The sequence below is a fragment of the Streptomyces sp. ADI95-17 genome (assembly GCF_003846175.1).
In the GTDB taxonomy this organism is placed as follows: Bacteria; Actinomycetota; Actinomycetes; order Streptomycetales; family Streptomycetaceae; genus Streptomyces; species Streptomyces sanglieri.
Map to the genome: position 1 here is coordinate 1 of NZ_ML123044.1, position 56692 is coordinate 56692.

Annotated in this window: 45 protein-coding genes; 18 read left to right on the forward strand and 27 right to left on the reverse strand. The window is 70.1% G+C overall.

Translation table 11 applies throughout. From position 1 onward, the window contains the following. Nucleotides 1-215: 215 nt before the first annotated feature. The 3 genes from EES42_RS00005 to thyX form a co-directional block, all read right to left on the reverse strand. The gene (locus EES42_RS00005) at nucleotides 216-1901 is read right to left on the reverse strand and encodes a ribonuclease J (RefSeq protein WP_124716047.1); all 1686 of its coding nucleotides are present in this window, start codon (nucleotides 1899-1901) and stop codon (nucleotides 216-218) included. Nucleotides 1902-2030: 129 nt separating this feature from the next. After that, nucleotides 2031-2930 carry a 4-hydroxy-tetrahydrodipicolinate synthase gene (dapA, locus tag EES42_RS00010; RefSeq protein ID WP_124716048.1) on the reverse strand — a complete coding sequence of 300 codons (900 nt, stop codon included), beginning with the start codon at nucleotides 2928-2930 and terminating at the stop codon, nucleotides 2031-2033. 152 nt (nucleotides 2931-3082) lie between these two features. Beyond that, nucleotides 3083-3820 carry an FAD-dependent thymidylate synthase gene (gene thyX, locus EES42_RS00015; protein ID WP_124716049.1) on the reverse strand — a complete coding sequence of 246 codons (738 nt, stop codon included), beginning with the start codon at nucleotides 3818-3820 and terminating at the stop codon, nucleotides 3083-3085. A 185-nt stretch (nucleotides 3821-4005) separates the two neighbouring features. Here thyX and EES42_RS00020 point away from each other — a divergent pair, with 185 nt between their 5' ends. Both EES42_RS00020 and EES42_RS00025 read left to right on the forward strand, forming a co-directional pair. Continuing rightward, nucleotides 4006-4245 (forward strand): hypothetical protein, encoded by a 240-nt coding sequence (locus tag EES42_RS00020; RefSeq protein WP_124716050.1) that lies wholly within the window; start codon nucleotides 4006-4008, stop codon nucleotides 4243-4245. 93 nt (nucleotides 4246-4338) lie between these two features. Then, nucleotides 4339-4890 (forward strand): hypothetical protein, encoded by a 552-nt coding sequence (locus EES42_RS00025; protein ID WP_124716051.1) that lies wholly within the window; start codon nucleotides 4339-4341, stop codon nucleotides 4888-4890. A 38-nt stretch (nucleotides 4891-4928) separates the two neighbouring features. On the opposite strand, the gene EES42_RS00030 is transcribed toward EES42_RS00025, so the two are convergent. From EES42_RS00030 to eccD, 6 genes are all read right to left on the reverse strand, one after another. Further along, complete coding sequence (locus tag EES42_RS00030; protein WP_124716052.1) at nucleotides 4929-5387, reverse strand: tetratricopeptide repeat protein; 459 nt, start codon at nucleotides 5385-5387, stop codon at nucleotides 4929-4931. A gap of 11 nt (nucleotides 5388-5398) precedes the next feature. After that, the gene (dapB, locus tag EES42_RS00035) at nucleotides 5399-6151 is read right to left on the reverse strand and encodes a 4-hydroxy-tetrahydrodipicolinate reductase (protein WP_124716053.1); all 753 of its coding nucleotides are present in this window, start codon (nucleotides 6149-6151) and stop codon (nucleotides 5399-5401) included. A 24-nt stretch (nucleotides 6152-6175) separates the two neighbouring features. Beyond that, on the reverse strand, nucleotides 6176-7555 hold the full coding sequence (locus EES42_RS00040; protein ID WP_124716054.1) for a M16 family metallopeptidase: 1380 nt from the start codon (nucleotides 7553-7555) through the stop codon (nucleotides 6176-6178). Next, a complete protein-coding gene (locus EES42_RS00045) occupies nucleotides 7552-9765 on the reverse strand; it encodes a polyribonucleotide nucleotidyltransferase (protein ID WP_124716055.1) in 2214 nt (737 codons plus the stop codon). Before EES42_RS00045 ends, EES42_RS00040 begins: the two co-directional genes overlap by 4 nt. A gap of 336 nt (nucleotides 9766-10101) precedes the next feature. Then, nucleotides 10102-10392, reverse strand: coding sequence for a 30S ribosomal protein S15 (gene rpsO / locus EES42_RS00050; protein WP_003965855.1), 291 nt, complete (start codon nucleotides 10390-10392; stop codon nucleotides 10102-10104). A gap of 189 nt (nucleotides 10393-10581) precedes the next feature. Continuing rightward, the gene (eccD, locus tag EES42_RS00055) at nucleotides 10582-12084 is read right to left on the reverse strand and encodes a type VII secretion integral membrane protein EccD (protein ID WP_124716056.1); all 1503 of its coding nucleotides are present in this window, start codon (nucleotides 12082-12084) and stop codon (nucleotides 10582-10584) included. Nucleotides 12085-12481: 397 nt separating this feature from the next. On the opposite strand from eccD, the gene eccCa reads away from it, so the two are divergent. The 4 genes from eccCa (at nucleotide 12482) to EES42_RS00075 (ending at nucleotide 19839) form a co-directional block, all read left to right on the forward strand. Further along, entirely contained in the window at nucleotides 12482-16456 is a 3975-nt protein-coding gene (eccCa, locus tag EES42_RS00060) for a type VII secretion protein EccCa (RefSeq protein WP_124716057.1), read from the forward strand. A 467-nt stretch (nucleotides 16457-16923) separates the two neighbouring features. Then, on the forward strand, nucleotides 16924-17397 hold the full coding sequence (locus EES42_RS00065; RefSeq protein WP_124716058.1) for a hypothetical protein: 474 nt from the start codon (nucleotides 16924-16926) through the stop codon (nucleotides 17395-17397). 9 nt (nucleotides 17398-17406) lie between these two features. Next, the gene (locus EES42_RS00070; RefSeq protein ID WP_124716059.1) at nucleotides 17407-19218 is read left to right on the forward strand and encodes an alpha/beta hydrolase; all 1812 of its coding nucleotides are present in this window, start codon (nucleotides 17407-17409) and stop codon (nucleotides 19216-19218) included. Between the two features lie 156 nt (nucleotides 19219-19374). After that, a complete protein-coding gene (locus EES42_RS00075) occupies nucleotides 19375-19839 on the forward strand; it encodes a hypothetical protein (RefSeq protein WP_241196182.1) in 465 nt (154 codons plus the stop codon). Between the two features lie 129 nt (nucleotides 19840-19968). Here the strand turns inward: EES42_RS00075 and EES42_RS00080 are convergent, their stop codons facing one another. The 6 genes from EES42_RS00080 to eccB all read right to left on the reverse strand — a co-directional run bounded on the left by EES42_RS00080 (nucleotide 19969) and on the right by eccB (nucleotide 27135). After that, the gene (locus EES42_RS00080; RefSeq protein ID WP_124716060.1) at nucleotides 19969-20271 is read right to left on the reverse strand and encodes a WXG100 family type VII secretion target; all 303 of its coding nucleotides are present in this window, start codon (nucleotides 20269-20271) and stop codon (nucleotides 19969-19971) included. A gap of 64 nt (nucleotides 20272-20335) precedes the next feature. Then, entirely contained in the window at nucleotides 20336-20695 is a 360-nt protein-coding gene (locus EES42_RS00085; protein WP_124716061.1) for a WXG100 family type VII secretion target, read from the reverse strand. Between the two features lie 79 nt (nucleotides 20696-20774). After that, on the reverse strand, nucleotides 20775-22031 hold the full coding sequence (locus tag EES42_RS00090) for a S8 family serine peptidase (RefSeq protein WP_124716062.1): 1257 nt from the start codon (nucleotides 22029-22031) through the stop codon (nucleotides 20775-20777). A gap of 1708 nt (nucleotides 22032-23739) precedes the next feature. Then, on the reverse strand, nucleotides 23740-24180 hold the full coding sequence (locus EES42_RS00100) for a hypothetical protein (protein ID WP_206433324.1): 441 nt from the start codon (nucleotides 24178-24180) through the stop codon (nucleotides 23740-23742). 134 nt (nucleotides 24181-24314) lie between these two features. Next, nucleotides 24315-25589, reverse strand: a complete 1275-nt coding sequence (gene mycP, locus EES42_RS00105; protein ID WP_124716065.1) for a type VII secretion-associated serine protease mycosin — start codon at nucleotides 25587-25589, stop codon at nucleotides 24315-24317. Between the two features lie 13 nt (nucleotides 25590-25602). Continuing rightward, entirely contained in the window at nucleotides 25603-27135 is a 1533-nt protein-coding gene (eccB, locus tag EES42_RS00110; RefSeq protein WP_124716066.1) for a type VII secretion protein EccB, read from the reverse strand. Between the two features lie 182 nt (nucleotides 27136-27317). Between eccB and eccE the strand changes: the two genes are divergently transcribed. From eccE to EES42_RS00155, 9 genes are all read left to right on the forward strand, one after another. Next, the gene (gene eccE / locus EES42_RS00115) at nucleotides 27318-28658 is read left to right on the forward strand and encodes a type VII secretion protein EccE (RefSeq protein ID WP_124716067.1); all 1341 of its coding nucleotides are present in this window, start codon (nucleotides 27318-27320) and stop codon (nucleotides 28656-28658) included. Then, on the forward strand, nucleotides 28655-29365 hold the full coding sequence (locus EES42_RS00120; protein WP_124716068.1) for a hypothetical protein: 711 nt from the start codon (nucleotides 28655-28657) through the stop codon (nucleotides 29363-29365). The genes eccE and EES42_RS00120 overlap by 4 nt, the downstream gene beginning before the upstream one ends. A gap of 81 nt (nucleotides 29366-29446) precedes the next feature. Then, a complete protein-coding gene (locus tag EES42_RS00125; protein ID WP_124716069.1) occupies nucleotides 29447-29680 on the forward strand; it encodes a DUF397 domain-containing protein in 234 nt (77 codons plus the stop codon). A 330-nt stretch (nucleotides 29681-30010) separates the two neighbouring features. Then, the gene (locus EES42_RS00130) at nucleotides 30011-32785 is read left to right on the forward strand and encodes an SCO5717 family growth-regulating ATPase (protein ID WP_124716070.1); all 2775 of its coding nucleotides are present in this window, start codon (nucleotides 30011-30013) and stop codon (nucleotides 32783-32785) included. A 197-nt stretch (nucleotides 32786-32982) separates the two neighbouring features. Further along, nucleotides 32983-34854, forward strand: coding sequence for an ABC transporter substrate-binding protein (locus EES42_RS00135; protein ID WP_124716071.1), 1872 nt, complete (start codon nucleotides 32983-32985; stop codon nucleotides 34852-34854). Nucleotides 34855-34944: 90 nt separating this feature from the next. Next, entirely contained in the window at nucleotides 34945-36027 is a 1083-nt protein-coding gene (locus tag EES42_RS00140; RefSeq protein ID WP_124716072.1) for an ABC transporter permease, read from the forward strand. Then, complete coding sequence (locus EES42_RS00145; protein WP_124716073.1) at nucleotides 36024-36965, forward strand: ABC transporter permease; 942 nt, start codon at nucleotides 36024-36026, stop codon at nucleotides 36963-36965. The genes EES42_RS00140 and EES42_RS00145 overlap by 4 nt, the downstream gene beginning before the upstream one ends. Beyond that, entirely contained in the window at nucleotides 36962-37993 is a 1032-nt protein-coding gene (locus EES42_RS00150; RefSeq protein ID WP_124716074.1) for an ABC transporter ATP-binding protein, read from the forward strand. The genes EES42_RS00145 and EES42_RS00150 overlap by 4 nt, the downstream gene beginning before the upstream one ends. After that, nucleotides 37990-38985, forward strand: coding sequence for an ABC transporter ATP-binding protein (locus EES42_RS00155; protein WP_124716075.1), 996 nt, complete (start codon nucleotides 37990-37992; stop codon nucleotides 38983-38985). Before EES42_RS00150 ends, EES42_RS00155 begins: the two co-directional genes overlap by 4 nt. Before the next feature lie 78 nt (nucleotides 38986-39063). Here the strand turns inward: EES42_RS00155 and EES42_RS00160 are convergent, their stop codons facing one another. The 9 genes from EES42_RS00160 to rimP form a co-directional block, all read right to left on the reverse strand. Continuing rightward, entirely contained in the window at nucleotides 39064-40017 is a 954-nt protein-coding gene (locus tag EES42_RS00160; RefSeq protein ID WP_124716076.1) for a bifunctional riboflavin kinase/FAD synthetase, read from the reverse strand. A 43-nt stretch (nucleotides 40018-40060) separates the two neighbouring features. After that, entirely contained in the window at nucleotides 40061-43786 is a 3726-nt protein-coding gene (locus EES42_RS00165) for a S1 family peptidase (RefSeq protein ID WP_124716077.1), read from the reverse strand. A gap of 190 nt (nucleotides 43787-43976) precedes the next feature. After that, on the reverse strand, nucleotides 43977-44873 hold the full coding sequence (gene truB, locus EES42_RS00170) for a tRNA pseudouridine(55) synthase TruB (protein WP_124716078.1): 897 nt from the start codon (nucleotides 44871-44873) through the stop codon (nucleotides 43977-43979). Beyond that, nucleotides 44870-45322, reverse strand: coding sequence for a 30S ribosome-binding factor RbfA (gene rbfA, locus EES42_RS00175; protein WP_124716079.1), 453 nt, complete (start codon nucleotides 45320-45322; stop codon nucleotides 44870-44872). The genes truB and rbfA overlap by 4 nt, the downstream gene beginning before the upstream one ends. 25 nt (nucleotides 45323-45347) lie before the next feature. After that, nucleotides 45348-45644 (reverse strand): DUF503 domain-containing protein, encoded by a 297-nt coding sequence (locus tag EES42_RS00180; RefSeq protein ID WP_072489324.1) that lies wholly within the window; start codon nucleotides 45642-45644, stop codon nucleotides 45348-45350. A gap of 168 nt (nucleotides 45645-45812) precedes the next feature. After that, nucleotides 45813-48911, reverse strand: a complete 3099-nt coding sequence (gene infB, locus EES42_RS00185) for a translation initiation factor IF-2 (protein ID WP_124716080.1) — start codon at nucleotides 48909-48911, stop codon at nucleotides 45813-45815. A gap of 147 nt (nucleotides 48912-49058) precedes the next feature. After that, complete coding sequence (locus EES42_RS00190; RefSeq protein WP_072489326.1) at nucleotides 49059-49337, reverse strand: YlxR family protein; 279 nt, start codon at nucleotides 49335-49337, stop codon at nucleotides 49059-49061. A gap of 111 nt (nucleotides 49338-49448) precedes the next feature. After that, complete coding sequence (nusA, locus tag EES42_RS00195; RefSeq protein ID WP_072489327.1) at nucleotides 49449-50489, reverse strand: transcription termination factor NusA; 1041 nt, start codon at nucleotides 50487-50489, stop codon at nucleotides 49449-49451. Between the two features lie 2 nt (nucleotides 50490-50491). Next, nucleotides 50492-50989 carry a ribosome maturation factor RimP gene (rimP, locus tag EES42_RS00200; protein WP_124716081.1) on the reverse strand — a complete coding sequence of 166 codons (498 nt, stop codon included), beginning with the start codon at nucleotides 50987-50989 and terminating at the stop codon, nucleotides 50492-50494. Between the two features lie 185 nt (nucleotides 50990-51174). Between rimP and EES42_RS00205 the strand changes: the two genes are divergently transcribed. The 3 genes from EES42_RS00205 to EES42_RS00215 are packed head-to-tail and all read left to right on the forward strand — an operon-like array spanning nucleotide 51175 to nucleotide 53151. Further along, nucleotides 51175-51702 carry a hypothetical protein gene (locus tag EES42_RS00205; protein ID WP_124716082.1) on the forward strand — a complete coding sequence of 176 codons (528 nt, stop codon included), beginning with the start codon at nucleotides 51175-51177 and terminating at the stop codon, nucleotides 51700-51702. After that, nucleotides 51699-52217, forward strand: coding sequence for a ferritin-like domain-containing protein (locus tag EES42_RS00210; protein ID WP_124716083.1), 519 nt, complete (start codon nucleotides 51699-51701; stop codon nucleotides 52215-52217). Before EES42_RS00205 ends, EES42_RS00210 begins: the two co-directional genes overlap by 4 nt. 28 nt (nucleotides 52218-52245) lie before the next feature. Beyond that, nucleotides 52246-53151, forward strand: a complete 906-nt coding sequence (locus EES42_RS00215; protein WP_124716084.1) for an aminoglycoside phosphotransferase family protein — start codon at nucleotides 52246-52248, stop codon at nucleotides 53149-53151. Nucleotides 53152-53214: 63 nt separating this feature from the next. Here EES42_RS00215 and EES42_RS00220 read toward each other — a convergent pair whose 3' ends face one another. The 3 genes from EES42_RS00220 to EES42_RS00230 all read right to left on the reverse strand — a co-directional run bounded on the left by EES42_RS00220 (nucleotide 53215) and on the right by EES42_RS00230 (nucleotide 56470). Further along, nucleotides 53215-54909: a proline--tRNA ligase gene (locus EES42_RS00220; protein ID WP_124716085.1), complete on the reverse strand. Its 1695-nt coding sequence runs from the start codon at nucleotides 54907-54909 to the stop codon at nucleotides 53215-53217. An 80-nt stretch (nucleotides 54910-54989) separates the two neighbouring features. Continuing rightward, the gene (locus EES42_RS00225; RefSeq protein ID WP_124716086.1) at nucleotides 54990-55559 is read right to left on the reverse strand and encodes a GNAT family N-acetyltransferase; all 570 of its coding nucleotides are present in this window, start codon (nucleotides 55557-55559) and stop codon (nucleotides 54990-54992) included. Between the two features lie 65 nt (nucleotides 55560-55624). Beyond that, a complete protein-coding gene (locus EES42_RS00230; protein ID WP_206433325.1) occupies nucleotides 55625-56470 on the reverse strand; it encodes a GNAT family N-acetyltransferase in 846 nt (281 codons plus the stop codon). Nucleotides 56471-56692: the final 222 nt, after the last annotated feature.

Sequence of the window (56692 nt, forward strand, 5' to 3'; positions counted from 1 at the left end):
TTCGAATTTGAATTCTGGTGGCCTTTGGAGTGGCCTTGCCTTTCGGCGGATCCGACTTTATCAGAAGTTCTGAGTCGGAATTCCCGCCCCGTGCCGGACGCTCGGCGCACACGAGTGTGCGCGGTGCTTCCCGGTCAGGCGGAGCCGTAAACGTACTGGAGCGGGGCGCCCCGATGCAAATCGGGGGCCCCGCTCCGGAGTTCGCGCCGTCGGCGTCAGACCTCGACGACGACCGGAAGGATCATCGGGCGCCGGCGGTAGGTGTCGGAGACCCACTTGCCCACCGTGCGACGGACGAGCTGCTGGACCTGGTGCGGCTCCAGCACGCCGTCCTGGGCGGACCTGTTGATCGCTTCCTCGATCTTCGGCACGACGGCGCTGAACGCCGAGTCGTCGATGCCGGAGCCGCGGGCGTGGATGTCCGGTCCGCCCGTGATCTTGCCGGAGGAGCTGTCGACCACGATGAAGACGGAGATGATGCCCTCTTCACCGAGGATCCGGCGGTCCTTGAGCGAGGTCTCGGTGACGTCGCCGACCGACAGGCCGTCGACGTAGACGTAACCCGCCTGGACCTTGCCGACGATCTTGGCCCGGCCGTCGACGAGGTCGACGACGACGCCGTCCTCGGCGATGACGATGTGGTCCTTGGGCACTCCGGTGAGCGCGCCCAGTTCGGCGTTGGCCCTCAGATGGCGCCATTCGCCGTGGACCGGCATCAGGTTCTTCGGCTTGCAGATGTTGTAGAAGTACAGCAGCTCGCCGGCCGAGGCGTGGCCCGAGACGTGGACCTTGGCGTTGCCCTTGTGGACGACGTTGGCGCCCCAGCGGGTCAGGCCGTTGATCACGCGGTAGACCGCGTTCTCGTTGCCCGGGATCAGGGACGACGCCAGGATCACCGTGTCACCCGGGACGATCCGGATCTGGTGGTCGCGGTTGGCCATCCGGGACAGGGCCGCCATCGGCTCGCCCTGGGATCCGGTGCAGACGAGCACGACCTCGTCGTCCGGCAGGTCGTCGAGGGTCTTGACGTCGACGACCAGGCCCGCGGGAACCCGCAGGTAGCCGAGGTCGCGGGCGATGCCCATGTTGCGGACCATCGAGCGGCCGACGAAGGCGACCCTGCGGCCGTACTCGTGTGCCGCGTCGAGGATCTGCTGGATGCGGTGCACGTGGCTGGCGAAGCTCGCCACGATGATGCGCTTCTGGGCGTTGGCGAAGACCGTGCGCAGGACGTTGGAGATGTCCCGCTCGGGCGGTACGAAGCCGGGGACCTCGGCGTTCGTCGAGTCGGAGAGGAGGAGGTCGATGCCTTCCTCGCTCAGCCGGGCGAAGGCGTGCAGGTCGGTGAGCCGGCCGTCCAGCGGGAGCTGGTCCATCTTGAAGTCGCCGGTCGCGACGGCCATGCCCGCGGGGGTGCGGATGGCGACCGCGAGGGCGTCCGGGATGGAGTGGTTGACCGCGATGAACTCGCAGTCGAACACGCCGATGCGCTCGCGCTGGCCCTCCGCCACTTCGAGGGTGTACGGACGGATGCGGTGCTCCTGGAGCTTCGCCTCGATCAGCGCGAGGGTCAGCTTGGAGCCGATGAGGGGGATGTCCGGCTTCAGGCGCAGCAGATACGGGACACCACCGATGTGGTCCTCGTGTCCGTGCGTGAGGACGATGCCCTCGATGTCGTCGAGACGGTCCCGGATCGTGGTGAAGTCCGGCAGGATCAGGTCGATTCCGGGCTGCTCCTCCTCGGGGAAGAGGACTCCGCAGTCGACGATGAGCAGGCGGCCGCCGTACTCGAAGACCGTCATGTTGCGGCCGATTTCGCCGAGGCCGCCGAGCGGGGTGACCCGGAGGCCGCCCTTCGGGAGCTTCGGCGGGGTGCCGAGTTCGGGATGCGGATGACTCAAAAGACTCTCCTTACCACGCACGCCACGTACCGCTTGGGCACGTGGCGCGCATGTCATTCGTGCACTTGCTGTTGTCTGTTTTTTCGCTCTTGCGAGTGTTCTTCGCGTATTCAGTTGTGAAGTCTGTGATTACAGCTCTACCCCGCCGGCGGCGAGATCGATCTTGAGCTGGGCCGTTTCCTGCTCGGTGAGCTCCACCAGCGGGAGGCGCAGCGGACCTGCGGGCAGTCCCTGGAGGGCCAGGGCTGCCTTGGTGGTGATCACACCCTGGGTGCGGAACATGCCGGTGAAGACCGGCAGGAGCTTCTGGTGGATCTCCGTGGCCTTCTGGACGTCGCCGCCTGCATGGGCCTCGACGAGGGCGCGCAGGTCGGGGGTGACGACATGGCCGACGACGGAGACGAAGCCGATGGCGCCGACCGAGAGCAGCGGCAGGTTGAGCATGTCGTCGCCGGAGTACCAGGCGAGGCCGGAGCGGGCGATGGCCCAGCTGGCGCGGCCGAGGTCGCCCTTGGCGTCCTTGTTGGCGACGATGCGCGGGTGCTCGGCGAGCCGTACCAGCGTCTCCGTGTCGATCGGCACACCGCTGCGGCCGGGGATGTCGTAGAGCATCACCGGCAGGCCGGTGGCGTCCGCGATGGCCGTGAAGTGGCGGAAGAGGCCTTCCTGCGGCGGCTTGTTGTAGTACGGCGTCACCGCGAGGAGCCCGTGGGCGCCGGAGCGTTCGGCCGTACGGGCGAGCTCGATGCTGTGGCGGGTGTCGTTGGTGCCGATGCCGGCGACGACGTGGGCCCGGTCTCCCACCGCTTCCAGTACCGCCCTTACGAGCTGGTCTTTCTCCGCGTCGCTGGTGGTCGGGGACTCGCCGGTGGTGCCGTTGACGACCAGGCCGTCATTGCCTGCGTCCACCAGATGGGCGGCGAGCCGCTGGGCGCCGTCGAGGTCGAGTGCGCCGTCCGCCGTGAAGGGCGTGACCATAGCGGTGAGGACCCGCCCGAAGGGGGTCTGCGGAGTGGAGATCGGAGCCATGGGTAACACGCTACTCGCTGCTCAGGGCCCAATGTCCCCTCGGGGGGACAAGCGATAGGAGCCCGGCACTGCCTGCTCGGGGGTTCAAGCAGTGCCGGGTCCGTTTGATCAGCCTAGATGAACTTCACGAAACGCCGCAATACGGACACCGCTTACGGGGCTACTCGGCCGTTCTTGTTGAAGGCTGCATGGGTGAGCGGCATGAGACGGGCCCAGTGCTCCTCCATCTGCTGGCCGACCATCTCGATCTCGCGCTGCGGGAAGGACGGCACCTTCGCCAGTTCGTGCTGGGTGCGCAGGCCGAGGAAGTGCATCAGCGAGCGGGCGTTGCACGTGGCGTACATCGAGGAGAAGAGGCCGACGGGGAGCACGGCGCGGGCGACCTCGCGGGCCACTCCGGCGGCGAGCATCTCCTGGTAGGCCTCGTACGCCTGGCGGTAGGAGTCCTCCATGACGCGGCCGGTGAGCTCCTGCTGGGCCTGGGTGCCCTCGACGAACTCGTACTTGCCGGGGCGGCCCTGCTGGACGAGCTTGCGGGAGGCGTCCGGGACGTAGAAGACCGGCTCCAGCTCCCGGTAGCGGCCCGATTCCTCGTTGTACGACCAGCCGACGCGGTGGCGCATGAACTCGCGGAACACGAAGATCGGGGCGCTGATGAAGAAGGTCATCGAGTTGTGCTCGAACGGGCTGCCGTGGCGGTCGCGCATCAGGTAGTTGATGAGTCCCTTGGAGCGCTCGGGGTCCTTGGTGACCTCCTCCAGGGACTGCTCGCCGGCCGTGGAGACGCGGGCCGCGAACAGGACGTCGGAGTCGCCCGCGGCGTGTTTCACCAGCTCAACGGTCACATCGCTGCGGAAGCTGGGCTTTGCGGGCTCGGGGGTCTCGGTCACCGGCGGGGTCCTTCCAGTTGCGTCGCTCGGGCGGCGCCCACTCTACGGGCCGCCACTGACAACCGGGCCGGAAGGGCCGTCCAGGGATTTCTTCGACGAATTCGGCGATTCGGGGCACCGATCGGGCCCATTGTGCGTCTGACTCAATAGCAGCATCCGTAACAGAGTTCAAGGAGACCTTCCTCATGTTCCGCCGGCGTGAATCCGTCCCGTTCTCGTTCGTGGCCGAGAGCGACCGATTCCGCAGTAACGTCACTCCCCCGCCCCGGCAGCGCGCCACCGTCTCCCAGCTGGCCGGCCGTTCCCTCGTCGGGCTGACCATGGTCGCCGGTCTCGTCGGGGCGCTGATCCTCGGCCTGCCCGCGCTCAGCCCCGCGCAGAGCCCTTCGCACGCCGAGCAGACCGAGGCCACCCACGGGCGCTGACTCGTACGGGCCCCTGGGGTGGTCTGGTCGGTGATCTCCTCGGTAGCCTCACCGGGCACAGCAATCGAGCGTGTTTGTGAGTGAGGATCAGTCGTGCCCCTGCCCTTCCTGACGGCCGACCGCGCATTTGACGCGAGCGCCGAGGACATCGCGCTGCCGTTCGACGACCACGACAGCTGGCGGCGCCCGTACCGTCCCGGCCCCTGGCGGGTCGCGGCGGCGGCCGGCCTGCTGCTGCTCGCGTCGTTCGTGCTGCTCGCGGGAATGATCATCGCGTTCGCCGGGGCGGTGCCGGGTTCGGCAGTGTGCCTGGGCCTCGCCCTCGTGGTCATCCTCTGCGCGCTGCGGCTGCTGCGGGTCGGTACCTGGGTCAGCAGGCACGGCGTGCGCCGGGTGGGCTTCTTCACGAGCGTCACCGTGCCGTGGAACCGGGTCGCCGCCATCCGCACGGTCCAGCAGCCCGTGAAGTGGCTCGGGTTCCCCCGCACCGTCCAGGGGCAGGCGCTGATCCTGGTACGCCAGGGGGGCGAGCCGGTTTCGCCGCTGCTCACCGACAGCAACGCCGACTTCCTGACCCGGAGCGAGGCGTTCGACCGCGCCGCCGACACGGTGGAGGCATGGGGGGACGAGTACCGGCGGGGCTGAGCCCCCGGACAGCCGGCAGGACGCCCGGCCCGGCCCCTTCAGGGGGTGCTGGGCCGGGCGTCCTTCGTGTGCAGGGCGATCGCGCGCTGCATGGCCTTGCGGGCCCGCGGGGTGTCCCTGGCGTCCTGGTAGGCGACGGCGAGGCGGAACCAGCAGCGCCAGTCGTCCGGGGTGTCCTCGGTCTCCTCGCGGCGGCGGGCGAACACGGCGTCGGCCGAGTCGCGGTCGATCCGGCCGGAGGGGGTGCGGACCAGTTCGTCGACCGGCAGGCCGCCCTCCGCGTCGAGCTCCGCGGCCAGCGCGTTCGCCCGCGACACGAACTGGGTGTTCTTCCAGAGGAACCAGATGCCGATCACCGGCAGGATCAGCACCGCGACCCCGAAGGTGACCGTCAGCAGCGTGCCGTGCCGGATGAGCAGTACGCCACGGCTGCCGACCAGGGCGAAGTAGAAGACCAGGACGGCAGCGGTGACGAAGTAGGTGATCTTTGCGCGCATGGCAGGCTCAGTCAGTTCAGGTCGAGGAAGTTTTCCAGGCCGAACGTGAGGCCGGGAGTGGTCACCACGCGGCGTACACCGAGCAGGATGCCCGGCATGAAGCTGCTGTGGTGCAGGGAGTCGTGGCGGATGGTGAGCGTCTCGCCCTCGCCGCCGAGCAGCACTTCCTGGTGCGCGAGGAGACCGCGGAGCCGGATCGCGTGGACGGGGACCCCGTCCACGTCCGCGCCACGGGCACCGTCCAGGGCGGTGGTGGTGGCGTCGGGCTGCGGGGCACAGCCGGCCTTCCGGCGGGCGTCGGCGATCAGCTGGGCGGTGCGGGTGGCGGTGCCCGAGGGCGCGTCCACCTTGTTGGGGTGGTGCAGTTCGACGACCTCGACCGACTCGAAGTAGCGGGCGGCCTGCTCCGCGAACTTCATCGTGAGGACGGCGCCGATGGAGAAGTTCGGCGCGATGAGCACACCGGTCTCCGGGGAGCCGGAGAGCCAGGCGTTGAGCTGCGCGAGCCGTTCGTCGGACCAGCCCGTCGTACCGACGACGGCGTGGATGCCGTGCCGGACGCAGAAGTCGAGGTTGTCCATCACCGACGCGGGGGTGGTGAGCTCGACGACGACCTGGGCGCCGGATTCCGTGAGGGTCTCCAACTGGTCGCCGCGGCCCAGCGCGGCCACCAGCTCCATGTCGTCGGCGGCCTCGACGGCTCGTACCGCCTCGGATCCGATCCGGCCCTTGGCGCCGAGAACGGCCACGCGCAGCTTGCTCATTGCTCTGGTTCCTTAACGGTGGGGTTAGGAGACCGCTTCTTCGAGGCGGTCGGCCTGCTTGTCCTTGAGCGGGCCGATGACGGAGAGGGAGGGGCGGTGTCCGAGGACCTCGGCCGCGACCTCGCGCACGTCGTCGGGGGTGACCTGTGCCATCCGGGCGAGCATGTCGTCGACCGACATCTGGTCGCCCCAGCACAGCTCACTCTTGCCGATGCGGTTCATCAGCGCGCCGGTGTCCTCCAGGCCGAGGACGGTGGAGCCGGAGAGCTGGCCGATGGCGCGGCCGATCTCCTCGTCGGTCAGTCCCTCGGACGCCACCCGGTCGATCTCGTCCCGGCAGATCTTGAGGACGTCGTGGACCTGGCTGGGCCGGCAGCCCGCGTACACGCCGAAGAGTCCGCAGTCGGCGAAGCCCGAGGTGTACGAGTACACGCTGTAGGCGAGGCCGCGCTTCTCCCGTACCTCCTGGAAGAGGCGTGAGCTCATGCCGCCGCCGAGGGCGGTGCTGAGCACACCCAGTGCCCAGCGGCGATCGTCGGTGCGCGCCAGGCCGGGTACGCCGAGGACGACGTGGGCCTGCTCGGTCTTGCGGTTCAGCAGCTCGACCCGGCCCGCGGTGCGCAGGGTGCGCGATCCCTCGCGCGGGGCGACCGGGACGGCGTCGGTGCGGGACAGGGCGCCCGCCCGCTCGAACGCGCGGCGGACCTGGCGTACGACGGTGGCGTGGTCGATGTTGCCCGCGGCGGCGACGACCAGGTGCGTGGGGTCGTAGTGCTTCTTGTAGAAGCGGGCGATCCGGCCGCGGTCGAGCGCGTTGATGGTGTCGACGGTACCGAGGACCGGACGGCCGAGGGGGGTGTCGCCGAGCATGGTGTGCGCGAACAGGTCGTGCACGCAGTCGCCCGGGTCGTCCTCGGTCATCGCGATCTCTTCGAGGATGACGCCGCGCTCGGCGTCGACGTCCTCGGTGGTGATCAGCGAGCCGGTCAGCATGTCGCAGACGATGTCGATGGCCAGCGGCAGGTCGGTGTCGAGGACCCGCGCGTAGTAGCAGGTGTACTCCTTCGCCGTGAAGGCGTTCATCTCGCCGCCGACCGCGTCGATCGCGGCGGAGATGTCCAGGGCGCTGCGCTTGGCGGTGCCCTTGAAGAGGAGGTGTTCGAGGTAGTGCGTCGCGCCGTTCAGCGTGGGGGTCTCGTCGCGTGATCCGACGTTGGCCCAGATACCGAAGGTGGCGGAGCGTACGGAGGGCAGGGTCTCGGTGACGACCCGGAGGCCGCCGGGCAGGACGGTGCGGCGGACCGTACCGATGCCGTTGGTGCCCTTGAGAAGCGTTTGGGTACGGGCGACGGCCCGCGCCTTCGAGGAGGCGCGGGCCGTCGTCACGGAACTACGGGACGTCACTTGGCGGCGTCGTCCTTCTTCTCGTCCTCTTCGCCCTCGATGACCGGGATCAGGGAGAGCTTGCCGCGGGAGTCGATCTCGGCGATCTCGACCTGGACCTTGGTGCCGACACCGAGCACGTCCTCGACGTTCTCCACGCGCTTGCCACCGGCGAGCTTGCGGATCTGCGAGATGTGCAGCAGGCCGTCCTTGCCGGGCATCAGGGAGACGAAGGCACCGAAGGTGGTGGTCTTGACGACCGTACCCAGGTAGCGCTCGCCGACCTCCGGCATGGTCGGGTTGGCGATCGAGTTGATCGTGGCGCGGGCGGCCTCGGCGGCCGGTCCGTCGGCGGCACCGATGTAGATGGTGCCGTCGTCCTCGATCGTGATGTCGGCGCCGGTGTCCTCCTGGATCTGGTTGATCATCTTGCCCTTGGGGCCGATGACCTCACCGATCTTGTCCACCGGGATCTTGACGGTGATGATCCGCGGGGCGTTCGGGGACATCTCGTCCGGGACGTCGATGGCCTCGTTCATCACATCGAGGATGTGGAGGCGGGCGTCGCGGGCCTGCTTCAGCGCGGCGGCCAGGACCGAGGCGGGGATGCCGTCGAGCTTGGTGTCGAGCTGGAGCGCGGTGACGAACTGCTTCGTACCGGCGACCTTGAAGTCCATGTCGCCGAAGGCGTCCTCCGCACCGAGGATGTCGGTGAGGGCGACGTAGTGGGTCTTGCCGTCGATCTCCTGGGAGATCAGACCCATGGCGATACCGGCGACGGCGGCCTTGAGCGGCACACCGGCGTTGAGCAGCGACATGGTGGAGGCGCAGACCGAGCCCATGGACGTCGAGCCGTTGGAGCCCAGCGCCTCGGAGACCTGGCGGATCGCGTAGGGGAACTCCTCGCGCGTCGGCAGCACCGGCACGATGGCGCGCTCGGCGAGCGCACCGTGGCCGATCTCGCGGCGCTTGGGCGAGCCCACGCGGCCGGTCTCACCGACGGAGTACGGCGGGAAGTTGTAGTTGTGCATGTAGCGCTTGCGGGTCACCGGGGAGAGGGTGTCCAGCTGCTGCTCCATGCGGAGCATGTTGAGGGTGGTGACGCCCAGGATCTGGGTCTCGCCACGCTCGAACAGGGCCGAGCCGTGCACCCGCGGGATGGCCTCGACCTCGGCGGCGAGCGTACGGATGTCCGTGACGCCGCGGCCGTCGATGCGGACCTTGTCCTTGATGACGCGCTCGCGGACCAGCTTCTTGGTCAGCGCGCGGTACGCGGCGGAGATCTCCTTCTCGCGGCCCTCGAAGGCCGGGAGGAGCTTCTCGGCGGCGATCTCCTTGACGCGGTCCAGCTCGGTCTCGCGGTCCTGCTTGCCCGCGATGGTGAGCGCCTGGGCCAGCTCGGACGTCACGGCGGCGGCGAGCGCCTCGAAGACGTCGTCCTGGTAGTCCAGGAAGACCGGGAAGTCGCCGGTGGGCTTGGCGGCCTTGGCGGCGAGGTCCGACTGGGCCTTGCAGAGGGCCTTGATGAAGGGCTTCGCGGCTTCCAGACCGGCGGCGACGACCTCCTCGGTCGGGGCCTCGGCGCCGTCCTTGACGAGCTGGATGGTCTTCTCGGTGGCCTCGGCCTCGACCATCATGATCGCGACGTCGCCGTCCTCCAGGACGCGACCGGCGACGACCATGTCGAAGACGGCGTCCTCGAGCTCGGTGTGCGTCGGGAAGGCGACCCACTGGCCCTTGATCAGCGCGACACGGGTGCCGCCGACGGGGCCGGAGAAGGGCAGGCCGGCCAGCTGCGTGGAGCAGGAGGCGGCGTTGATCGCGACCACGTCGTACAGGTGGTCGGGGTTGAGCGCCATGATCGTCTCGACGATCTGGATCTCGTTGCGCAGGCCCTTCTTGAAGGAGGGGCGCAGCGGGCGGTCGATCAGGCGGCAGGTGAGGATCGCGTCCTCGGAGGGCCGGCCCTCACGACGGAAGAAGGAGCCGGGGATCTTGCCGGCGGCGTACTGCCGCTCCTCGACGTCCACCGTGAGGGGGAAGAAGTCGAGCTGGTCCTTGGGCTTCTTGGAAGCGGTGGTGGCCGACAGCACCATGGTGTCGTCGTCCAGGTACGCCACGGCGGAGCCGGCGGCCTGCTTGGCCAGGCGGCCCGTCTCGAAGCGGATGGTGCGGGTGCCGAAGGTTCCGTTGTCGATAACGGCCTCGGCGTAGTGGGTCTCGTTCTCCACTAGCGTTTTCTCCGATACATATCGTCTTCTCGCCCCCACGCCCGTGTGGCGGGGGACGGTAGCGGAGAAGCCCTCCATCGGCGGGCCGGTCTTCGATCGAAGCACCCGGGTCGATGAGTCCGGGGGCCACTACCGAGGACCGGCGGCGGGGAGGTCTGCTTCTCGCTCGTCCGTTGGTCGTTCTCCGACCAGGTTACTGAGATTCGGTTCTGCTTGGCATTTCCGGCCGTGCGGGCGGACCCGTCACGTCCGGTTCCTGCCCGCGTACGCACAATCGTACGTACAGCAAAGGGAGCGGCCCCCCTCAGTGGTGGGAACCGCTCCCTTCACGGCGAACTACTTGGCGCCGCCGGCCGCACCGCGGCGGATGCCGAGGCGGTCGACCAGGGCACGGAAGCGCTGGATGTCCTTCTTGGCCAGGTACTGAAGGAGGCGGCGACGCTGGCCGACCAGGATCAGCAGACCACGACGGGAGTGGTGGTCGTGCTTGTGCGTCTTGAGGTGCTCCGTCAGGTCCGAGATCCGGCGGGAGAGCATGGCGACCTGGACCTCGGGGGATCCGGTGTCACCCTCCTTCTGGGCGAACTCGGACATGATCTGCTTCTTCGTAGCGGCGTCGAGCGGCACGCGTACTCCTCTTGATGTTCGATGCGCCCCACGAGTGCCCCTGGTCTTGATCGCAGGGGAGCTTCCATGACTCGGAGGCGAAGGTCCGATGAGCGCAGATCCCAGGATGATCCGGGAGCGCGTACACAAACGGCCGTCACACAGCGTACCAGTCCTGCGCAGCCGGTTCGGCCGGGCGGGTGCGCGGGGTCAGCTGGTGAGAGCGCGGATCGAACGGTAGAGGTCGAAGACGGCGAGGCACAGGGGGATCAGCGTCAGGAGCACACACGCTTCGGCGATCTCCAGGAAGCGCCCCCAGAACGGGGTCACCCCCTTGCGCGGCACGATCAGCCCGATGGCGGTGATCAGAGCGGCGGCGCCCGCGACGGCGGCGGCGAGCCAGATCGTACGGATGTCGAGAGCGGTGCTGTCCCCCATGGCGGCGTCGCGCAGCATTTCGACCGGCGGGTTGAGGGAGAGGCCGAGGCCCAGGAGCACGAGTGCGCCGAGGCCCGCCGCCAGCGCGCAGCCGACCTGGGCCGTGTAACGGAACAGGTGGGAACGCATCAGCATGGCCACCCCGGTGGCGAGCGCCAGCAGCTGGCCCCAGATGTTGTCCGAGAACCCCAGGACGGCCGCGGCGCCCACGGCCACCAGCGCGCATCCGCCGACCAGGCCGACGAGCAGTTCATGCCCGCGCCGCGCCTGGGCGGCGATGCGGTCGGCGTCGACCGGGCCCTGCGGGGCCGGTTCGGACGTCCCGTAGTCACCGGCGGTGGTGCGGGGCGGCTCGAAGCCGATGGGGAGGCGGGCGAAACGGGTGGACAGACCGGGCAGGAAGGCGAGCACGCCCACGGAGAGCGGCGCGCACACCGCGGCGGTCTCGGCGGGCTCCATGCCGGCGATGATCGCGACGAAGGTCACCAGTACGCCGACGGCGGCGGCGAACACGAACGCGACGAAGATTCCGTCCCCGCCGGGGGCGGCGATCATGAGGATCACCGCGACCACCAGCACGGCGGCGCAGGCGAGCAGGAACTGGAGCCTGCCGATGCCCTGCCCCTCGCCGAGCGACAGCAGCCCGGCGCCGGAGACCGCGGCGTTCGCGAGCGCGCCGATGCCCAGCGCCGTGCACGATCCCCGGTCGTCGTACACCCGGGCACGTACGCAGGCGAGCGCGAGAGCGAGTACGGCGACGATCGCGGCAAGGGCGCCCGGCAGCCCGTGCATGTCGTGCCTGGGGCCGGAGTTCCACAGCACGAAACCGAGCAGGACCAGCAGGAGCGACCCCGCGAAGAGCCCCGCACCGCGCATGAGGCTGTCGCCCCAGAGGGTGCGGTCGCGGGCGACGGCCGTGGCGACCGCGTCGGAGACGTCGTCGAAGACCGCGGGCGGCAGCGACTCGGAGAAGGGGCGCAGGGACAGCAGCTCGCCGTCGAGGATGCGCTGGCCGGCCAGGGTGCGCCCGCTGTCGAGGACGGTGCCGTCGCGACGTACCAGGTGATAGCCGACCGGCGCGCCCTGGGCGGGGCTCTGTCCCGACAGCCGGAGGATCTCCGGGTACAGGTCGGCGACGGGAATGTCCTCCGGCAGCGCCACGTCGACGCGGCTGTCGGGCGCGACGACCGTGACCCGGCAGAAGCCGGTCCCGTTGCCGGCCGGAACTCCGGGACCGGGCCGACCTTGTCCGGTGGCCGCCGTTTGGGCCGTCATAGTCACCTGCTGCTCCCCCTCATCGTTCGCCTGAAACGAACCGGGGATCGCGGACCTCGCTGAGGGCCGTCCCGTGCATCCCCGGCGGGCGCGGGACGACAACCACGGCGCCTCGCCGCGTTGCCGCAACGCCCGGTTGCATCCACCGCTCGGGGCGTCCCCGCGCCTTGCGATGTGCGCATCCGACGACGCACGCCGATCCGCCGGGGCCACGGGACAGCCTTCGCGTCCCGAACGGCCGTTTCCTTGCGGTAGTTAGCGAATGCTTACACGCGTTGCGACACCCTACCGCTCTCGATGTCATTCCATACGCCAGTAGGATCCTCCCGCGGATGGAGCCCGTCGCCACGGGGGCGCCGATACGAACAGTTCTGTCCGGCAAGGGAATTGGTGAGCTGTGAGCCAGATTGTCGTCAAGCGCCCACCGCGGGCCCTGCCCTCCGAAGTGCCGGACGAGCAGGTGCAGTTGCAACCTCCGCCCGAACTTCCTCGCGGTCAGCAGGAGGGGGTGATGATGCAGCTGCTGCCGATGCTCGGCATGGGTGGTTCCGTGGTCTTCTTCTTCATGACCCCGAACCCGATCATGCGGATCATGGGCATGATCATGGTCGCCTCGACGGTCGCCATGGCCATCGCGATGATGGTCCGCTTCCGGCGGGGGACCCAGGGACAGCTCGCCGACATGCGGCGGGACTACCTGAAGTACCTGACGCAGACCAGACGTTCCGTGCTGAGGACGGCCCGGAAACAGCGCGACGCACAGTTCTATCTCCACCCGTCCCCGGACCAGCTGTGGGCGCTCGTCGCCGAGGGCAGCCGGGTCTGGGAACGCCGCGTCGGTGACGCCGACTTCGCACAGGTACGCATCGGCCTGGGCAGTCAGGAACTCGCCACGCCGCTCATCGCCCCCGACACCGCGCCGGTGGACGAGCTGGAGCCGTTGACCGCGGGGGCGATGCAGCAGTTCCTGACGACCCACAGCACGCTCGACGGCCTGCCCATGGCGGTCTCGCTGCGCGCCTTCTACCACCTCACGATCAGCGGCGAGGCGGAGTCCGTCCGTTCCACGGCCCGCGCCATGGTCGGTGCGCTCGCCTCACTGCACTCCCCCGAGGACCTGGTCGTCGCCGTCGCGACGGACCGGGACGCCGCCCCGCGCTGGGAATGGACGAAGTGGCTCCCGCACGTCCAGGCCCCGGACCTCGTCGACGGTGCCGGCGTCCGCCGGCTGATCACCACGAGCGTCGCGGAGCTGGAGGAGATGCTCGCGCCCCGGCTCGACGGCCGGCCGCGCTTCCAGCCCGATGGCCAGCCGCTCATGGACCAGCCCCATGTCGTCGTCGTGCTCGACGGCCAGTCCGTATCTCCGGTGTCCGCGCTCGCCGCGGCCGAGGGCCTTCAGGGCGTGACGGTCATCGAGGTCGTACCGGGCGAGGTCAACGGCGCTCGTGGCGGCCTGTCCGTCGTGGTCCAACCCCATCTGCTCCAGCTGGAGTCCGGGCACGGACTGGTCTACGACGGCGTTCCCGACCTGCTCAGTCACGAGGCCGCCGAAGCGCTGGCCCGGCAACTGGCGCCGCTCCATGTGGCCTCGGGCGGGGACGACGACGAGCCACTTCTCGCCAATCTCGAATTCACCGATCTGCTGAACCTCGGTGACGCGGCCTCGATCGATGTCGCCAGGACCTGGCGGGCCCGCTCCCAGGCGGAGCGGCTGCGCGTCCCGATCGGGGTCGGCGAGGACGGCAGCCCCGTGATGCTGGACCTCAAGGAAGCGGCGCAGGAGGGAATGGGGCCGCACGGACTGTGCGTCGGCGCCACCGGTTCCGGAAAGTCCGAGCTGCTGCGCACGCTCGTGCTCGGCCTTGCCGTCACCCACACCTCGGAGACGCTCAACTTCGTCCTGGCGGACTTCAAGGGTGGTGCCACCTTCGCCGGCATGGCTCAGATGCCCCATGTCGCGGCGGTGATCACCAACCTCGCGGACGATCTGACGCTGGTCGACCGCATGGGTGACTCCATCAGCGGTGAGCTCAACCGCCGGCAGGAGATGCTGCGCGACGCGGGCAACTACGCCAACATCCACGACTACGAGAAGGCACGCGCCGCGGGCGCCCCGCTGCAGCCCATCCCCTCGCTCGTCCTGGTCATCGACGAGTTCAGCGAACTGCTGACCGCCAAGCCCGACTTCATCGAGATGTTCGTGCAGATCGGGCGCATCGGCCGTTCGCTGGGCGTCCATCTGCTGCTGGCCTCGCAGCGCCTTGAGGAGGGGCGGCTGCGCGGTCTGGAGACCTATCTGTCGTACCGGATCGGCCTGCGCACGTTCTCGGCCGGCGAGTCCCGGGCGGCGCTGGGTGTGCCCGATGCCTATCACCTGCCCAACGTCCCCGGCTCCGGGTACCTGAAGTACGGCACGGACGAGATGGTGCGCTTCAAGGCCGCGTACGTCTCCGGGGTGTACCGCTCGGGCGCCCAGGCCGCCGTACCCTCCGGCCCGCTGCCGGTGGACCGCAGGCCGGTGGTGTTCACGGCGGCTCCGGTGCCGGTTCGCTACGTACAGCCGAGCCCGCAGACCGGTGCCTCCGTGCCCGACGCGCGTACGTCGGAGGACGACGCCCTGGCCGACACGGTGCTCGATGTGATCGTGCGCCGGCTGGAGGGCCGGGGGGCCTCCGCGCACCAGGTGTGGCTTCCTCCGCTGGACAACCCGCCGTCGCTGGACGAGCTCCTGCCGGGGCTCTCCGCGGTCGAGGGCCGTGGGCTGACGCAGCCCGGATTCGAGGGTTCGGGCCGCCTCGTCGTACCGCTGGGTGTGGTCGACAAGCCGTACGAGCAGCGGCGCGACACGCTCTACCGGGACTTCTCCGGCGCGGCGGGTCACATGCAGATCGTCGGTGGTCCGCAGTCCGGCAAGTCCACACTGCTGCGCACGCTCATCGCGGGCTTCGCGCTCACCCACACGCCCCAGGAGGTCCAGTTCTACGGACTCGACTTCGGTGGCGGCGGCATGGCCTCGGTCTCCGGCCTGCCGCACGTCGGCGGGATCGCCTCCCGGCTCGACCCCGAGCGGGTGCGGCGTACGGTCTCCGAGGTGTACGGGATCATGGCGCGGCGCGAGGAGTACTTCCGCAGCGCCGGCATCGACTCCATCGCCACCTTCCGCAGGCTGCGGGCGCGCGGCGACATCTCGGTCACGGACCAGCCGTGGGGCGACGTGTTCCTGATCATCGACGGCTGGGGCAACTTCCGTACGGACTACGAGGCCCTGGAACCGGCAGCGTTGGACATCGCGGCGCGCGGCCTCGGGTACGGCATCCACCTGATCGTCACGGCATCGCGTTCCATGGAGGTCCGGGCCACCCTCAAGGACCACCTGATGAACCGGCTCGAACTGCGGCTCGGCGACGTCATGGACTCCGAACTGGACCGCAAGGCCGCGGTCAACGTGCCCGCAGGGGTGCCCGGCCGTGGTCTCACGCCGGAGAAGCTGCACTTCATGGCGGCGGTACCGCGGATCGACGGCATCAACTCCGACAGCGACCTCTCCGAGGCGACAGCCGCCATGAACCAGGAAGTCGCCCGCCACTGGACCGCGGCCTCCGCACCGGCGGTCCGGCTGCTGCCCCGCGAACTCCCGGTGCACGAACTGCCCGCGGGTTACGCGCATCCGGAGCGGGGCGTCGCGTTCGGCATCGACGAGAACAACCTGGAGCCGGTCTTCCTCGACTTCGAGCGCGACCCGTTCTTCCTGGTGTTCGGCGAGAGCGAGTCCGGCAAGTCGAACCTGCTGCGGCTGCTCATCAAGCAGCTGAGTGAGAGGTACGAGGGGAACACCTGCAAGTTCTTCGTCATCGACAACCGTCGAGCGCTCCTGGACGTCACCCCCGCGACGCACCTGGCGGAGTACGTGCCCATGTCCAACAACATGGAGCACCATGTGGACGCGCTGTACGACCTGATGAAGCGTCGTACGCCGTCGCCCGACGTCACGGCGCAGGAACTGCGCGAACGCAGCTGGTGGAGCGGCCCGACGGTGTACGTGGTCGTCGACGACTACGACCTGGTCTCCACCTCCAGCGGAAACCCGCTGGCCAAGCTCACGGAGATGCTGCCGTTCTCACGTGACGTCGGTGTCCGGTTCATCATCGCCCGCAGCACGGCGGGTGCCGGACGGGCCCTGTACGAGTCGTTCATGCAGCGCATCGTGGAGCTGGGCGCGCAGGGCCTGATGCTCTCGGGCGACCCCATCGAGGGCGATGTCCTCGGCAACGTACGACCGCGGCCGATGCCTCCGGGGCGCGGGGTCTTCGTCACCCGGCGGCGCGGGAATCCGCTGGTGCAGACGGGGCTCATGGACGGGCAGCGGTAGGGGCGCCGCAGGCAGGGAACGCGGACGGGGCACGGCGACGGTCTACATGACCGGCCGTGCCCCGTCCGCGTTCCCGGCCTTCTTGCTTTCCTGCTTTTCTGCCTCTCCTTGTCTCCTTGTCTCCTTGCCTCCTTGCCTCCCTGCCTCCCTGCCTCCGGCGCCGGTATGCGGCCGTCGGCGCGACTGTCACTCGATGGGGGGATATTTGGTGGATATTCTTGGAGTCCAGCAATCGGTGAATCCCGGACAACCGGATTGAGTTGCGTCAGGTGGCCACCGTTTTCTCCTATCAGCTGCTGAAGTAGAACTATAAAATTCGGCAAACCGGGCGCACTGCACAGGTTCGGGCGGCGTTGCCGCGGCTGGCTAAAGCGATTCCCGGCCATTGATTTCGTCCCTCAAAACCAGAGACCATGGCGGACCGTCCCGGACCGCCCGGGAACGGAGCAACGGGGAAGGTTTCACCGATGGCATGGGACGAGTGGGAACATCTCAAATCCGATGCGGCGGCGCGTGGTTCCGCACAGATGCAGCTGAATCAGTATCCGGCTGATCAAGGGGGTGGCCCTGCGACGGGCTCGGCCTCGGCCTCGGCCTCGGACGATCTGAAATCGGACAAGAAGGCATGGGTAAAGGCCGGTGAGGGAGTAAAAGGCCTGATGGACGGCGTCGGCAAGGCATTGACGAAACTGAGCGAGGGACAGGCGGGGCTGGGTGACACCGGCGGGTGCCGGAGTGCGGCGGCACAGAAGGATCTGTACGAATCCTGGCGAAAGTATGTCGGCGATGTGAGCAGTCGTTGTGACGGGTTAGGCGGGCTTTTAGAGGGTGCGGGGCACGATCTTTCGAAGTCCGACCAGGTGGTCAGGGAAGAGCTGGACAAGTTGCAGCTGAAGTACCAGGACACCGAGGCTGTCGACGGCCACACGAAAGAGAAGTGATTCGCGATCATGGATCTTGCGACGCTGAAAGCCTTCAAGCCGTCGGAGTACGAGGGCGCCGCGGACGCCTATCGGGCGACCGGTGACATGGCCAGTGCGGCCAAGGACACGATCGACAACCAGATCTGCGCGGGGATCCGCAACCAGCTCAAGGGCGAAGCGGCGAACGCGGCCGCTCGCGAGCTCCGCGAACTGTCGAAGAACTTCCACTACGCGCAGACCGAATGCGGTCTGGTAAGCACCGCGCTCAATGGTTTCGCCTTCGACATGGCGGTGGCGAAGCAGAGGCTGGAAGCAGCGATCGAGGACGCCCGCGCGGACCACTGCACGGTGAACGCGAACGGCTCGGTCACCTACCCGGCAGGCAAGAAACCCGGCGACGAGAAGACCGCCGACGGCGGCACGGTGACCGGGAGCACCGGAGGCAGCCCGACGTCCGACGCCTTGGAGCGCCAGGCGGCGAACATGCATCCGAATCCGAACTACGGCAGGGCGATGGCCTATGCCAACCGGATCGCCGATGCGTTGAAGGAAGCCACGGATGCCGACGAGAAGTGGGCACCGAAGCTGCGCGCGCTGAGGGCCGACGACGACCTGAAGGTCTCCAAGCGGGACTGGGCCGACGCGCAGTCGGACATGGGGGGAGTCCGCGAAGCGGGCAAGAGCTATCTCGACTCCCTGCCGGAGCCCCCGAAGGACGGCAGCCCGAAGGACAACGCATCATGGTGGAACGGGCTCAGTCCTGAGGAGCGGGCAGCGTGGCTCTCCCTCCGCCCCGACACCGTGGGAGCGCTCGACGGGCTGCCTTCAACGGTTCGGGACGAGGCGAATCGCGTCGTCCTCTCGGAGAAGCAGGGCGAGCTCCAGCTGGAACTGGATTCCATCCCGAAGCCGCCGGCCAACGAATGGACGTGGATCAAGGCCGGTCAGATGCCGTCCAGGGTGCACACCGACGAGTGGATGGCCTGGTACAACAAGTACGGCGATCGGTACGAGCAGCTCAACAAGTCCCTCAAGGGGATGCAGAGCATCCAGGACCGGTTCGCCCAGACCGGTGAGGAAGGCCTGCCCGAGGCATACTTGCTCGGGTTCAGCCCGGAAGGAAATGGCCGGGCGATCGTCGCCAACGGGAATCCGGACACGGCCGATCACCAAGCGGTCTATGTGCCGGGCACGACCTCGAACCTGGGCGGCATCAGCGGTGACATCGGTCGGATGGTGAACGTGTGGCGTGTGGCTGACGCCGCGCCCGGCAATGATTCGGTCTCCACGATCACCTGGCTCGGGTACGACGCTCCGCAGAACATCGTCAAGGACTCGCCGTTCAGTCACTACGCGAATGACGGCGCGCCGGCCTTCAACCAGTTCATGGACGGACTCGACGCGTCGCACACCGGCGATTCGGACCCGCACCGCACCGCGATCGGCCACTCGTACGGAACGACCCTCATCGGTTCCGCGGCCCGGCAGGGTGACCTGAACGCGGACGATGTGATCCTCGCGGGCAGCCCTGGTGTTCAGGTGCCCAAGGCCGAGCAGCTGGACGTGCCCTCGGGGCACGTATGGAACCAGGAGGCCGACGGGGATCCCGTTCCGGACATCGGCCGCTACGGACACGGCGGAACCGACTGGGACGGCCCCTGGACCATCCCCAGCGACGAACGCTTCGGCGCCAACCAGATGACCACGGACACCGAGGGCCACAGTGACTACTGGAAAGAGGAGTCCGACAGCCTGTGGAACCAGGGCCAGGTCGTGGCGGGCAACAGTGACAACGTGAAGTTGAAGCCACCGCCGAACTACTGGGCGCATGTGAAGTAGAGGCGTCGGTGCCCGCGGGCACCGCCCCTCGAAGCCCCCGACGACATGACCGGCCCGACGCCGGTCCGACGCATCAAGGCCCTCAACTTGAAGACCAGACTGAGCGCCCCGGCGCTTCTCCTGCCCCTCGCCCTCGCAACCCTTACTGGATGCAGCATGACTGACACCGATGACTCCCACGGCATCCCGTCCGCGGGCACCAGCACCTCGGAGAAGGCCGCCGATGAGGCAAAGAAGGTCTCCAGCGAGCTCTACGACCTGATCGACATCAAGGGAAAGACGTCCAAGACCGGGGCGGGCGTCACGGAATGCGCGGGCAAGGACCGCGAGAAGTACTTCCAGATCTTTCACCCCTGGAGCTTCACTCCGGCATCGGCCGACCAGCTCGATGGTCTGATGGAGCGGCTCAAGAAGGAACTGCCCAAGCACGGGTGGAAGGTCGTGGCTTACGGACCGGACACCAGTAAGAACAAGAACATCAACCTCACGGCCGACAACGACGCGAAGAAACACAGCGTCAAGATCGTCGAAATGGCCAAGACCGACCCACCGAGCCTCAGCCTGATGGTCGTCTCCGGCTGCTATCAGGTGCCGGACGGCGAAAAGATCCAGCGTTTCTGAACGTGACGACAGTTGAGCTGATCGGGTCGGGTCGCGGCCTGACTTGATCAGCTCGACTCGGCGCACGGAACACAGCTCAGGGTGGGCACCTCCCGTGCGTGCCCACCCTGAGCTGTGATCTGCCGAGTTCTACTCGAAGTTGGCCCTCGCCCGCTTGTCGCCTGCGTGGTAAGAACCACCGGCTTCGCGCACCTTGCGCGAGATCTCGCTCAGGGCGTTGTGGATCGCCGTGGCGTCGTCGTCCCAACCCTTCTGAGCGGTGTCGTAGGCGCTCTTGGCCTCGCCCACCCAGAGCTCGGACACATTGGCGATCATCCGCTTGATGGCCGCAAGGTCCTCCTGGAGCTGCTTGCTCTGCCGGTCGATGGCGCCGGCTGCAAGGTCCAGGCTCGCGTAAGTGACAACCATCGTGCCGTCGTTGTTGCCCGACATGCGGTCCTCCCGTGTTATCTAGGTTTGGTATTAAGGCCTCGTACGTGGAACGTGCGCGTCGAGGTCAGAAGTTGTTGAGGTTCGACATCCTGGCCTCTGCGCCGGCGTCGCCCGAGTAACCGCCGACGACGTCGACGCCCTGGAGAGCCTGCCTGATCTCGTCCTCGGTGTTGTCCTTGATGGTGCGCGCCGCCTTGATGGCCTCCTGGAAGTTGAGCAGCCGGTGGGCAATGCTGACCATCTTCCGGTTGACCTCCTCCTGCTTCGTGTTGAAGGCGCCGGCACCGATGCCCTTCCAGTGACCTTCCAGGCTGTCGATCGTCCCCTGGAGCACCTTGAGCTGGCCCTTCACTGAGTCGAATCGCGTGGAGAGCTCGCCCTCCAGCTTGAGGAGTGCGGCATCTGAGAGCTTCTGATCAGCCATGATCTCGGCTTCCTTCCTGGTGCTGTTGTTCGTCCCGGCTTTGCTCGCCGGTGGGTACGGGTGAAGAACGTACGGTTGGTCAGGCGGTGCGGCGCTTACGAATGAGCACGAAGGCTCCGCCGCCCAGCACGACGACCGCTGCCGCTCCGCCGATGATCAGGCCGAGCGAACTGCCGTCGTCCTTCTCGTTGCTGGAGCCTGCCATGACGGCGTCATCAGCCGTTTCCTTCTTCTGGGGCTGTGACGAGCCTGGTGCGGAGGCGGCTGGGGAGGCCGAGGAACCGGACGTCTTTTCCTTGGTGAGGGGACTGATATCCGGGGCGCCGGGGTTTCCCTTGCCCTTCAGAACGTTCATGGAGGGACGGATCAGGCCATGACCGAGGTACTTGCTGAGCGTGCCCTTTTCCCAGTCACGGCCTGCTGTGTCGAAGAGGACGTTGAGAACCTGGTTCGCGGTCCAGTCGGGGTGGGCGGACCACACCAAGGCTGCAGAGGCAGACGCGATTGCGGTGGCTGCACTGGTGCCGCCGTCGCCGTCGCAGTAGCTCTGAAATTTGGAGTCACACCAACGCGGAATTTCATTACCAGGAGCAGCGATATCCACAATGTTGCCGTTTTGGGAGTACTCGGCTACCTTACCGTCGCGGTCAGCCGAGGCGACACCGACTACCTGCGGATACGAGGCAGGAAACTGTTCCTTGTTTCCTTCCTCGGCATTGTTTCCAACTCCAGCAAAGAAGAGCTTTCCCTTGCTTTCTGCGTACTTGACTGCTTCCCGCTCTCCCCGGCCTGGGAAGTCGCTCGCCATCGACATGCTGATGATCCGCGCATCGCTGTCCGCCGCAGCCCGGATAGCATCTTCGGTGTCTTTGGCATTCACCGAATGCTTGTTCTGAAACTCCGTATCGGTGACTCGAAACGGGATGATCTTCGCGCCTGGAGCAAGGCCTTGAAGTCCTCCGCCCTTGCCCGTGCCGGCAATCAGCTCGGCCATATCCGTGCCGTGCCCGGCATAGTCGTCGTACTCGTCGCCGTCGGCTCCCGTGGCGTCGAATCCTTTCAGGACCTGCCCCTTCAGGGAAGGTGTCGATGGGTTGACACCGGTGTCGATGACAGCAACCTTGATGCCTTCGCCCGTGGTGACCTTCCACATCTCCTCCGCCTGCATGGCGCTGAGATACCACTGCTTCGATTGCACATCTGCGGCTATCGCGGAGGGGGCGCCCCCCGCAATTCCCGCACTCCAAGCAACAACCACGGCCATCGTGCCGAGCAGATGTCCTGGCAATCCGACAGGCATGCGGCGCTTCCGGGTCTGGCTCATTCTTGCTGTCATCCTGACTTCCGAACCCTTCCCTGTACCTACTCGATCACCGGAGGTGTGGCTCCACGCCGTCCGGCCTCCCACGTCTCTCTGTCTTCCACCAGGTAGTCCGGGCGCGCGGCGCCACCGTCCTGGTCCTCGTCGTCGGAGTCCCGTCGCCCAGCTGGACCACGTACGAGGCCCGCGCCTCCCGCCGTGAAGCCCCTCGAACCCGAGCCGGTTCCGGCAGCGCTACGAGGCGTACCCACAACGCCCTTCGAGCTGGGAGTCCCACGCCCGCCAGGTCGAGTCGCAGCGTTGGTTCCGCCGGCCCCGATCACCGTTCCGCGCGGAACACCGCGAGTGCCGCCAGCCGATTCTGTGCCCGGAGCGGTGCGCTGTGGGGTCCCACCCACGATGGCCCTGGCGCGCCCAGTACGCGGGCCAGGGGACTTGGAAGCATTTGCAGGACCACCTGCCATGGGCCTGCCTCCAGTCACACTGGTCCGACCGGCAGCGGGCGGCTGACTCCCACCTCCACCAGGGCGTCCAGGCGTGCCTGAGCCAGGGCCACCGCCGATGGGAGCCGGACGCCCGACCGGAACTCCAGTACGCCCGGTCGTCGTAGGCCCGGTCGTCGTAGGCCCGCTGCTCGTGGGTCCGTTCCGTCCGGGCTGCCCAATTGTTCTGGGCAGCCCGGTTGGTGGCATGGAACGTCGCGAGCCACCTGCCACAGGCTTCACAAACTCATTCACCATGGGCGGATTCGGACCTGTACTCGGGCCCGTAGGATTTGCAGTCGGCGGCGCGGGGGACGTGTCGGGAAGGGTCACGGGGGCCGGTGGCGCCTTCACACTGTCGATCTCCGTCGAAGTGCTTGTGTCCGGCGTGGGTGCAGTTCCGAGTCCCTCGATTGCGGCTCGATTACCAGTGCCGCCTGAGGTGCCGACACCAACCGTGGCAGCGCGCTCTGCATGGCCCCGCGGTGTGTTATTGCCCAATGCCTCCGAGCCTGCGGGAGGGACGTTGGGTTCGCTCCCCATTTCGATTTGCCCCAGCGGCTTCGGCATCGCAACATCAAGCTTCTTCTCAAACCGCGGCGGCTCCTGCGCCGCCAGCGTCTCTTCCGAAACCGAGTAGTACGACGCCAGACGGTTCGCCTGGTTGATGGCCTCCTGGCGGTCCTTCTCGACCTTCACCGCCGCGGCGTATTCCGGGTTCCCTTCGATCCGCTTCGGAGTCTCGATCTCGTCGACTGACTTGCGCACCAAGCGGCTGTCGCGCGGCGGCAGGGACTTGCGCACGGAGGCGAGGCCGGCGCCCGCGACCGTGATCTGGGTCCCGGCGGCCTCTGCGAAATCGCCCAGCTTCGTGGCATGGGCGACCAGGCCCTTGCCCCAGTCGCGGAAGGCAATTCCGGACTCGCCCTCCCAGTCGACGTCCCTGATGAAGTCGCCCAGCTCCTTTGCGGCGTCCTTGATGGCTGTCCTCGCCTTCAAGAGCGCCTCACCCGCGTTCTCAAGGTGCTCGGGACTGGAGTTCTCGATCAGGTCGATCATCGCGTTGAGCTCGTGGCCCTCGAACGAAGTCCGTCCTGAGGTGCCCGAACCTCCGAAGGGGAACAAGTCCATGACGTCCTGAACCCGCCGGTTGACGTCAGTGACGATCAACTGGTTCTGGACGCGCTGATGGTCCTGTGCCTGCTGTTCCTTGGGAGTCAGCTCCGGCTGCTTCGAATCACTCATTCGGCTGCCCACCCCGAGTCACTCTGGTTGTCACTGCTTCCGTGCTCAGGCTTCTCGGTCTTCTCCGCCTGCGCCTTCTCCTGCTCCTTGTCCAGGCGCGCCTGGATCTCGTAGAACCGGCGCCGCACATCGTCGTCCACGTTCTCGAAGCCGACGGCCGCCGCGTGCACGCCCAGGCTCAAGTACTCGATCTGGTCGCCGAGTGACTTGGAGAGCGAGACGAGCGCCTCGTGGACGCGGTTGTACTGCGTGTACAGCCCGTCCGCCTCCGCGAAACACGCGTTCTGGCCGCTCAGTGCGGCGCGTGACACCGTCTGCGCCGCGATCTTCGACTTGCCGGCTGCCGACCCCTCAAGGTCGGCGAGCAACGTGTTGACACGACTTTGGAACTTCTCCAGCGCACCAACACCACGCCGGAGGTCGCCTGGACCGGCCACGATCCTGCCCTCCCCGTTTCCCCGAATCCCCGTTTGCTCGGACTGTCACTCGTTGCTTTCGCACTCACGTGAACAAGTCCGACCTCATTCCAAACCCTAGTCACTGGCTACGACAGGGCCAACCTTCTTATCCATCACGTGACTTCCGCAGATCGATTACCGGCCGAGAACCGCCTTGACCGCCGTCGGGCATCGCGCACGGCCACGGCGACGCCCGCTATCGCGGCGACCAGCACCGCCCCGCCCACCACCACGTAGGTCGCCAGGCGGGCGTTGCGTTCGTCCGCCGTTTCGCCCAGGTGGAGTTCGGCCGGTGTCGGCGCTTCGCCCTTGCTCACGCCCTCGTGCGCCGCCGGGCGCTCGATGGGCTTGTCGTCCTCCGTCAGGGCACGCACCGGGTCGACCACGCCCCAGCCCACCAGGTGGTCGTGGCCCGCTACCGAGCGTTCCGCCGTCTGCTCGATCTGGGCGACGATCTGTTTCTGCGTCCAGTCCCGGTGCTTGGCCTTGATGAGGGCGGCGACCCCCGCGACGTACGGGGCCGAGAAGCTGGTGCCGTTGTCGGCGCAGTGTCCGCCGTCGGGGACCGTCGAGATCATGTCCACGCCGGGAGCGGCCACATCCACGAAATCGCCGGACTGGGAGAAGGCCGCCCGCTCGTTGTTGCGGTCCGACGCGGCCACGGCCAGGACACCGTCGTACGAGGCCGGATAGGTCTTCTTGACGTTGCCGCCGAGCCCGTCGTTGCCTGCGGAGGCGACGATCACGATGTCCCTCGCCAGGGCGGCGTCCACGGCGTCCTTCAGAGCGCCTTCGGGCATCACCGCGTTGGCCGTGTCCTGGGAGATGTTGATGACGTCCGCGTGGGCGACGTCGGCCGCGTAGCGGATGGCGTCGGCCAGTGTTTTGGCCGTGCCGTGGCCCTCGGCGTCGTTCTGCTGGATCGGGATGATCACCGCGTCGGGAGCCAGGCCGGTGAAGCCGGTGCCCTTCACCTCTCGTGCGGCGATGATTCCGGCGACCTTGGTGCCGTGACCGACTCTGTCGGTGGTGCCGTTCTCGTTGCCGCGCTCGATCTTGTTGCCGTTGTCGTCCTTGATGTCCTTCCGCAGGAAATTGCGGCCGCTCTTGGTGTCCACGGCCCCCTTGAGTTGAGGGTTCTTGATGTCCACGCCCGTGTCGATGACCGCCACCCGTACACCCTTGCCGGTGGACTGCTTCCACAACTCGTCCATCAGGACACGCTGCAACGACCAGGGGCGGCCCGCGTACTTCGCCGAGGGGAAGGTGCACTGGGTGGAGTCGTCCGCCGCCGCGGGCAGTACCGGCAGCGTGACGAAGAGGACGGCGGTGGCGGCCGCGGCCGTCAGCGGACGCCGGTACGGATGCGAAGAGGAGTGCGTCGTCATGTGGATACGCCCCTCAGGAACCCTGCGGCTGGCGGGCCGCGCCCGTCGACAGGCGTGGTCCCGTGGGCAGGAACGAGGACCAGGCGGCCGGGACGGGAGCGGGCACGACGTCCTTGTATCCGAGCCGGTTCTGCGCCTGTTGTGCCTCCTGCTGCCGCTGCTCCCTCTCCTCCTTCGTGCCCGATTCACCGATGCCGGAGTCGCCCTGCTCGCCGTCTCCGTTGGACTGCATGGCATAGCGCAGACCGGTGTCGGTGACCAGGAAGAGCGGCCCGGAGTCGGCGCTGGACCCCTTGAACTGCCGGAAGAGCTGCCCGGATCCGGGGGTGACGTAGGCGCTGCTGGAGCCGGTGGGGAGTGTTGCGGGGAAGCTCGTGCCCGCCCATGTGCTGAGCGTGGTGGCGCCGTTCTTCGTGTCGACACCTCGCAGGACGTTGCACACGGTGTTACGGCTGCCGGCCTTGGGACTCGCGGAGTTGACGCGCTTCGGCTCGCTCTTGGGCCAGTCCAGGCTCTGCCCGAATCCCTTGCCGGGCACGAACGCTCCCGCGCTGACGGACCTCGCCTTGCCGTCCTGGCCGAGCTTGACCAGGTCCCGGCTGCTGAGCAGGAGCTTCGCGACGAAGTCCGACACGGGGGCGACCCGGCCGGGCAGGACCACGTACTTCTGGGTCCTGGTTCCGGACGTCGCCGCGAGGACCATGCCCACCTTGTTCGCCTCGCTCGGCAGCTCCCCCTGGATGCCCGCGTCGGTGCCGGGGGCTTCGGGGAGGGCCGGGAAGTCGACCGCGTCCCCGGTGTGCAGGGTGTCCAGCCACGCGGCGGAGACCCGCTGCGGGGTGCGGCGCTCGCCGAGCAGGGCGCGCAGCAGCAGTTCGTCCTTCTTCACCTTGTACGCCTTGCCCTCGGCGTCCACGATGTAGCGGGTTCTGTCGGGTCCCGGTCCCTCGACGTACATCAGCTCACCGCCGTGCAGCCGCCCCGTGCCCTCGGTCTTCTTCCGGTCGCGCTCCGCGAGGACGAACGCCGCCTTCAGGATGGCCCTGCCGCCCTGGCCGGGCCGCTCGCAGACGGCCCACCGCTTCTTCGAGCCGGCTTCGCCCTTGTCCGGCAGCCGGTCGGGGGCGTACGGGATGCCGAGTGTGGCGCCGTGCGGGATCTTGCCGTTGTCGAGCACGGATTCGTCGACGTTGATGACCGTGCCCTTGTCCGGGTCGAGCAGGAGCTTGGCGGAGGACATGTTCAGCACCGGGTGGAGCTGCGTCTTGCCGTCGGTCTTCAACACCACATAGCGCGTGGTGGATTTGCTGGCGATGATGACGTTCTCGTAGGGGGTGTCCCACTTCTGGGGTGCTACGGGCTTGAACATCCCCCAGGCTCCGAACACCGCGATGATGACGACGCCGACGATCGTGCCGGGCACCACCGCACGCAGGGGGCGCGGCGCGCCCTCCTCCGAACCGCTCGGGTTGGGTTGCAGGAACTGTGCGATCAACCTCCGCTTCGCGAAGGTGTAGGCGTTGAGTTCGTCCCGCCGTGATGCCATCTGTCCGCTGCCCCTTTTCCCCAGTGAGCGACCAGGTTCCCACACGCACCGGGGACCGCTGTCGCCGACTGGGCACTCCGCTATGCCTGTTGGCGGTCGACCGTCACTGCTCAGGTAGGGTGATCGCCCGGTCAACACCCGTGAAAAAACTGTACAAACGGACACAAGGGGGCAACGCGGCGATGGGTGCAGCGACGCGCGAACGCACGGGGCGGTCTACCCATCGAGCGTCGGTCCCTTCACGACGGCAACGTGGCAACGAGCCGACCGCCGCCACTCCCGCCCCGCCGGTGGGCGCGCCCGCGAAGACGACGCTGCGGTCGGTCTCGCGGACCGGCAGCCCCGCCGGCCTGCTGCGGCGGATGGTGCTCGTCGAGGCGGCCCTGGCGGTCGCCGCGGTGGGTTTCGCGCTCGGCGGCCCCTGGCCGGTGCCCACGGTCTCGGTCGCCTGCCTGCTGGTGCTGCTCGCGGTGGTACGTCGCCGGGGCCGTGCCGTGCAGGACTGGCTGTCGACGGCGCTCGCGCTCCGCGACCGCAGGCGAACGGCCACGGCGTCCGACGCGGATGCGGAGCCGCAGCTGGCGCCGGTGGCGGAAAGCGTGCCGGGCTTCGCTCCGTACATCTACGTCGACCGGGACCGCCGCACGGTGGGCATGGTCGGGGACGGTACGTTCCTGACGGCTGTCGTACGGGTGGAGGCCAGCGGTGAATCGCTGCGCCAGGCGCGCGGTGCGCGGGCGCTCCCGTTGTCCCTCCTGGGCGATGCCCTTTCGGTGGACGACATCGTGCTGGAGTCCGCGCAGCTCGTGCAGCAGGTACGCCCCGCTCCGGCGCAGCACCTGCCGCAGCAGTCGGCGGCACGGCTCTCCTACGCCCCGCTCCAGGAGCAGATCGGGGCGCCCGCGCTGCGCATGACCTGGGTGGCCGTGAAGCTGGATCCGGAGCTGTGCCGGGAGGCGGTCGAGGCGCGCGGGGGCGGCATCGGCGGGGCTCAGCGTTGCCTGGTCCGGGTCGCGGACCATGTGGCGAGCCGGATCACCGGGGCCGGCTTCCGGGCCGTGGTGCTGGACCAGGAGGAGTTGCACTCCGCCGTGGCCACATCCGCCTGTGCCAATCCCATGCTCTCGGCCCGCGCCGGACGCCCGGACGCCCCGGCGCAGCAGCGGACGACGGAGACGACGAGGGTCTGGCGGTGCGACGACCGCTGGCACACCGCCTATGCGGTGGACCGCTGGCCCGAGTTGGGCCGAGGGGCGACCCCGCTACCCCGTCTCGTCTCGCTGCTGACCTCGGTTCCCGCGTATGCGACGACCTTCAGCCTGACGGTGCGGCCCGGTTCGCACCAGGGCGAGGTGTCGGTGTCCGGCCATGTGCGGATCACGGGCGGGTCCGACACCGAACTGGTCGGAGTACGAAGGACGTTGGAGCAAGCCGCACGGCACGCCAAGGTCGGTCTGGTGCGGCTGGACCGCGAGCAGCTGCCGGGCGTGCTGGCGACGCTCCCGCTGGGAGGCGCACAGTGACGAATCGCATCGGGCCCAGGCGGGGACTGCGCGGCCCGCAGCACGCGGGGCACACTCTGACGGCGGAACACCTGGGTGCGCTGTCGCTGCCGGTCGGGGACGACGGCGTCATCATCGGCACCGATGCCGAGGGGCACCCGCAGTTGATCGGGTTCCACCGCCCGGCCCCGTATGACGTCCTGCTGATCGGCGGCCTGTGGACGGCGCAGGTGCTGGCGCTGCGTGCGGCGGCCACCGGGGCACGGGTGGCGGTCGAGACCGGGCGCACCCAGGCGTGGACGACGCTGGCGCAGGCCGCGGGCGCCGGTCTTGAGTGTGTCTCCCTCCATGACGTGGGACGCGTTCCGCCGACCGGGGCGACCGTGGGCAGTCCCGTGGTGGTCGTGCGGGACTGCGGGATGCGCCCGCCCCGTGGCCGGGTGGTGTCCTCGCCCTGGCAGTCGGTGCTGACGCTGCTGCCCTATCTGAGTCCGGTGGCGCCCCGGCTGATGCGGGCGTCGACACTCGTGGGCGTCCAGCGGGTCTCGCCCGCCGAGGCGGACCAGATCGGCCGGATCCTGGGGCTCGCCCGGGCGGAGATCGAGGCCCTGCCCACCCTGGCGGACGGTGTCACGCTCTGGGTGGCGGGCGGCGAGCGCCACTGGGTGATGACAAGTGCGACGGACATAGAGACCGGACTGCTCGGCACTGCCCGCCGGATGGACTGAACTCTTCCGTTCACGACCCTGGGCCCTCCGCTTCCGGGAGGATGGCGGGGAACGACACGGTTCGATCGAAGGGACGCCGACATGGGCACCCAGCAGGAAAAGGAAGAGCTCTACGCTCTCGACATCTCCGATGTGGAGTGGCTGAGCGCACCGGGGACCGAGAACGTCGAGGAACGGGTCGAGATCGCGCACCTGCCGGACGGCGCGGTCGCCATGCGCTCTTCGTTGGACCCGGGGACCGTGTTGCGGTACACGGAGGCCGAGTGGCGCGCTTTCGTACTGGGTGCGCGGGACGGTGAGTTCGACCTCAAGTAGGCAACGGTCCGGTGAAAGGGTGGCTGTCCGAACCGGGCGGTCACCCTTTCATCGCGCCTGGATATATTCACAATCGACCGCTTTGGCCTGTGTGCTCCGCCGCACTCGGGGCGCTCGAAGGCGGCGCGTGACCTACTGGACAGTTTCTGCCGTGCGATACGGCCTGCCGCAGTGAGCCCGATGACGATTAGGGTGGGTCGGGGCGCAGCGGAAGAACCTGCGGGCAAGCGATGCGCGTCCCGAGGGGGAGAGCCGGGCGGATCAGACAAACGGGAACGGTCGCCCCCACCCACCACGGCACAAGGGTGCTCGACCACACCAGGAGGCAAAGTGAACGGCGATCGGGACGAGATCCGCGGGGGCTGGAACAAGCCCGTCGACGAGTCGTCCGACGCGGAGCCCGCCGAGATGACGGGTGAGTTCACCATCGACTACACCCCGCCCGCCTGGTACACGCAGAACGCGCCGGGGGACTCGTCGGGCGGTGCCGGTACGCATCTGGCGCCTCCGCCGCCGAGCGGAGCACCACTGTCCGTGCCCGCGCCGCCCTCCGGGGGCGGCTTCGACTCCGACTGGACGCCGGCGCCGCCCGCGCCCATTCCCGCGCCCATTCCCGCGCCGCCCATTCCCGCGCCGCCCGCACCCGCCGCCCCCATTCCGGCGCCGGTTCCCGCCCAGGCCTCGACGGGTGACGCCGCGCCCGCTCCCACGGGCGGCAACACGGAGGATTCCGGCGGTGCGCCGGACCCGTTCGGGGGCGGCGACGTGGAGAGCGGCTCGACGATGCGCTTCTCGCCGGCCTCGTTGAAGCGGCAGATCGCAGAGATCGAGGGGCGTTCGGCGGACGTGGCCGGGGACGGGGACGGGAGCGATGCCGGGGACGGGTCCCGGGCCGCCTCGGGGTCGGGTGTCGCCGAAGCCCAAGCCGGTGCCGGTGCCGATGCCGGTGCCGGTGCCGGTATCGGTATCGGTGGTGCTGACGGTGGCTCGGGTACGGGCGAGGCGCCTGATTCCGGCTCTGCTCGGACCCCCGACGCCTCCGCCGAGGAGCCCGCTGCCGCTGCCGCCCCGGACTCCGGCACGGACCCGGCCGATGCCCCGGCGGACGGGCCGCAGGACTCCGCGCCCGCCGACGCCGTCGCGGATGCGGCACCCCAGGACGTACCGCCCGCCGGCGCACCGCAGGGTGCCGTCGCGCCCGTCGCGCCGAGCCCGTGGGCCCCGGCACCGCCGCAGGGCGGTCTGCCGCCACTGCCGCCCGCCTTCCAGCCCGCCGCGCCGCAGCCCACCGCGCCCCAGCCGGCCCAGCAGTGGCCCGCTCCGGGCCCGACCGGTCAGGCGGCTCCCGGCGGCTACGGATTCCCGCAGGGCCAGGCGCCGCAGCAGCCGCAGGCACCCATGCCGCCGCAGGGCGGTTACGGATTCCCGCAGCAGCCCGGTCCCCCGGCTCAGCAGACCCCGCCGCAGGGCGGCTACGGCTTCCCGCAGGGCCAAGTGCAGCAGCCGGGCGCACCCCTGCCGCCGCAGGCTCCGCACCAGCCGCAGGCACCTCAGCCGCCGCATACACCTCACGCACCCCAGCCTCCGCAGGCCGCCCAGGTGCCTCAGCCGGCCCAGCCGTCCCAGGGTGCTCAGTGGCCCGCGCAGCCGGGCGCACCCCTGCCGCCGCAGGCCCCCCAGGGCGCCCTGCCGCCGGCCCAGCCCGCGCCCCACCTCCCCGCGCAGGTCACCCCGCAGCAGCAGGCCCAGCCCCAGGCTCCCCAGCAGCCGCAGCCCCAACACCCGCAGCAGGGGCAGCCCGTGGACCCCCGCACCGGTGGTGCCTGGCCGACCCCGGTCACGCACGATCAGCGCGAGCGTTCCGTGCCCGGCGCCCCGCTCGGGTACACGGCGGCCGTGGAGCTCTCCTCCGACCGGCTGGTCCGGGGCAAGCAGAAGGCGAAGAGCAGCCGCAACCCGTCCGGCGCGTCCCGCTTCAAGCTGGGCGGCAAGAAGGAGGAGGCCGAGCGGCAGCGCAAGCTGGAGCTGATCCGTACGCCCGTGCTGTCCTGCTACCGGATCGCGGTCATCAGCCTCAAGGGCGGCGTCGGCAAGACCACGACGACCACCGCCCTCGGCTCGACCCTGGCCACCGAGCGGCAGGACAAGATCCTCGCCATCGACGCCAACCCGGACGCGGGCACGCTCGGCCGCCGGGTGCGCCGCGAGACCGGTGCCACCATCCGCGACCTGGTCCAGGCGATCCCGTACCTCAACTCGTACATGGACATCCGCCGGTTCACCTCACAGGCGCCCTCCGGTCTGGAGATCATCGCCAACGACGTGGACCCGGCGGTCTCCACGACGTTCAACGACGAGGACTACCGGCGCGCGATCGACGTGCTGGGCAAGCAGTACCCGATCATCCTCACCGACTCGGGCACCGGCCTGCTCTACAGCGCGATGCGCGGGGTGCTGGACCTCGCCGACCAGCTGATCATCATCTCCACGCCGTCGGTCGACGGCGCGTCAAGCGCGTCCACCACACTGGACTGGCTCTCCGCGCACGGCTACGCGGACCTCGTACAGCGCTCCATCACCGTCATCTCCGGGGTCCGCGAGACCGGCAAGATGATCAAGGTCGACGACATCGTGCAGCACTTCGAGACGCGTTGCCGGGGCGTGGTCGTCGTACCGTTCGACGAGCACCTGTCGGCCGGCGCCGAGGTCGACCTCGACATGATGCGTCCCAAGACCCGCGAGGCGTACTTCAACCTCTCCGCGATGGTCGCCGAGGACTTCTCCCGCGCCCAGCAGCAGCAGGGGCTCTGGACCTCGAACGGCTCCACCCCGCCGCCGCAGTACGCCCCGCCGATGCCCGGCCAGCAGCAGTACCCCCCGCAGCAGCCGCAGCAACAGCCGTACCCGCCGCAGCAACAGCAGCCGTACGGTGGCCAGCAGCCCCCGCAGCCCTACCCGCCGCAGCCCGGCCCGGCCGGGCCGCAGCAGAACGGCTGGCAGCAGGGGCAGCCCGGCCGGCCGGGACAGCCGGTTCCGCCCGAGCTGCAGGGTCCCGTCCCGCCCGCCGGATGGCCGCAGCAGCCGCCGCCAGCGCCTCAGCAGTAAGGCATCAGAGGTCTGAACCAATGAGGGCCCGCACCGTCTCCTCGGTGCGGGCCCTCTGCACATTCCCGCAGCCCACACGCCGTTTCGATGACCGTTGACGCAGCTCGACCACCGCTGATAAACCTTCGCTTCACCAGCTGGCGAACCACAGATCAACCCGCCTTCTCCGTGCGAGTCATGACGCGAGGTCCCTGACCATGGTCGAAAGAGTTCCACCGCCCTCTGCCCAGCCACGTTCACGTCTGCGTGTTCTCCTGGCCTCCGGTGCCGCCGCGCTGGCGCTGGCCGCCGGATCCGTCGTCCCGGGCATGCCGCTCGGTGCCGCGCCGCAGCAGGCGCAGGCCGCCGACAGCGGAAAGTCGACACTGACCGTCGCCGTCGCACAGAGCGTCGACTCCCTGAGCCCGTTCCTGGCCCAGAAGCTGATGAGCACCAGCATCACGCGGCTCATGTACGACTTCCTCACCAACTACGACCCCAAGGACAACCACGCGATCCCCGGCCTCGCCACCAAGTGGGAGCCGTCCGCGGACAAGCTGACCTGGACGTACACCATCCGCCCCGACTCCAAGTGGTCGGACGGACAGCAGGCCACCGCCGAGGACGCGGCCTGGACGTTCAACAAGATGATGACCGACGAGGCAGCCGCGCAGGCCAACGGCAACTTCGTCGCGAACTTCAAGAAGGTGACGGCTCCCAGCCCCACGCAGCTGGTCATCGAGCTGAAGGAGCCGCAGGCCACCATGGCGGCACTCGATGTGCCGATAGTGCCGAAGCACGTCTGGGAGAAGGTCGGTGACTTCTCCAAGTTCAACAACGACAAGGCGTTCCCGATCGTCGGCAACGGGCCGTTCGTCGTGACCGACTACAAGGTCGACCAGTACGTGAAGCTCAAGGCCAACAAGGACTTCTGGCGCGGCAAGCCGAAGTTCGACGAGCTGGTCTTCAAGACGTACAAGGACCAGGACGCCGCTGTCGCCGCGCTGCGCAAGGGCGAGGTCTCCTTCGTCGCCGGTTCCCCCGCGCTGACGCCCGCTCAGGCCGCCTCGCTCAAGGGCGAGAAGAACATCAAGATCAACGAGGGGCCGGGCCGCCGCTTCTTCGCGCTGGCCACCAACCCGGGCGCGCAGACCAAGGACGGCAAGAAGTTCGGCAACGGCAACAAGGCCCTTCTCGACCAGAAGGTCCGCCAGGCCCTCTTCCTCTCCGTCGACCGCAAGACCATCATCGACAAGGTCTTCCAGGGGCACGCCGTCGAGGGCCAGGGCTACATCCCGCCGCGCTTCTCCGCGTACCACTGGCAGCCGACCGCCGAGCAGAGCCTCGCGTACGACCCGGCCAAGGCGGCCAAGCTGCTCGACGAGGCGGGCTACAGGCTCAAGGGCGACCAGCGGGTCGGCAAGGACGGCAAGCCGCTCGACCTGCGCATCCTCTGCCACGCCACGGACCCCAACGACAAGGCGATCGGCAAGTACCTCAAGGAGTGGTGGGGCAAGCTCGGCATCGGCCTGAAGGTCGACTGCCTCGACAACGTCTCGGTGCCCTGGTACGCGGGTGAGTACGACCTCGCCTTCGACGGCTGGTCCGTCAACCCGGACCCCGACTTCGTGCTCGGCATCCACACCTGTGCCGCGCTGCCGGCCAAGGCCAAGGACAGCGCCACCACCGACAACTTCATCTGCGACAAGAAGTACGACGAGCTGTACAAGAAGCAGCTCGCCGAGTACGACCCGGCCAAGCGCGCCGGAATCGTCAATGAGATGCAGTCCTGGCTGTACGACTCCGGGTACATGAGCGTCATCGCGTACCCGAACGCGGTCGAGGCGTACCGCACCGACCAGATCAAGTCGATCACCACCATGCCCGAGGCGGCCGGCAACATCTACGGCCAGGACGGTTACTGGAGCTGGTGGTCCGCGGCTCCCGCTTCCGGCGGCAGTTCGGACAGCTCCGGCGGGTCGGGCTCGACCGGCGTCGTCATCGGCATCATCGTGGTGGTCGTGGTACTCGCCGGTGGCGGGTTGTTCATCGCGAAGCGGCGCCGCAACACGGCGGACGACCGCGAGTAATCACTCGGACAGGTCGAGAGGGGCCGGCCGGGGAGCACTCGCGTCGTCGGCCGGCCCCTCCACGTGCAGCACGAGTAACGAGAGTTCCCCATGACAGCTGACAGCACTCCGGCGCTCGTGCAGGTCGCGGACGCGGACACCGAAGGCCCGGCTCCGGCCGGACCGCCGGCCGCCCGCGGTCCACGGGCGCGCAACACCAAGGCCTATCTCCAATACGTGGCGGCCAAGATCGCGGGAGCAGCGGTCTCGCTGTTCGCGGTCCTGGTCACCAGCTTCTTCCTGTTCCGGCTCATTCCCAGCGACCCGGTGAAGCAGATGACGGGCGGACGGCCCGTATCCGCCGAACAACTCGCGTCGCTGCGGCGTCAGTTCGGCCTCGACCAGCCGATGTGGCAGCAGTTCACGACGTATGTCGGCGACGCCCTCACAGGCGATTTCGGCACCTCGTTCCAGTTCCACGCGCCGGTCATCGACAAGATCATCGAGGCGCTGCCGGCGACCCTGCTCCTCACCGGCACGTCGTACGTCCTGTACACCGCGCTCGGCATCTGGCTCGGCACCCGTACCGCCTGGCGTAACGGTTCCGCAAGCGACCGCTTCAACACCGCGTTCGCGCTCACGCTCTACTCGGTGCCGTCGTTCTGGCTCGGCCTGCTCCTGATCATCGTCTTCTCGGTGGGCGTCGGCCCGATCCCCGGGATGTTCCCGACGGGCGGTCTGGAGTCGGGCAACGAGACCGGCTTCGCCTACATCCTCGACGTGGCGCACCATCTGGTCCTGCCGGTGATCACACTGGTCGCGGTCGGATACGCGCAGACGCTGCTGGTGATGCGTTCCTCGCTGCTCGACGAGATGGGCAGCGACTATCTGACGACGGCCCGGGCGAAGGGGCTGCGGGACGACGTCGTGCGCCGCAAGCACGCCGTGCCGAACGCGATGCTGCCGACCTTCACCCTGATGTTCGTGAACCTCGGGCATGTGGTCGCCGGACAGATCCTGGTCGAGACGGTGTTCTCCTGGCCGGGCCTCGGCGGCCTCTTCTACCAGGCGCTCAGCGTGCCCGATCTCCCCCTCGTACAAGGGCTGTTCTTCGTCTTCGCCACCGCGGTGATCCTGGCGAACACCCTTGCCGATGTGCTCTATCCGCTGCTCGATCCCCGGGTGGGCCGATGACGACCGAATCCATGCCCACGCCCACACCCACGAAGGCGGAGGCCGCACAGAATCCGCGCGCGCTGGCCCGCGCGCGCAAGCGCCGGTCCATGGCCCGCTTCTGGCGGGAGTACCGGAGCCACCGCAGCGGGCTGTGGGGTCTGGCCGCCCTCGTCCTGATCGCGCTGGTCGCCCTGTTCGCCCCGCAGCTCGTCGGCGCCGACTCGCAGAGCGTCACCGGCGCCCCGGGCGGCGCGCTGGAGTCACCGAGCGGTGAATTCCCCCTCGGCACCGACCAGTTCGGGCGCAGTGTGCTGGCGCTGCTGGTGTGGGGCACCCGGGTCTCGTTGACGGTCGGCCTGCTCGCGGCGTTCCTGTGCGTCGCCATCGGTACGGTCGTCGGCATCGTCGCGGGCCATTTCCACGGCTGGTACTCGACGGTCCTGATGCGGATCACCGACTGGTTCCTGGTGATGCCGACGCTGGTCCTCGCGATCGCGCTCGCCACGGTGATGGACCGCTCGATGTGGACGGTCATCATCGCGATCGGGGTGACCACCTGGCCGACCACGGCCCGGCTGGTCCGGGCCCAGACGCTCGCCGTGGAGTCCCGCCCGTACATCGAACGGGCCCGTGCGCTCGGCGGCGGCCACGGGCACATCATGGTCCGGCACGTGCTGCCGAACGTGATGCCGCTGGTGCTCGCGCAGACCACTCTGGTGATCTCCAGCGCGATCCTCACCGAGGCCACCCTGGCCTTCCTCGGTCTCAGTGACCCGACCACCACCTCCTGGGGCGGCATGCTCCAGGACGCCCGCGAGGCGGGCGCGGTCAGCGCGGGCGACTGGTGGTACCTGGCACCGCCCGGCATCGCCATCGCCCTGGTGGCGCTGGCGTTCACACTGTGCGGCCGAGCCATCGAGTCCGTCCTCAATCCCAAGCTGGGGGTGGCCCGTTGAGCACGACGAGCATCATCCGGAAGACACCGCTTCTCGACGTGCGGGACCTCACGGTGACGTACGCCGGCGGAGCGCAGGCCGTCCGTGGCGTGAACCTCTCCGTCGACGCCGGGCAGAAACTCGGCATCGCCGGTGAGTCGGGCTGCGGCAAGTCGACGCTGGCGCTCGCGCTGCTGCGGCTGCTGCCCGCCGGTACGAAGGTGTCCGGCCGGATCCTGCTGAACGGCGAGGACGTCCTCACCATGAAGTGGGGGCAGGTCCGGGCAGTGCGCTGGGCGGGGGCGTCGATCGTCTTCCAGGGCGCGATGCACTCGCTCAACGCGGTGCACCGCATCGGCGACCAGATTGCCGAACCGATCCTGCTGCACAAGAAGGCGACGCAGGCCGCGGCGGCGAAGCGGGCGGGCGAGCTGCTGGAGCAGGTGGGACTGCCCGCCGCCCGCGCCTCCGCCTATCCGCACGAGCTCTCCGGCGGGCAGCGGCAGCGCGTGATGATCGCGATGGCGCTCGCCTGCGACCCGGGGCTGATCATCGCGGACGAGCCGACCACGGCCCTCGATGTGATGATCCAGGCCCAGATCCTGCGGCTGATCGAGCAGCTGGTGTCCGAGCAGGACCTCGGTCTGATCATGATCAGCCATGACCTCGCGGTGCTCTCCGACACCTGCGACCGGCTCGCGGTGATGTATGCGGGCCGGGTCGTCGAGGAGGGCCCGGCGTCCGAGGTCTACGAGAACGCGCACCACCCGTACGGCAAGGCCCTGTCCGGCGCGTTCCCGCGCATCGGCGACCCGGCCTCCCGGTTCGCGCCCCGCGGGCTGCCCGGCGATCCGCCGGACCCGTCGGCGCTGCCCGGCGGCTGCACCTTCCACCCGCGCTGCCCGGTGGCCCTGGAGTCCTGTGCGAGCGAGGACCAGGAGCTGCGGGACGCGGGGCCGCTGCGGCGGGCCGCCTGTGTGCTGGTGGAGCCGGGGGCGGCCGCGGTGCCGGCCCTGCCCGGCGCCGAGGAAGCAAGGAGCACACCATGACAACCACCACTCCCCTGCTCAGCGCCCAGGGACTGCACGTCACCTTCCCCGGCCGGCGCGGGGCCGCCCCGGCGCGCGCCGTGGACAGCGTCGATCTGGACATCCGGCCCGGCGAGATCGTCGCGCTGGTCGGCGAGTCCGGCTGCGGCAAGACGACGCTGGCCCGTTCGCTGCTGGGCCTGGTCCCGCCGACGTCCGGTCGGGTCACCTTCGGCGGCAAGCCGCTCGACTACGCGAGCCGGGCGCTGAAGTCGTACCGCAAGCGGGTCCAGCTGGTGCTCCAGGACCCCAGTGGTTCGCTCAATCCGAGGCACACGGTGTACGACGCCGTCGCCGAGGGGCTGCGGATCCACGGGTACGCGGGGGACGAGCGGGCGGCGGTCACCGAGGCGCTGTCCCGGGCCGGTCTGCGGCCGCCGGAACGGTTCTTCCTGCGGTATCCGCACGAGCTGTCCGGCGGTCAGCGCCAGCGGGTCGTGATCGCGGGGGCGCTGGTGCTGGAGCCGGAGCTGATCGTGGCCGACGAGCCGGTGGCCTCGCTGGACGCCTCGGTGCGCGGCGAGATCCTGGCGCTGCTGCTGCGGCTGCGCGACGAGCTGGGGCTGTCCGCGCTGGTGGTCACGCACGATCTCGGCCTGGCGTGGAACATCGCGGACCGGGTCGCGGTGATGTACCTGGGGCGGATCGTGGAGACAGGCAAGGTGGAGGAGATTCTGACGGCTCCTCAGCACCCGTACACCCAGGCGCTGTTGTCGGTGCTGCCGGAGTCCGGGGCCGAGCCGGTGATCCTGACCGGTGAGCCGCCGGACCCGTCCAGGGTGCCGTCCGGCTGCCGGTTCCACGCCCGCTGCCAGGTGCTGGCCTCGGGCGAGGCGGAACGGGCGGGCGTCGCGGACGACTGCCGTACGAAGGATCTGCCGGTGCTCGCGGGCGGCGGCGAGACACAGGTGGCGTGCCACTGGGCGGTCGCGGCCGCGAAGGCACGGGCGTAGGTCAGGACCACGACGCGGGGCCGGGACCGTCAAGGAGACGACGGTCCCGGCCCCGCGTCGTCCCGCAAGGAAAGGGGATCAGCCGCGCTCGTACGCGGAGACCAGCTCGCTGCACCGCTTCACATCGGCGGCCATCGCGACGAGCAGCTCGTCGATCGAGTCGAACTTCAGCATCCCGCGTACGTACGCGAGGAAGTCCACCGAGACGTGGAGCCCGTACAGGTCGAGGCCGACGCGGTCGATCGCGTACGCCTCCACCGTCCGCTCCGTGCCGTCGAACTGCGGGTTGGTGCCCACCGAGATCGCGGCGGGCATCGCCTCGCCGTTCACGTTCAGCCAGCCCGCGTAGACGCCGTCGGCGGGGATCGCGGTGTGCGGCAGGGTCTCCACGTTGGCCGTGGGGAAGCCGAGCTCACGGCCGCGCTGCGCGCCGCGGACCACGATGCCCTCGACCCGGTGCGGTCGGCCCAGGATCTCGGCGGCGCCCTCGACGTCGCCCTCGGCCACCAGTCGCCGGGTGAGGGTGGAGGAGAACGGCTCGCCGCCGCCCGCCTCGCCGCTCACGTACAGGTCGATGACCTCGACGCGGTAGTCGTAGGTCTCGCCGAACTCGGTGAGCAGCTGGACGTTGCCGGCCGCCCGGTGGCCGAAGCGGAAGTTCGGCCCTTCGATGACCAGCTGTGCGTGCAGCTTGTCGACGAGCACCTTCACGATGAAGTCGGCCGGTGCCAGCTTCGAGAACTCGGTGGTGAACGGCAGGATGAGCACCGCGTCCACGCCGAGCTCCGCCATCAGCTCGGCACGCCGGTGGTGCGGGGCGAGCAGCGGCGGGTGGCTGCCGGGCCGTACGACCTCGCTGGGGTGCGGGTCGAAGGTCACCACGACCGACGGCACGCCCAGCTCGCGGGCGCGCTCCACGGCCCGGCCGATGATCAGCTGGTGTCCGCGGTGCACCCCGTCATAGGAGCCGATGGTGACGACGCTGCGTCCCCAGTCCTGGGGGATGTCCTCCAAGCCACGCCAGCGCTGCACTCTGACCGCTCCTCGCCCGAACCTGTGTACGTGGGTTTGTCTCTTACGCAGGTCTAAGACTGCCATGCTCACGCCGCGCGGCCTGCATCGGCATCGCCTTCGGGCTTCCCAGCGCCTCCAGCGTCCGCTGTGCGCCGGGGCCGACGAGCGCCGCCCATTCCTGTGGTGCGTCGGCCAGCCACCCGGTGACCAGGGCGGCGAATCCGGGCACGTCACGGGCGAGCCCGACCAGCCTGCGGTCGAAGCGGACCGCACCCTCGGGGGTACGGACCAGCAGCGTCCCGGTGCGGTGGACCAGGGCGCGGGTGCGGGCGGGGGCACGGGTGCCGGAGCCGGTCGCGGCGGCCCGCAGCAGCGCGTCGAGCACGACCGGATCCCGGTGGGCGTCCTGCTCGAAGTCCAGCAGGACCTCCAGCAGCTGTTCCCGCAGCGACCCGGAGGCGGGGCTCCCGGGCGCGGCGAGCACCCCGGCGAGTGCGCCGCGTACCGGCGGGGGCACGGGGCGGTCCCGCAGCAGCCCGGTCACCAGCGGCAGCAGCAGGGCGCGGGCTGCGGGGCCGCGCTCCAGCCTCCGGTCGAGGTACGAGGCCGCGTGCACGGCGTCGTCGGGGTGGCTGTCGATGTAGGCGCGCACCAGTCCGGCGGTGTGCAGGGCGAGCGCGGGGGCGTCGATCCCGGCAAGCGCGCACAGGGCCTCGCCCGCCCCGTCGTCGGGCCGGGTGAGCCGTTCCCGGTACGCGGCGAGCACCGGCTCCGGGTGGGAGGGCAGGGCGACGGCGAGCGCCTCGGCGGACGGCGCGGGCCCGCCCGCGACGAAGGCCAGGAGCGCCTGCGGAAGGTAGCGGTCCCTGGTCTCCGGATCCTGTACGAGGAGGGTGAGCGCGGCCCCGTGCAGAGCGGCGTCCGCCGGGCGGGCCAGCAGGGCGAGGACCGATCCGCGCAGCAGTGCGCGGTCGGCGTCGAGGGTGGCGTGGGCGGCGGTGACCAGGGCGTACGAGGCGGCTGCGGCGCGGCGGGCACTCCGGTCCTCGTCGTGGGCCCAGCGGTGGACGGCCCGGCAGAGCGCGGAGGGTTCGTCCTCGGCCAGCGCGCCGAGCAGTTCCTCGGCCCTGGGGTGGGGGGTCGCGACGAGCGCGTCGGTGAGGTCGTCCACGGCCAGGTCCCGGCGGGCGTAGAGGAGCGCCTGGGCGGCGGCCGCCACGGTCGGCCGGAGCGCGTCCCCGTCCCCGGCGGGCAGTGGCCGCTCGTCGGTGAACCAGTCGCAGAGCAGTGGCTGCACGGTACGGGGCCGGTCCACGAGCCGTCTCGCCACGGCGTCCAGGAACCGCTCGCCGCCGTCGCCGTCGGGGTACGTGCCGCAGACCGGGTCTCCGTCGCCGCGCGCCTCGCCGCGATGCGGGCCGTCGGCGGGGACGAGCCGCCGGAACAGGTCGATCCGGTCCTTCTCGGAGAGCCTCAGCCGCCGCCAGAACCACGGCCCGAACGCGGCGTACGTCCCCGGGCCCCCCGGCCCGCCGCAGGCCGCCCGACGTACCACCCGCCCGGCCAGGAGCCGCAGCACGCCCAGATACGGACGGGCGTCGGGCACCCGGAGCAGGGTCTCGGAGAGCAGCCGGACCGCCCACCAGCGGGCGTCGTGCCCCGGCGTCCCGGCACGGCCGGGGGCGGCCTCCCGGACCGTGGCGGCGTCCGCCGCGCCCGTCGCCGGATCCGTCCGCGCCGACAGCCGGTCCAGCGCCTCGATGAGATCGGCCAGCTGGTGGGAGAGCACGGCGGGGCCTTTGCGGCGGCCCAGGAGCAGCAGCGCCTGGATCACCGGGCCGATGCGGTGGCGGGGTACGGGCAGGGTGCGCGGCCCGGTCGCCGCCGCCGGCAGGGCTGCGCGGCCCGGCCCCGGCTGCCGGGGACGCGGGACACGGCGTTCGCCGGCCGCCGCCCCCGGCTGTTCGTTCCGCCCCTCCTGCGCGTGCCACCGGTGGACCAGCGCGTACAGCGCCGCGTCCACGTCCAGGTGGGCGCCCTGCACCCAGTCCCCCAGCTCCTCGTGCGCGAAGCGGTATCCGGCGCCCGCCGGGACGAGCAGGCCCTCGGTGAGGACGGCCGACGCCCAGCCCGTGCGCCAGGGGAAGACCTCCTCGAAGACCTCCCGGCCCAGCTCCCCCTGCCCGGGGCCCAGACAGCGCCGCGCCGCCTCGTGGACCTGCCCCGCCACCCGCGCGGCCAGCCTGCGGACGGCGCCGCCGCCCGGCGCCGGACCCGACGCCGCCGCGATCCGGACCGCGACGCGCAGACACATCAGGTCCAGGTGGGCGGCGAAGACCTCCTCGGTGCCGGGCTGCCCGTCGACGTCCCCGGGCAGTGCGGCGCGCACCTCCGCGAGCAGGCGCAGGGTGAGCGGGTGCCGGTCGTGGCCGGGGGCGAGCGCTCCGGGCGGGATGGCGTACCGCTCGGCGGCCCGTGCCGCCTGGCCCGCGGTGAGGTCGCCGAGGCGGACCGCCGGGGGCAGCCGCCCGGCGGGCCGGGCGGGGTGGTGCAGCGCGCCGGGCGGGCAGAGCGCCCCGGTGCTCTCCCAGTACTCGGGGCCGCAGGCGACGACCAGCCGGGCCCCGTTGTCCCGCAGCCATTCGACGGTGGCGGCGGTCCACCGGGCGGACTCGTGGGCCAGCGCCGGCGGCATCTCCTCGGGGCCGTCGAGCAGGACGAGCAGCGGGCTCCCGGACTCCTCGGCCAGCCGGGCCACCCGCTCGGGGCCGACGGTCGACATGTCGCCCCTGGCTCCGGCGGCGGTCACGATGCGTCCGGCCCGGCGCAGCGTGCGGGCGACGGCGTCGGCCACCGAGGTGTCGTCGGCCAGCAGATCGGCGCCGCGCAGCCAGAGGGTGGGGGCGGGCACCGGGCCACGCGCCCGGCGTGCGGTGAGCGCGGCCAGTTCGGTGGTGCGGCCGGTGCCCGGCGCTCCGACGAGGGCGAGGACGACGGCGGGACCGTCCGGCGCGGACGAGGGCCGGTCCGGGCCCGCGAAGGCGGCGAACTCCGCGCTGATGTCCGGGCGTTCGACCGGGTCGGTCGGGGCGTCGGGGCCGCCCGCCGAGCCGAGCGAGGTCGCGGTGAGGTGCAGGGCGCCCGCGAGATTCAGGTCGCGTCCGTATCCGGGAACGCTCGTCGCGTTGCGCCGCAGCAGATCGTCGAGCGGGCCGCCGGGGCCGGCTGCCCGGAGCGGCACGGCGAACCCCGCGCCCTCGTGCCCGGCGCGCAGCGCGCTGCCCAGCACGGCGACGACCGCGCCGCTGGCCGGGTCGACGACGGGCCCGCCCACGGCCGTGCCGCCGAGCCGCAGCGCGTCCCTGCCGTCCGTGCCGAGCGCCAGTTCCAGTGCCGCGCCGATCCGGTGGCAGCGGCCGTTCGCGGTGTATGTCACGGGGACGGTGCCGAGCACCCGGGCCTCGCGCCAGCCGTGCGCGGCGATCGTCACGTACGTACCGGGGTCGATCCGGTCCCGCAGGGCGATCGGGGCGGGCTCCACGCCCAGCTCGGCGGGGCCCCCGGGTTGCAGCAGGGCGAGGTCCAGCTCCGGCAGCGCGGTGATGTCGCCGGACTCGACGGTGCGGCTGCGGCCGCCCGCTCCGTGCAGGACGAGCCGGGTGGCGCCGTCGACGGCCTCGTGGCTGGTCAGTACCGTGCCCCGGTCGTCCGCGACGAACCCGGTCCCCCGCGGCCGACCGGCCGAATCGCAGATACGTACCAGCGCTGCCCGGTCCCCGCTTGCCATGGTCCGAACGTTAGGTCCGATGATCGGCGCCCGTACCGCTCGTTGTGAAAGCGCCCCCGAATGCACCCCTGATTCACTCCGAGCGCCTGCCCATTGGGGTGAATTGTTGGCGTGCGGTGGACAGAACATGTGGGGGACCGTGGAGCGGGCGCAGGGATCTGCCCCGCCCGCTCCACGAGGGGAATACCGGTCAGGCGAAGACGGCGAGGCTCTTGGCCTTGCCCTTCTGCTCCTCCACCAGGACCAGGAAGCGCCCGTCGGGCCCGAAGACGCCGACCGGCCCCGGCGGGAAGGCCGGCATGTCCAGCCGTACGCCGTTGAGCAGCAGCTTGGCGCGCTTCTCGTCCACGTCCCAGCGGGGGAACGCCGACGCGGCGGCCTCGGCCACCGGCATCACGGTCAGCTCCTCCTGGTGCTGGTCGAGCGTCCGCGCCGCGTCCAGTCCGTAGGGCCCGACCCGGGTGCGGCGCAGCGCGGTCAGATGGCCGCCCACGCCGAGTCCGGCGCCCAGGTCCCGGGCGATCGCGCGGATGTACGTACCCGAGGAGCAGACGACCGAGACCACCAGGTCGACGACCGGGGTGCCGTCCTCGGCGACCTCCTGGCGGACGTCGTAGACGTTGAAGGACGAGATCGTCACCGGCCGGGCCGGGATCTCGAACTCCTCGCCGCCGCGCACCCGCGCGTAGGACCGCTTGCCGTCGATCTTGATGGCGCTGACCTTGGACGGCACCTGCATGATCGGTCCGGTCAGGGCCGCGACGCCGGCGTCGATGCCGTCACGGGTCACCCCGGAGGCGTCGGTGGACGAGGTGATCTCGCCCTCCGCGTCGTCCGTGACGGTGTTCTGGCCGAGCCGGATCGTGCCGAGGTACTCCTTCTCGGTCAGTGCGAGATGGCCCAGCAGCTTGGTGGCCTTCTCGACACCGAGCACGAGAACGCCCGTCGCCATCGGGTCCAGGGTGCCGGCGTGGCCGACCCGGCGGGTGCGGGCGATGCCGCGCATCTTGGCGACGACGTCATGCGAAGTGAAGCCGGACGGCTTGTCGACGATGACAAGGCCGTCCGGCGTTTTCTGCGGTGTCATTCGGAGGCGGTGTCCTCGTCGTTCTCGTCATCCGCCTTGCGGTACGGGTCGGCACCACCGGCGTACGTGGCGCCCGAGGACGCCTCGCGCACCCGTGCGTCCGAGGCACGCGCCCGGTCGAGCAGGTCCTCGATGGCCTTGGCGTTGCCCGGCAGGGCGTCCGCCACGAAGGCCAGCGTGGGCGTGAACTTCGTCCCCGCCGCCGCTCCGACCGCCGACCGCAGGATGCCCTTGGCACTCTCCAGACCGGCCGCGGCGCTCGCCCGCTCCTCGTCGTCGCCGTAGACCGTGTAGAAGACCGTGGCCTCCCGCAGGTCACCGGTGACCCGGGTGTCCGTGATCGTCACGTGCGTACCCAGACGCGGGTCCTTGATACCGCGCTGCAGTTTCTCGGCGACCACCTCCTGGATGAGGTCCGCCAGCTTTTTCGCCCGCGCGTTGTCGGCCACTGGTCCGTCTCCTTCTTCGCCTTGCTCAATCGTCTTCGTCGCTGTGCAGCCGCCGCCGTACGGACAGCAGCTCCACTTCCGGCCGTGCGGCCACCAGTCGCTCGCACCGGTCCAGAACATCTGTGAGGTGTCCGGTGTCCCCGGAGACCACGGCAAGGCCGATCTCGGCCCTGCGATGGAGATCCTGACCGCCCACCTCCGCCGCGCTCACCGCGTATTTCCGCTGGAGCTCGGCGACGATCGGACGGACGACTGAGCGCTTCTCCTTCAACGACCGTACGTCGCCGAGAAGCAGATCGAAGGACAGTGTCCCCACATACATGTATGTCCGGATGTCCCGCCGGTTCGGGTTCGCGCCCTGCCAGTGCTTGGCAGGGACACCAGAACCGTACACGGAACGGCCGGGGCCGATCGACGGAAATACGACCCGTCGACCGGCCCCGACTGTTGAGGAGAGGTCCGGGGGTGTCCCCCCGGAATCCCCCGTTGATCAGCCTCGCGGCTTCTCGCGCATCTCGTACGTCGCGATGACGTCGTCGATCTTGATGTCGTTGAAGTTTCCGAGGTTGATACCGCCCTCGAAGCCTTCGCGGATCTCGGTGACGTCGTCCTTGAAGCGGCGCAGACCGGAGATGTTGAGGTTCTCCGCGATGACCTTGCCATCGCGCAGCAGGCGCGCCTTGGTGTTGCGCTTGACCTCGCCGGAGCGGACCAGCACACCGGCGATGTTGCCCAGCTTGGACGAGCGGAAGATCTCGCGGATCTCCGCCGTACCGAGCTCGACCTCTTCGTACTCCGGCTTGAGCATGCCCTTGAGGGCCGCCTCGATCTCCTCGATGGCCTGGTAGATCACCGAGTAGTAGCGGACGTCGACGCCCTCGCGCTCCGCCATCTGCTGGGCACGCCCGGCAGCGCGGACGTTGAAGCCGATGACGATGGCGTCGGAGCCGGTCGCCAGGTCGATGTCCGACTCGGTGACCGCACCCACACCGCGGTGCAGGACCCGGATGTCGACCTCGTCGCCGACGTCGAGCTGGAGCAGCGAGGACTCGAGAGCCTCCACCGAACCGGACGCGTCGCCCTTGATGATGAGGTTGAGCTCCTGGACCAGACCGGCCTTGAGCGCCTCGTCCAGGTTCTCCAGGGAGAACCGGACACCCTTGCGGGCGAAGTTGGCGTTGCGCTCACGGGCGGCACGCTTCTCGGCGATCTGACGGGCCGTACGGTCCTCGTCGACCACCAGGAAGTTGTCGCCGGCGCCCGGGACGTTGGTGAGACCGAGCACGAGGACGGGGGTCGACGGACCCGCTTCCTCGACGTTGTTGCCGTTGTCGTCGAGCATCGCCCGGACTCGGCCGTACGCGTCGCCGACCACCATCGTGTCGCCGATGCGCAGCGTTCCGCGCTGGACGAGGACGGTGGAGACGGCACCGCGGCCGCGGTCGAGGTGGGACTCGATCGCAATACCCTGCGCGTCCTGCTCCGGGTTGGCCCGCAGGTCGAGCGAGGCGTCGGCGGTGAGGACGACGGCCTCCAGGAGGGACTCGATGTTGAGGCCCTGCTTGGCGGAGATGTCGACGAACATCGTGTCGCCGCCGTACTCCTCGGCCACCAGACCGAACTCGGTGAGCTGACCGCGCACCTTGGTCGGGTCCGCGCCCTCGACGTCGATCTTGTTGACCGCGACCACGATCGGCACGTCGGCCGCCTTGGCGTGGTTCAGCGCCTCGATCGTCTGGGGCATCACACCGTCGTTCGCCGCCACCACGAGGATCGCGATGTCGGTGGACTTCGCACCACGGGCACGCATGGCGGTGAACGCCTCGTGACCCGGGGTGTCGATGAAGGTGATCCTGCGGTCCTCGCCGTTGACCTCGGAGGAGACCTGGTACGCACCGATGTGCTGCGTGATGCCGCCGGCCTCGCCCGCGACGACGTTCGTCTTGCGGATCGCGTCCAGAAGCCGGGTCTTACCGTGGTCGACGTGACCCATGACGGTCACGACCGGCGGACGGGAGACCAGGGCCTCTTCGCCGCCCTCGTCCTCGCCGAACTCGATGTCGAAGGACTCGAGCAGCTCGCGGTCCTCCTCCTCGGGGCTGACGATCTCAAGGACGTAGTTCATCTCGTCCGCGAGCAGCCTGAGGGTGTCGTCGGAGACGGACTGCGTCGCCGTGACCATCTCGCCGAGGTTCATCATCACGGCGACGAGCGACGCCGGGTTGGCGTTGATCTTCTCCGCGAAGTCGGTGAGGGAGGCACCGCGCGACAGACGGACGGACTGTCCGTTGCCGCGAGGCAGCATGACGCCGCCCACCGACGGGGCCTGCATGGCCTCGTACTCCTGGCGCCTCTGCCGCTTCGACTTGCGACCACGACGCGCGGGACCGCCGGGACGGCCGAACGCACCCTGTGTGCCACCACGGCCGCCGGGGCCGCCGGGACGTCCACCGAAGCCGGGACGGCCGCCGAAGCCGCCGCCACCGCCGGGACGACCCGCACCGCCACCGCCGCCACCGGGACGACCGGCGAAACCGCCGCCACCGCCACCGGGACCGGCCGGACGGCCTGCGAAGCCACCGCCGCCGGGACGGCCTGCGCCGCCACCGCCGGGACGACCGCCGCCACCGGGACCACGGCCACCGCCGGGGCCACCACCGGGACGCGGGCCGGCAGCGGGACGCTGCGGCATCATGCCCGGGTTCGGACGGTTACCGCCCGGGGCACCGCCCGGACGGGGAGCCTGCGGACGGGGCATGCCGCCCGGGGTCGGACGGGCGCCGCCCTGACCCTGGGGACGCGGAGCTCCACCGGGGCCGCCCTGCGGACGCGGGGCGCCCGGACGGTCCTGGCCGCCACCGGGACGCGGGGCGCCGCCGGGACGGGGCGCCTGCGGACGGGCCATGCCCGTCGAGCCACCGGAGGTGAAGGGGTTGTTGCCCGGACGGGGACCGGCCGGACGGGCGCCGGGGCGCGGTGCGCCCTGGCCCGCGGGACGTGCGGGGCGGTCGCCGCCGCGCTCGCCGCCACGGCCGCCGTCACGCTGGCCACCGTCACGCTGACCGCCGGCCGGGGCCGGACGGCCACCGGTCGGACGGGGCCCGGGGGTGGCACCCGCGGGACGCGGGGCCTGCTGCTGCGGGGCAGCCTGCTGGGCCGGAGCCGGAGCCGAGAACTCGGCGGCGGGCACCGGGGTGACCGGAGCGGGCTTGGGCGCGGGCTTCGGGCCCGGACGCGGGCCGGCAGCCGGCGCGGAAGGCGCTGCGGGGGTGCTGCTCACCGGTGCGGCGGGGGCCGGCTTGGGGGCCGGGGCGCCGGGCTTCGGGGCAGCGGGACGTGCCGCAGCGGCCGGGGAGGGCGCTGCGGGCTTTGCGGGCGTCGCCTTGCGGGGCGCGCCAGGCTTTGCAGCGGACTTGCCGGCGTTGCCGCCGGGCCCCTGCAGTGCGTCAGTCAACTTGCGTACAACCGGCGCCTCGATCGTCGAGGACGCCGAACGGACGAATTCACCGAGTTCTTGGAGCTTGGCCATGACGACCTTGCTCTCGACGCCGAACTCCTTGGCGAGTTCGTATACCCGGACCTTAGCCACTTCGCTCCTTTTAGGTCCGGGTTACCGCCGGACCGTCGCTACTTCATGGGCGTACTCATCGCGTACTCATCGAGTGCTCATCGCAATCTCGACCTACTTCCAACTCGCGAGGTACCTGACCGCACGGGGTCCCGTGCCGTTCATTTCTTACGGTGTCACCCGCTCGACGAACCGCTGCACTGCGGCGGGGTCGAACGGCCCCTTGGCCTTGAAGGCCCGGGGGAAGGCCCGGCGGCGAACCGCCAGGTCCAGACAGACAGAGGCGGGGTGTACATATGCACCCCGGCCGGGCAGCGTACCGCGAGGATCGGGGACGCAGGCGTCCCCGTCCGCGACGATGCGCAGCAGCTCGCTCTTGGCCGCCCGCTCCCGGCATCCCACACAGGTTCGCTCAGGGCAAGCACGGGCGTGCGTCCGGCCAGACACGGCTAAGTCTACCTCCCCGCACCGACCTCACCCCTTTGGGGCAAAAATCGAACGGATGTTGTCGTGATCTCAGCGGCATTGCCACTGAGAAATATTCCCGACGACGCCGGTTCAGCGCCGCTCGGACCGCTCGCGGGCCCGTTCGGCACGCTCCCGGTCGGCGACGTCGCGCTCGGCGTCGGTCTCGGTGTCCGGGCGGATGTCGATGCGCCAGCCGGTGAGACGGGCGGCGAGGCGGGCATTCTGCCCCTCCTTGCCGATCGCCAGCGACAGCTGGTAGTCCGGCACGGTGACCCGGGCGGACCGGGCGCCGAGGTCGACGACCTCGACCTCGCTCACCCGTGCGGGCGACAGCGCGTTGGCCACCATCTCGGCCGGGTCGTCCGACCAGTCCACGATGTCGATCTTCTCGCCGTGCAGCTCGGCCATGACATTGCGCACCCGGCCGCCCATCGGGCCGATGCAGGCGCCCTTGGCGTTCAGCCCGGAGCGGGTCGAACGGACCGCGATCTTGGTGCGGTGACCGGCCTCGCGGGCGATGGCACAGATCTCGACGGAACCGTCGGCGATCTCCGGCACCTCCAGCGCGAAGAGCTTCTTCACCAGGTTGGGGTGGGTCCGCGACAGCGTCACGGACGGGCCCCGGACACCCTTGGCGACCCGTACGACGTAGGTGCGCAGCCGCAGGCCGTGGGTGTACTCCTCGCCCGGCACCTGCTCCTGCACCGGCAGGATCGCTTCCAGCTTGCCGATGTCGACCAGGACGTTCTTCGGGTCCTTGCCCTGCTGGACGACGCCGGTGACGACATCGCCCTCGTGGCCCGCGTACTCACCGAAGGTCCTGTCGTCCTCGGCGTCGCGCAGCCGCTGCAGGATGACCTGCTTGGCGGTGGTCGCGGCGATCCGGCCGAACCCGGACGGGGTGTCGTCGAACTCCTTGGGCTCCTGGCCCTCTTCCAGGTCGGCCGGGTCCTCCTTCGCCCACACCGTCACATGGCCGCGCTCGTCGAGCTTCACTCGCGCGCGGCGGTGGCTTCCGTCGGTACGGTGGTAGGCGATGAGGAGGGCCGACTCGATCGCCTCGACGAGCACGTCGAAGGGGATCTCCTTGTCCTGTGCCAAGCCCTTCAAGAGCTTCACATCGATGTCCACGGCTACGCCTCCTCTTCCTTCTTGTCCTTGCGGCTGAATTCGATCTCCACGCGCGCCTTGGCGATCTCGTCGAAGGCGACCCGGCGGGACGTGGGCTTGCGGCCCTTGACGCCCGGCACTTCGAGGTCGAGGCCTTCTTCGTCCACGGCGAGGATGCGGGCCACCAGCTCGCCGCCCTCGCGCAGATGCAGCTTGGCCAGGCGGCCCGTGGCACGTACGTAGTGGCGGTGCTCCGTCAGCGGACGGTCGGCACCGGGGGAACTGACTTCGAGGACGTACTCGTCGTCGCCCATCGCGTCGGTCTCGTCGAGCTTCTCGGAGATCGCGCGGCTCAGCTCGGCGCAGGCGTCCAGCTCGACGCCCTCTTCGGAGTCCACGATGATCCGCAGCACGCGGCGGCGGCCGGCCCGGGACACCTCGATCTCTTCGAGATCAAGCTGTTCGGCGCTGACGAGCGGTTCGAGCAGCCCGCGCAGCCTCTCGCTCTGGGTGGTGCTCATCCGGGTGACTCCTCGGCCGCGTGTGCTGTTGTGGGGATCGTCGCGTGTCAGGTCAAAGGGTATCCGGTCCCGAGGGGTGTTGCCGTCCGCCGGCTCCGCGGCCGCGGGTACGCTCGCCTGCGGTGATCACTTCAGGACAGATCCAGTCAAGTCAGGGCCAGGAAGCTGGGCCCGAAGGAGAACAGGTGCGGCGCACGGGGACGACGCGCAGAGGTGTGTTCGGCGCGACGGGGGCGATCGCCCTCGGGGCGGTGCTGGCCGGCTGCGGTGACGGGCCCGGCAGCGGGAAGGACTCCGGCCGGTCCGGGGCGGCGACCGCGGCCGAGCAGGCCTCGGCGGCACGGGCCGAGAAGAAGATCCGGGCGGCGGCCGCCCGGACCAGTCTGGAACTGCTCGGCGGGTACGAGCACGTGGTCAGGGCCCATCCGGCGACCGCCGCGGGGCTCGCGCCACTGCGGGACGCGGTGCGCGCCCACGCGAAGGCGCTGGCCCCCGGCGGCGCGCAGGCGCTCGCCTTCACGCGGTCGCGCGCGACCGACGCCCGGTCCGCCGTCAGGGAGCTGGCCGCGGCGGAGCGCCGTGCCGCGGACGCGCATCTGGCGGCCCTGATGGAGGCCCCGCCGGAGCTGGCCCGGCTGCTGGCGTCGATCGCGGCGGCGGGCGCGGCCCACGCCTATCTGCTGACCGGACTGGCCAAGGAGACCTCGTCATGAGCGCCGGGACACGGAACGCCGCACAGGCGGCCCTGGCCGCCGAACACGCGGCGGTGTACGGGTACGGGGTGGTCGGCGGCCGGGTCGCCGAGAACCGCCGGGCCGAGGCGACAGCGGCCTACCACGCGCACCGGGCCCGGCGCGACGCGCTGACGCGGACCGTGCGCGGGCTGGGCGGTGAGCCGGTGGCGGCGCAGGCCGCGTACGCTCTGCCGTTCGCCGTGCCGGACCCGGCCGCGGCGGTGCGGCTGGCGGCCGTGCTGGAGGACCGGGTCGCGGGCGTGTACTCCGATCTCGTACGGGCCGCCGAGGGGCCGCTCAGGCGGGAGGCCGCCGACGCGCTGCGGGAGGCCGCGGTGCGCGCGGTCCGCTGGCGGGGCGGCAGCGTAGCCTTTCCCGGGCTCGCGGAGCGGGCCTCCGAAGGCACCGGCGCGAGCGCCGGGGCCGCCGCGAAGAGCGGGGCCGGCGGGGCGAGCGGGTCCGGTGGGACGAACGGGTCCGGTGGGACGCACTGAAAGAGCTCTGAAAGGGAACAAGGCACGTATGGGTTTCGAACCGCCGCAGCGTCTGGTGCGGGCGCTGGGCGAGTCGTACGGGGACGAAGGCGCCGCCGACTGGCTCGCGCGGCTTCCCGCACTGACCGAGGAAGCACTGTCCGCCACCGGGCAGGACACGACCGTGGAGCGGGTGGCCGCCCCGGGCGGCCGCAGCAGTCTGGTCCTGCTGGTGACCTGCGCCGACGGCACCCCGGCCGCGCTGAAGATCGCGCCGCCCGGGGCCGAGCCCGAGCTCGAACGGGCGGCGCTGGCCCACTGGAACGGCTGGGGCGCGGTGCAGCTCGTCGCATCCGGACCCGGCGCACTGCTGCTGGAGCGGCTGCACCCCGAGGTGTCGCTGCGTTCGCTGCCGGAGGCGAAGGCGCTGCTGGAGGCGGCGGGAACGGTGCGCCGGCTGTGGGTCGAGCCGCCGGCCGGGCACGGTTTCGAGACGGTCGCCGAACGGACCGGGCGCCGTGTCGCACCGATGCGGGCGGGCGCGGCGGCCGACCCGGGCCTGGAGCCGCTGGTCTCCGCGGCGCTCGCGGCTCGCGAGGAGCTGGTCGCCCACTCCCCCGAACTCCTGCTGCTGCACGGCAACTTCCGGCAGAGCAAGGTGCTGGCCGGGGAGCGGGTGCCGTGGCTGACGGTCGGCCCGGAGCCGCTGGTCGGTGAGCGTGCCTACGATCTGGCGCGGCTGGTGCGCGACCGCGTCGAGGATCTGATCGCCTCGCCCGGCGGCGCGGTGACGGCCCGCCGCCGGGTCAAGAAGCTGGCCGATTCGCTGGACGTGGACCGGGAGCGGCTGCACGGCTGGACGCTGTTCCGTGCCGTGGAGTCGGGAACCCGGGCGCTGGCGGCCGGCCGCCGCCAGGAGGGCGAGCTGACGCTGGAGTTCGCGAGCTGGCTGTAGGACGACGGAAGGCCGCAGGCCCCCCGCGTACGGTGCGCGGGGGGCCTGCGGCCTTCCGGGGTGTCAGGCGGTGAGGCGGGCGATCGCCTCGTCGACGGTGAGCTCCTCGCGCTCGCCGGTGCGGCGGTCCTTCAGCTCCAGGACGCCCTCGGCCGAGCGGCGGCCGGCGACCAGGATCTTCGGCACGCCGATGAGCTCGGAGTCGGTGAACTTGACGCCGGGCGAGACGCCCGGACGGTCGTCGACCAGGACGCGCAGACCCGCGGCGTTCAGCTTCTCGGAGACGTCCAGGGCCAGTTCGGTCTGGAGCGCCTTGCCCGCCGCGACGACGTGCACATCGGCCGGGGCGATCTCGCGGGGCCAGCACAGGCCCTTGTCGTCGGCGGTCTGCTCGGCGAGCGCGGCTACGGCGCGGGAGACGCCGATGCCGTACGAGCCCATGGTGACGCGGACGGGCTTGCCCTGCTGGCCGAGGACGTCGAGCGAGAAGATGTCGGCGTACTTGCGGCCGAGCTGGAAGATGTGGCCGATCTCGATGGCGCGGTCCACCCGGAGTCCGCTGCCGCAGTTGGGGCAGGGGTCGCCCGCCTCGACGACGACGACGTCGAGGTAGTCGTCGACCTCGAAGTCACGGCCCGCGACGACGTTCCTCGCGTGCTTGCCCTCCTTGTTGGCACCCGTGATCCAGGCAGTGCCGGCGGCGACGCGCGGGTCGGCGATGTAGCGGACCTTCTCCAGTCCCTGCGGGCCGACGTAGCCGCGTACCAGGTCCTCGCGGCCCTCGAAGTCCTCGGCGGTGACCAGTTCGACGACGGCGGGCGCGAGGTGCTCGCCGAGCTTGCCGAGGTCGACCTCGCGGTCGCCGGGCACGCCCACGGCCACGATCTCGCCGTCGACCTTGACCAGCAGGTTCTTCAGGGTCGCGGAGGCCTCGACGCCCAGGTGCGCGGCGAGGGTCTCGATGGTCGGGGTGTCGGGGGTGTCCAGCTCCTCGACGGGGCCGTGCGCGGAACCGTCCGCGGCGACCGCCTTGAAGGTGACGGCCTCGGTGTTGGCGGCGTAGTCGCAGTTCGGGCAGTCGACGAAGGTGTCCTCGCCGGCGGGCGCGGGCGCCAGGAACTCCTCGGAGGCGGAGCCGCCCATGGCGCCGGAGACGGCGGAGACGATCCGGTGGTCGAGGCCGAGGCGCTCGAAGATCCGGATGTAGGCGGCGCGGTGCAGCTGGTACGCCTCGGCGAGACCCTCGTCGGTGGTGTCGAAGGAGTACGAGTCCTTCATCTGGAACTCGCGGCCGCGCAGCACACCGGCGCGGGGGCGGGCCTCGTCGCGGTACTTGGTCTGGATCTGGTACAGGATCACGGGCAGGTCCTTGTAGGACGAGCACATGTCCTTGACGACCTGGGTGAAGATCTCCTCGTGGGTGGGGCCGAGGAGGTAGTCGGCGCCCTTGCGGTCCTTGAGCCGGAACAGCAGGTCGCCGTACTCGTCGTAGCGGCCGCTCGCCTCGTACGCCTCCTTGGGCAGCAGTGCGGGCAGCAGCACCTCCTGGCCGCCGATGGCGTCCATCTCCTCGCGCACGACGCGGGTGATGTTCTCCAGGACCTTCTTGCCGAGCGGCAGCCAGGTCCAGATTCCGGCCGCGGTGCGACGTACGTATCCGGCCCGGACGAGCAGCTTGTGGTTGAGCGTCTCGGCGTCGGCCGGGTCGTCGCGCAGTGTCTTGATCATCAATCGGGACATGCGCTGGACCTGGGCCATGATGAACTCCTGCTCGGAAGGGTGATGTGCAGGAGGTTAGCCGGGCGGTGCGGGTGGGCGGAAATCCATTGCCCGCGGTACTAGCCCTTGCGACGCAGGGGGAGCGGGGCTCCCATCACCGCGTAGGGCTTGGGAGCGCTGGGGAAGAGCACCTGCCGGGCCAGGTCCTGGTAGCCGAGACTGCGGTACAGGCCACGTGCCGGGCTCTCGGTGTCGATGGCCGAGAGGATGGACCGGGGCTGGTCGACGGCGTCGGTGATGGCGGTGATCAGTGTGCGTCCGATGCCCCGGTTCTGGAACTCCGGCAGGACGTGCAGCTCGGTGATGACGAACGAGTCGTCGAGCCAGTGCACGCTGCCGGTGGCGCGGAGGTACGGCTCGACGACGGTGGACCACCACTGGCCGCGCTCGTTGGGCATGCCGTAGACGAAGCCGACGAGCCGCCCGCCGGCGGTGGTGGCGCCGAGGGCGCGGGCGTGGGGGTGGTCGAGGTGTCTGAGGACGATGTGGCGCCGTACCTCGACCTCTTCGGGCCCCAGGCCGAAGGCGACAGCCTGTACGGCGAGCGCCTCGTCCACGCGCGCGGCGAGGTCGACCGGCCCGATCCGGACGCTGGGAATGCGGGGGCCGCCCCCGGAAACTGCTGCCATGCGCCGACCCTACTGGCCCCGGTGGGCAACGGGGTACGGATGGGTGGCCGTCGGCCACCGGCCGGTCAGAACAGCACGCTCATGAACGCGCCGGTCTCCTTGAAGCCGACCCGGGCGTAGGACCGGCGCGCGGGGGTGTTGTAGTCGTTCACGTAGAGGCTGACGACGGGGGCGACCTCGGCGAGCGCGTAGCGCACGACCGCCGCCATGCCGGTTTCGGAGAGTCCGCGGCCGCGGTGTTCGGGCGCCACCCAGACGCCCTGGATCTGGCAGGCCTGCGGGGTCGCGGCGCCGATCTCGGCCTTGAAGACGACCTTGCCGTCGTCGATCCGGGCGAACGAGCGGCCGGCTCCGATGAGTTCGGCGACGCGTGCCTGGTAGAGGAGTCCGCCGTCGCCCGCGAGCGGGGAGATACCGACCTCCTCGGTGAACATCGCCACGCAGGCCGGCATCAGGATGTCCATCTCGTCCTTGCGGATCCGGCGGACCAAGGGGTCGGGGGTCACATCGGCGGACGGGCTCTCGGTGACCATCAGCGGCTGGTTCGCCCGGACCTCGCGGGCCGGGCCCCAGCCGGGTTCGAGCAGCCGCCACAGCTGGGCGGTGGGCTCGGCGGGGCCGACGATCGAGGAGCAGCGGCGGCCGGCCCGGCGGGCGCGGTCGGCGAAGGCCCGGACGGCTTCGGGGGTGGCGCAGATGGGGACGAGGTTGGCGCCCGAGTAGCAGAGCGAGCGGAGCCGTCCGTCGGCGTACCAGCCCCACATCTCGCCGCCGAGGCGCCAGGGGTCCAGGCCTGCGATCTGGACGCGGGACGTCACGAAGGCGTTGGCGACGGGCTCGCTCTCCAGGACGGCGAGAGCGGCTCCGAGGTCGCTGGGTTCGAGGACCCGGGTGGTGGTCTGCGTCAACACGAGGGGGCCTCACCATGCGGTCTGCTGATTTCCGCACTGTAACCGAAGCGGATCGTCCGTGCCGCCCGTGCCTGTGAACAGGGGCTGCGGCAGGCCGTGAGGTCACTCACGGCAGCGCCCCGCCGGACGGCGTTCGTCCGGCGGGGCGCTGTGGTGCGGGTCATCGGTTCAGCTGACGGAGACCTCGGGCTCGCCGGAGGCGATGCCGTCCTTCTCCATCTG

Bases quoted from the DNA above. Each gene is read 5' to 3' on its own strand.
- EES42_RS00030 (WP_124716052.1), bottom strand. From the start codon at position 5,387: ATGCGCGCAAAGATCACCTACTTCGTCACCGCTGCCGTCCTGGTCTTC.
- rimP (WP_124716081.1), bottom strand. From the start codon at position 50,989: ATGAGCACCACCCAGAGCGAGAGGCTGCGCGGGCTGCTCGAACCGCTC.
- EES42_RS00020 (WP_124716050.1), top strand. From the start codon at position 4,006: ATGTTCCGCCGGCGTGAATCCGTCCCGTTCTCGTTCGTGGCCGAGAGC.
- EES42_RS00070 (WP_124716059.1), top strand. From the start codon at position 17,407: ATGGATCTTGCGACGCTGAAAGCCTTCAAGCCGTCGGAGTACGAGGGC.
- EES42_RS00075 (WP_241196182.1), top strand. From the start codon at position 19,375: ATGACTGACACCGATGACTCCCACGGCATCCCGTCCGCGGGCACCAGC.
- dapB (WP_124716053.1), bottom strand. From the start codon at position 6,151: ATGAGCAAGCTGCGCGTGGCCGTTCTCGGCGCCAAGGGCCGGATCGGA.
- eccE (WP_124716067.1), top strand. From the start codon at position 27,318: ATGGGTGCAGCGACGCGCGAACGCACGGGGCGGTCTACCCATCGAGCG.
- EES42_RS00135 (WP_124716071.1), top strand. From the start codon at position 32,983: ATGGTCGAAAGAGTTCCACCGCCCTCTGCCCAGCCACGTTCACGTCTG.
- EES42_RS00145 (WP_124716073.1), top strand. From the start codon at position 36,024: ATGACGACCGAATCCATGCCCACGCCCACACCCACGAAGGCGGAGGCC.
- EES42_RS00215 (WP_124716084.1), top strand. From the start codon at position 52,246: ATGGGTTTCGAACCGCCGCAGCGTCTGGTGCGGGCGCTGGGCGAGTCG.
- EES42_RS00220 (WP_124716085.1), bottom strand. From the start codon at position 54,909: ATGGCCCAGGTCCAGCGCATGTCCCGATTGATGATCAAGACACTGCGC.
- EES42_RS00180 (WP_072489324.1), bottom strand. From the start codon at position 45,644: ATGTATGTGGGGACACTGTCCTTCGATCTGCTTCTCGGCGACGTACGG.
- dapA (WP_124716048.1), bottom strand. From the start codon at position 2,930: ATGGCTCCGATCTCCACTCCGCAGACCCCCTTCGGGCGGGTCCTCACC.
- EES42_RS00140 (WP_124716072.1), top strand. From the start codon at position 34,945: ATGACAGCTGACAGCACTCCGGCGCTCGTGCAGGTCGCGGACGCGGAC.
- truB (WP_124716078.1), bottom strand. From the start codon at position 44,873: ATGACACCGCAGAAAACGCCGGACGGCCTTGTCATCGTCGACAAGCCG.
- eccB (WP_124716066.1), bottom strand. From the start codon at position 27,135: ATGGCATCACGGCGGGACGAACTCAACGCCTACACCTTCGCGAAGCGG.
- mycP (WP_124716065.1), bottom strand. From the start codon at position 25,589: ATGACGACGCACTCCTCTTCGCATCCGTACCGGCGTCCGCTGACGGCC.
- EES42_RS00090 (WP_124716062.1), bottom strand. From the start codon at position 22,031: ATGACAGCAAGAATGAGCCAGACCCGGAAGCGCCGCATGCCTGTCGGA.
- EES42_RS00225 (WP_124716086.1), bottom strand. From the start codon at position 55,559: ATGGCAGCAGTTTCCGGGGGCGGCCCCCGCATTCCCAGCGTCCGGATC.
- EES42_RS00165 (WP_124716077.1), bottom strand. From the start codon at position 43,786: ATGGCAAGCGGGGACCGGGCAGCGCTGGTACGTATCTGCGATTCGGCC.
- EES42_RS00065 (WP_124716058.1), top strand. From the start codon at position 16,924: ATGGCATGGGACGAGTGGGAACATCTCAAATCCGATGCGGCGGCGCGT.
- EES42_RS00085 (WP_124716061.1), bottom strand. From the start codon at position 20,695: ATGGCTGATCAGAAGCTCTCAGATGCCGCACTCCTCAAGCTGGAGGGC.
- EES42_RS00155 (WP_124716075.1), top strand. From the start codon at position 37,990: ATGACAACCACCACTCCCCTGCTCAGCGCCCAGGGACTGCACGTCACC.
- eccD (WP_124716056.1), bottom strand. From the start codon at position 12,084: ATGACGGCCCAAACGGCGGCCACCGGACAAGGTCGGCCCGGTCCCGGA.
- EES42_RS00210 (WP_124716083.1), top strand. From the start codon at position 51,699: ATGAGCGCCGGGACACGGAACGCCGCACAGGCGGCCCTGGCCGCCGAA.
- EES42_RS00080 (WP_124716060.1), bottom strand. From the start codon at position 20,271: ATGTCGGGCAACAACGACGGCACGATGGTTGTCACTTACGCGAGCCTG.
- EES42_RS00125 (WP_124716069.1), top strand. From the start codon at position 29,447: ATGGGCACCCAGCAGGAAAAGGAAGAGCTCTACGCTCTCGACATCTCC.